The organism is Catellatospora vulcania (assembly GCF_009720385.1).
Lineage (GTDB): Bacteria > Actinomycetota > Actinomycetes > Mycobacteriales > Micromonosporaceae > Catellatospora > Catellatospora vulcania.
This window is the reverse complement of sequence record NZ_WARX01000025.1, coordinates 111,828-166,393: the sequence shown is the minus strand read 5'-3', so window position 1 is coordinate 166,393 and position 54,566 is coordinate 111,828. Positions and strand designations below refer to the sequence as shown.

60 protein-coding genes and 1 riboswitch (2 of these 61 cut by a window edge) are annotated in these 54,566 nt (G+C 72.1%); of the genes, 33 read left to right on the top strand and 27 right to left on the bottom strand.

The genetic code is table 11. The annotated features are described in order from the left end of the window. Positions 1-36, top strand: partial view of a hypothetical protein gene (locus F6W97_RS35295; RefSeq protein WP_155374905.1) — the end only. Its footprint begins 864 nt before the window's first position; the window shows 36 of its 900 coding nt (coding positions 865-900); the start codon falls outside the window, past its left edge; its stop codon occupies positions 34-36. A 75-nt stretch (positions 37-111) separates the two neighbouring features. Here the strand turns inward: F6W97_RS35295 and F6W97_RS35290 are convergent, their stop codons facing one another. The 3 genes from F6W97_RS35290 to F6W97_RS35280 form a co-directional block, all read right to left on the bottom strand. Further along, positions 112-1,038 carry a phytanoyl-CoA dioxygenase family protein gene (locus F6W97_RS35290; protein ID WP_155374904.1) on the bottom strand — a complete coding sequence of 309 codons (927 nt, stop codon included), beginning with the start codon at positions 1,036-1,038 and terminating at the stop codon, positions 112-114. 173 nt (positions 1,039-1,211) lie between these two features. Continuing rightward, positions 1,212-2,087 carry a hypothetical protein gene (locus F6W97_RS35285; protein WP_155374903.1) on the bottom strand — a complete coding sequence of 292 codons (876 nt, stop codon included), beginning with the start codon at positions 2,085-2,087 and terminating at the stop codon, positions 1,212-1,214. Between the two features lie 91 nt (positions 2,088-2,178). Further along, positions 2,179-2,997, bottom strand: a complete 819-nt coding sequence (locus F6W97_RS35280) for an enoyl-CoA hydratase-related protein (protein WP_155374902.1) — start codon at positions 2,995-2,997, stop codon at positions 2,179-2,181. Positions 2,998-3,014: 17 nt separating this feature from the next. Here F6W97_RS35280 and hemW point away from each other — a divergent pair, with 17 nt between their 5' ends. Then, positions 3,015-4,229: a radical SAM family heme chaperone HemW gene (gene hemW, locus F6W97_RS35275; protein ID WP_155374901.1), complete on the top strand. Its 1,215-nt coding sequence runs from the start codon at positions 3,015-3,017 to the stop codon at positions 4,227-4,229. A 6-nt stretch (positions 4,230-4,235) separates the two neighbouring features. On the opposite strand, the gene F6W97_RS35270 is transcribed toward hemW, so the two are convergent. Next, positions 4,236-4,736, bottom strand: a complete 501-nt coding sequence (locus F6W97_RS35270; RefSeq protein WP_155374900.1) for a DUF4870 domain-containing protein — start codon at positions 4,734-4,736, stop codon at positions 4,236-4,238. A 230-nt stretch (positions 4,737-4,966) separates the two neighbouring features. Between F6W97_RS35270 and hrcA the strand changes: the two genes are divergently transcribed. The 3 genes from hrcA to F6W97_RS35255 all read left to right on the top strand — a co-directional run bounded on the left by hrcA (position 4,967) and on the right by F6W97_RS35255 (position 7,991). Beyond that, positions 4,967-5,989 carry a heat-inducible transcriptional repressor HrcA gene (hrcA, locus tag F6W97_RS35265; protein WP_155374899.1) on the top strand — a complete coding sequence of 341 codons (1,023 nt, stop codon included), beginning with the start codon at positions 4,967-4,969 and terminating at the stop codon, positions 5,987-5,989. A 42-nt stretch (positions 5,990-6,031) separates the two neighbouring features. Further along, on the top strand, positions 6,032-7,162 hold the full coding sequence (gene dnaJ, locus F6W97_RS35260) for a molecular chaperone DnaJ (protein WP_155374898.1): 1,131 nt from the start codon (positions 6,032-6,034) through the stop codon (positions 7,160-7,162). Positions 7,163-7,256: 94 nt separating this feature from the next. Continuing rightward, entirely contained in the window at positions 7,257-7,991 is a 735-nt protein-coding gene (locus F6W97_RS35255) for a 16S rRNA (uracil(1498)-N(3))-methyltransferase (RefSeq protein WP_155374897.1), read from the top strand. A gap of 359 nt (positions 7,992-8,350) precedes the next feature. Here the strand turns inward: F6W97_RS35255 and F6W97_RS35250 are convergent, their stop codons facing one another. Then, on the bottom strand, positions 8,351-9,115 hold the full coding sequence (locus F6W97_RS35250) for an SDR family NAD(P)-dependent oxidoreductase (protein ID WP_155374896.1): 765 nt from the start codon (positions 9,113-9,115) through the stop codon (positions 8,351-8,353). A 24-nt stretch (positions 9,116-9,139) separates the two neighbouring features. Between F6W97_RS35250 and F6W97_RS35245 the strand changes: the two genes are divergently transcribed. From F6W97_RS35245 to F6W97_RS35210, 8 genes are all read left to right on the top strand, one after another. Next, positions 9,140-9,493, top strand: coding sequence for a histidine triad nucleotide-binding protein (locus F6W97_RS35245; RefSeq protein WP_155374895.1), 354 nt, complete (start codon positions 9,140-9,142; stop codon positions 9,491-9,493). 10 nt (positions 9,494-9,503) lie between these two features. After that, entirely contained in the window at positions 9,504-10,880 is a 1,377-nt protein-coding gene (locus F6W97_RS35240; RefSeq protein ID WP_155374894.1) for a serine hydrolase domain-containing protein, read from the top strand. A gap of 135 nt (positions 10,881-11,015) precedes the next feature. Continuing rightward, positions 11,016-12,059 carry a PhoH family protein gene (locus tag F6W97_RS35235; RefSeq protein WP_155374893.1) on the top strand — a complete coding sequence of 348 codons (1,044 nt, stop codon included), beginning with the start codon at positions 11,016-11,018 and terminating at the stop codon, positions 12,057-12,059. 16 nt (positions 12,060-12,075) lie between these two features. Then, the gene (ybeY, locus tag F6W97_RS35230) at positions 12,076-12,627 is read left to right on the top strand and encodes an rRNA maturation RNase YbeY (RefSeq protein ID WP_155374892.1); all 552 of its coding nucleotides are present in this window, start codon (positions 12,076-12,078) and stop codon (positions 12,625-12,627) included. Between the two features lie 55 nt (positions 12,628-12,682). After that, on the top strand, positions 12,683-13,999 hold the full coding sequence (locus tag F6W97_RS35225) for a hemolysin family protein (RefSeq protein ID WP_330165002.1): 1,317 nt from the start codon (positions 12,683-12,685) through the stop codon (positions 13,997-13,999). Further along, complete coding sequence (locus F6W97_RS35220; RefSeq protein ID WP_155374890.1) at positions 13,992-14,345, top strand: cytidine deaminase; 354 nt, start codon at positions 13,992-13,994, stop codon at positions 14,343-14,345. Before F6W97_RS35225 ends, F6W97_RS35220 begins: the two co-directional genes overlap by 8 nt. Beyond that, positions 14,342-14,695, top strand: coding sequence for a hypothetical protein (locus F6W97_RS35215; RefSeq protein WP_155374889.1), 354 nt, complete (start codon positions 14,342-14,344; stop codon positions 14,693-14,695). Before F6W97_RS35220 ends, F6W97_RS35215 begins: the two co-directional genes overlap by 4 nt. 57 nt (positions 14,696-14,752) lie before the next feature. Further along, a complete protein-coding gene (locus F6W97_RS35210; RefSeq protein WP_196279463.1) occupies positions 14,753-15,661 on the top strand; it encodes a hypothetical protein in 909 nt (302 codons plus the stop codon). Between the two features lie 79 nt (positions 15,662-15,740). On the opposite strand, the gene F6W97_RS35205 is transcribed toward F6W97_RS35210, so the two are convergent. The 3 genes from F6W97_RS35205 to F6W97_RS35195 are packed head-to-tail and all read right to left on the bottom strand — an operon-like array spanning position 15,741 to position 18,792. Then, on the bottom strand, positions 15,741-16,550 hold the full coding sequence (locus tag F6W97_RS35205) for a sugar phosphate isomerase/epimerase family protein (protein WP_155374887.1): 810 nt from the start codon (positions 16,548-16,550) through the stop codon (positions 15,741-15,743). Next, positions 16,547-17,650 carry a dihydrodipicolinate synthase family protein gene (locus F6W97_RS35200; RefSeq protein ID WP_155374886.1) on the bottom strand — a complete coding sequence of 368 codons (1,104 nt, stop codon included), beginning with the start codon at positions 17,648-17,650 and terminating at the stop codon, positions 16,547-16,549. The genes F6W97_RS35205 and F6W97_RS35200 overlap by 4 nt, the downstream gene beginning before the upstream one ends. Then, on the bottom strand, positions 17,647-18,792 hold the full coding sequence (locus F6W97_RS35195; protein WP_155374885.1) for a Gfo/Idh/MocA family protein: 1,146 nt from the start codon (positions 18,790-18,792) through the stop codon (positions 17,647-17,649). The genes F6W97_RS35200 and F6W97_RS35195 overlap by 4 nt, the downstream gene beginning before the upstream one ends. A 136-nt stretch (positions 18,793-18,928) precedes the next feature. Between F6W97_RS35195 and F6W97_RS35190 the strand changes: the two genes are divergently transcribed. Next, positions 18,929-19,954 carry a LacI family DNA-binding transcriptional regulator gene (locus F6W97_RS35190; protein ID WP_155374884.1) on the top strand — a complete coding sequence of 342 codons (1,026 nt, stop codon included), beginning with the start codon at positions 18,929-18,931 and terminating at the stop codon, positions 19,952-19,954. 153 nt (positions 19,955-20,107) lie between these two features. Beyond that, positions 20,108-21,334, top strand: coding sequence for a hypothetical protein (locus F6W97_RS35185; protein WP_155374883.1), 1,227 nt, complete (start codon positions 20,108-20,110; stop codon positions 21,332-21,334). Positions 21,335-21,558: 224 nt separating this feature from the next. Here F6W97_RS35185 and F6W97_RS35180 read toward each other — a convergent pair whose 3' ends face one another. From F6W97_RS35180 to F6W97_RS35165, 4 genes are all read right to left on the bottom strand, one after another. Next, positions 21,559-22,848, bottom strand: a complete 1,290-nt coding sequence (locus F6W97_RS35180) for a delta-60 repeat domain-containing protein (RefSeq protein WP_155374882.1) — start codon at positions 22,846-22,848, stop codon at positions 21,559-21,561. 69 nt (positions 22,849-22,917) lie between these two features. Beyond that, on the bottom strand, positions 22,918-23,304 hold the full coding sequence (locus tag F6W97_RS35175; protein ID WP_155374881.1) for a hypothetical protein: 387 nt from the start codon (positions 23,302-23,304) through the stop codon (positions 22,918-22,920). Continuing rightward, positions 23,301-23,489 (bottom strand): hypothetical protein, encoded by a 189-nt coding sequence (locus F6W97_RS35170; protein ID WP_155374880.1) that lies wholly within the window; start codon positions 23,487-23,489, stop codon positions 23,301-23,303. Before F6W97_RS35170 ends, F6W97_RS35175 begins: the two co-directional genes overlap by 4 nt. A 47-nt stretch (positions 23,490-23,536) precedes the next feature. Next, on the bottom strand, positions 23,537-24,370 hold the full coding sequence (locus tag F6W97_RS35165) for a phosphoribosylaminoimidazolesuccinocarboxamide synthase (RefSeq protein ID WP_155374879.1): 834 nt from the start codon (positions 24,368-24,370) through the stop codon (positions 23,537-23,539). Positions 24,371-24,481: 111 nt separating this feature from the next. On the opposite strand from F6W97_RS35165, the gene F6W97_RS35160 reads away from it, so the two are divergent. The 4 genes from F6W97_RS35160 to F6W97_RS35145 are packed head-to-tail and all read left to right on the top strand — an operon-like array spanning position 24,482 to position 28,136. Next, a complete protein-coding gene (locus F6W97_RS35160) occupies positions 24,482-25,606 on the top strand; it encodes a helix-turn-helix domain-containing protein (protein ID WP_196279462.1) in 1,125 nt (374 codons plus the stop codon). Between the two features lie 15 nt (positions 25,607-25,621). Further along, entirely contained in the window at positions 25,622-26,509 is an 888-nt protein-coding gene (gene era, locus F6W97_RS35155) for a GTPase Era (RefSeq protein WP_155374877.1), read from the top strand. A gap of 27 nt (positions 26,510-26,536) precedes the next feature. After that, positions 26,537-27,292 carry a DNA repair protein RecO gene (gene recO / locus F6W97_RS35150; protein WP_155374876.1) on the top strand — a complete coding sequence of 252 codons (756 nt, stop codon included), beginning with the start codon at positions 26,537-26,539 and terminating at the stop codon, positions 27,290-27,292. 34 nt (positions 27,293-27,326) lie between these two features. Beyond that, entirely contained in the window at positions 27,327-28,136 is an 810-nt protein-coding gene (locus F6W97_RS35145) for an isoprenyl transferase (protein ID WP_155374875.1), read from the top strand. A 104-nt stretch (positions 28,137-28,240) separates the two neighbouring features. Here F6W97_RS35145 and F6W97_RS35140 read toward each other — a convergent pair whose 3' ends face one another. The 4 genes from F6W97_RS35140 to F6W97_RS35125 all read right to left on the bottom strand — a co-directional run bounded on the left by F6W97_RS35140 (position 28,241) and on the right by F6W97_RS35125 (position 31,651). Further along, positions 28,241-28,717, bottom strand: coding sequence for a hypothetical protein (locus tag F6W97_RS35140; protein WP_155374874.1), 477 nt, complete (start codon positions 28,715-28,717; stop codon positions 28,241-28,243). A gap of 236 nt (positions 28,718-28,953) precedes the next feature. Continuing rightward, entirely contained in the window at positions 28,954-29,730 is a 777-nt protein-coding gene (locus F6W97_RS35135) for an energy-coupling factor transporter transmembrane component T family protein (protein ID WP_155374873.1), read from the bottom strand. Continuing rightward, positions 29,727-31,067, bottom strand: a complete 1,341-nt coding sequence (locus F6W97_RS35130) for an ABC transporter ATP-binding protein (protein ID WP_155374872.1) — start codon at positions 31,065-31,067, stop codon at positions 29,727-29,729. The genes F6W97_RS35135 and F6W97_RS35130 overlap by 4 nt, the downstream gene beginning before the upstream one ends. Continuing rightward, on the bottom strand, positions 31,067-31,651 hold the full coding sequence (locus F6W97_RS35125; RefSeq protein WP_155374871.1) for an ECF transporter S component: 585 nt from the start codon (positions 31,649-31,651) through the stop codon (positions 31,067-31,069). Before F6W97_RS35125 ends, F6W97_RS35130 begins: the two co-directional genes overlap by 1 nt. Positions 31,652-31,749: 98 nt before the next feature. Continuing rightward, positions 31,750-31,855, bottom strand: a riboswitch (TPP riboswitch). 109 nt (positions 31,856-31,964) lie between these two features. On the opposite strand from F6W97_RS35125, the gene F6W97_RS35120 reads away from it, so the two are divergent. From F6W97_RS35120 to F6W97_RS35110, 3 genes are all read left to right on the top strand, one after another. After that, positions 31,965-32,996 carry a permease gene (locus tag F6W97_RS35120; protein ID WP_230687238.1) on the top strand — a complete coding sequence of 344 codons (1,032 nt, stop codon included), beginning with the start codon at positions 31,965-31,967 and terminating at the stop codon, positions 32,994-32,996. Then, entirely contained in the window at positions 32,993-33,805 is an 813-nt protein-coding gene (locus tag F6W97_RS35115) for a TIGR03943 family putative permease subunit (RefSeq protein WP_155374870.1), read from the top strand. Before F6W97_RS35120 ends, F6W97_RS35115 begins: the two co-directional genes overlap by 4 nt. 94 nt (positions 33,806-33,899) lie before the next feature. Beyond that, a complete protein-coding gene (locus tag F6W97_RS35110; protein WP_155374869.1) occupies positions 33,900-35,798 on the top strand; it encodes an acyl-CoA dehydrogenase family protein in 1,899 nt (632 codons plus the stop codon). A 218-nt stretch (positions 35,799-36,016) separates the two neighbouring features. Here F6W97_RS35110 and F6W97_RS35105 read toward each other — a convergent pair whose 3' ends face one another. The 7 genes from F6W97_RS35105 to F6W97_RS35075 all read right to left on the bottom strand — a co-directional run bounded on the left by F6W97_RS35105 (position 36,017) and on the right by F6W97_RS35075 (position 40,831). Further along, positions 36,017-36,628, bottom strand: coding sequence for a hypothetical protein (locus F6W97_RS35105; protein ID WP_155374868.1), 612 nt, complete (start codon positions 36,626-36,628; stop codon positions 36,017-36,019). Between the two features lie 43 nt (positions 36,629-36,671). Next, positions 36,672-37,082, bottom strand: coding sequence for a Fur family transcriptional regulator (locus F6W97_RS35100; protein ID WP_120316472.1), 411 nt, complete (start codon positions 37,080-37,082; stop codon positions 36,672-36,674). A 253-nt stretch (positions 37,083-37,335) separates the two neighbouring features. Beyond that, positions 37,336-37,674 (bottom strand): ArsR/SmtB family transcription factor, encoded by a 339-nt coding sequence (locus tag F6W97_RS35095; RefSeq protein WP_155374867.1) that lies wholly within the window; start codon positions 37,672-37,674, stop codon positions 37,336-37,338. Beyond that, on the bottom strand, positions 37,671-38,540 hold the full coding sequence (locus F6W97_RS35090) for a metal ABC transporter permease (protein WP_155374960.1): 870 nt from the start codon (positions 38,538-38,540) through the stop codon (positions 37,671-37,673). The genes F6W97_RS35095 and F6W97_RS35090 overlap by 4 nt, the downstream gene beginning before the upstream one ends. A gap of 11 nt (positions 38,541-38,551) precedes the next feature. Next, positions 38,552-39,313, bottom strand: a complete 762-nt coding sequence (locus tag F6W97_RS35085; protein ID WP_155374866.1) for a metal ABC transporter ATP-binding protein — start codon at positions 39,311-39,313, stop codon at positions 38,552-38,554. Between the two features lie 29 nt (positions 39,314-39,342). Then, a complete protein-coding gene (locus tag F6W97_RS35080; protein WP_155374865.1) occupies positions 39,343-40,263 on the bottom strand; it encodes a metal ABC transporter substrate-binding protein in 921 nt (306 codons plus the stop codon). A 304-nt stretch (positions 40,264-40,567) separates the two neighbouring features. Further along, on the bottom strand, positions 40,568-40,831 hold the full coding sequence (locus F6W97_RS35075) for a hypothetical protein (protein WP_155374864.1): 264 nt from the start codon (positions 40,829-40,831) through the stop codon (positions 40,568-40,570). Positions 40,832-40,917: 86 nt separating this feature from the next. On the opposite strand from F6W97_RS35075, the gene F6W97_RS35070 reads away from it, so the two are divergent. From F6W97_RS35070 to F6W97_RS35045, 7 genes are all read left to right on the top strand, one after another. Next, entirely contained in the window at positions 40,918-41,241 is a 324-nt protein-coding gene (locus tag F6W97_RS35070) for an antibiotic biosynthesis monooxygenase family protein (protein WP_144119457.1), read from the top strand. Positions 41,242-41,342: 101 nt separating this feature from the next. Then, a complete protein-coding gene (locus F6W97_RS35065; RefSeq protein ID WP_155374863.1) occupies positions 41,343-41,846 on the top strand; it encodes a hypothetical protein in 504 nt (167 codons plus the stop codon). 185 nt (positions 41,847-42,031) lie between these two features. Next, on the top strand, positions 42,032-43,411 hold the full coding sequence (locus tag F6W97_RS35060) for a glycine--tRNA ligase (RefSeq protein WP_155374862.1): 1,380 nt from the start codon (positions 42,032-42,034) through the stop codon (positions 43,409-43,411). 112 nt (positions 43,412-43,523) lie between these two features. Then, positions 43,524-44,483 carry an endonuclease/exonuclease/phosphatase family protein gene (locus tag F6W97_RS35055; protein ID WP_230687237.1) on the top strand — a complete coding sequence of 320 codons (960 nt, stop codon included), beginning with the start codon at positions 43,524-43,526 and terminating at the stop codon, positions 44,481-44,483. A 221-nt stretch (positions 44,484-44,704) separates the two neighbouring features. Then, positions 44,705-45,523, top strand: coding sequence for a SigB/SigF/SigG family RNA polymerase sigma factor (locus tag F6W97_RS35050; RefSeq protein WP_155374861.1), 819 nt, complete (start codon positions 44,705-44,707; stop codon positions 45,521-45,523). A gap of 55 nt (positions 45,524-45,578) precedes the next feature. Next, positions 45,579-45,722, top strand: a complete 144-nt coding sequence (locus tag F6W97_RS40295) for a GPGG-motif small membrane protein (protein ID WP_196279461.1) — start codon at positions 45,579-45,581, stop codon at positions 45,720-45,722. Positions 45,723-45,855: 133 nt separating this feature from the next. Next, the gene (locus F6W97_RS35045) at positions 45,856-46,923 is read left to right on the top strand and encodes an NADH:flavin oxidoreductase/NADH oxidase (RefSeq protein ID WP_155374860.1); all 1,068 of its coding nucleotides are present in this window, start codon (positions 45,856-45,858) and stop codon (positions 46,921-46,923) included. Between the two features lie 3 nt (positions 46,924-46,926). Here F6W97_RS35045 and F6W97_RS35040 read toward each other — a convergent pair whose 3' ends face one another. Continuing rightward, positions 46,927-47,418 carry a DivIVA domain-containing protein gene (locus F6W97_RS35040; protein ID WP_155374859.1) on the bottom strand — a complete coding sequence of 164 codons (492 nt, stop codon included), beginning with the start codon at positions 47,416-47,418 and terminating at the stop codon, positions 46,927-46,929. Between the two features lie 114 nt (positions 47,419-47,532). Here F6W97_RS35040 and F6W97_RS35035 point away from each other — a divergent pair, with 114 nt between their 5' ends. After that, positions 47,533-48,255, top strand: coding sequence for an alpha/beta fold hydrolase (locus F6W97_RS35035; RefSeq protein WP_155374858.1), 723 nt, complete (start codon positions 47,533-47,535; stop codon positions 48,253-48,255). A 217-nt stretch (positions 48,256-48,472) separates the two neighbouring features. Beyond that, the gene (locus F6W97_RS35030; protein WP_155374857.1) at positions 48,473-50,806 is read left to right on the top strand and encodes a polyprenyl synthetase family protein; all 2,334 of its coding nucleotides are present in this window, start codon (positions 48,473-48,475) and stop codon (positions 50,804-50,806) included. A gap of 57 nt (positions 50,807-50,863) precedes the next feature. On the opposite strand, the gene F6W97_RS35025 is transcribed toward F6W97_RS35030, so the two are convergent. Further along, positions 50,864-51,577, bottom strand: coding sequence for a hypothetical protein (locus tag F6W97_RS35025; protein ID WP_155374856.1), 714 nt, complete (start codon positions 51,575-51,577; stop codon positions 50,864-50,866). 234 nt (positions 51,578-51,811) lie between these two features. Here F6W97_RS35025 and F6W97_RS35020 point away from each other — a divergent pair, with 234 nt between their 5' ends. Further along, a complete protein-coding gene (locus tag F6W97_RS35020; protein ID WP_155374855.1) occupies positions 51,812-52,501 on the top strand; it encodes a hypothetical protein in 690 nt (229 codons plus the stop codon). A gap of 102 nt (positions 52,502-52,603) precedes the next feature. Continuing rightward, positions 52,604-53,017, top strand: coding sequence for a DoxX family protein (locus tag F6W97_RS35015; RefSeq protein WP_196279460.1), 414 nt, complete (start codon positions 52,604-52,606; stop codon positions 53,015-53,017). Between the two features lie 105 nt (positions 53,018-53,122). On the opposite strand, the gene dusB is transcribed toward F6W97_RS35015, so the two are convergent. Continuing rightward, positions 53,123-54,235: a tRNA dihydrouridine synthase DusB gene (gene dusB, locus F6W97_RS35010; RefSeq protein ID WP_155374958.1), complete on the bottom strand. Its 1,113-nt coding sequence runs from the start codon at positions 54,233-54,235 to the stop codon at positions 53,123-53,125. Between the two features lie 160 nt (positions 54,236-54,395). Further along, a protein-coding gene (locus F6W97_RS35005; protein WP_230687236.1) for a DUF6158 family protein crosses the window boundary here: on the bottom strand, positions 54,396-54,566 show its 3' portion. 93 nt of this gene lie beyond the right edge of the window; 171 of the gene's 264 nt are visible here — the last part of the coding sequence; its start codon lies off the right edge, out of view; its stop codon occupies positions 54,396-54,398.

Below are 54,566 nucleotides of genomic sequence, written 5' to 3'. Positions count from 1 at the left end.
CAGTGCGTCACCGGCGGGCAGAAGATCCTGGACTGATCGCCCGTCACAGACAGTGGGGCCGGGCCGCGTGATGCGGCCCGGCCCCACTGCTTTGCTCTGTTCAGTTCCTGCTCAGCGCAGCCAGGGAACGTTGCGGTCCAGCAGGCCGCGCTCCTTGAGCTCGGCACGCAGCGGGATCGTGTCGTCGATCCAGCCGCCCTCGCCGACGCCCCACATGTTCTGCACCTTCAGGTTGCCGAACGACTCGCCGATGAGCTGGCGCTGCACCGGGGTCAGGCCGGCGTACCACGCGGACTCGCGGTCGATCGGCATGTCGTCGACCGGGCGGATCCAGCGGTAGGTGTAGCTCATGAAGAGCATCTTGCGCGTCACGTCCGAGCGGTTGCGCGAGCGCGAGTGCCACAGGCGCCGGTCGAAGATGAACGCGTCACCCGGCTTGGCCAGCCACGGCACCGCGCCCTCCGGACCCTTGGCGATCTCCGCCGGGTCGGTCGGCCGGTACATGTGGTTGTTCAGGTGCGAACCGGGGATGCACAGGGTCTGCCCCCGGCCCGGCTCCGAGATGTCGCTGAGCACGATGGCGACCTTGATCGACAGCATCGGGCGCGGGACGTCGCCGTAGAACGGCGCGTAGTACTCCGCGTCGGAGTTCTGCCGCCAGCCGTCCTGGTGCCACTCCCAGCGAGGGGTCTCGCCCTCCTCGTACGGCGGGTTGACGTCGAGGTGGTTGTGCTGGGAGTAGATGTTCCAGCCGGCCAGACCCCAGACCCAGCGGAAGGTCGGGGAGTAGTCGAGCATCCGGGCGAAGGCAGAGCTGTGGCTGACCGCGCCGAGCAGGTGGAGCGACCCGGTCTTGTCGATGTGACCGGTGTCCTTGTTCTCCACGTACAGGCGGTCGGCCTCGGCCTGGAGTTCGGCCACGATCTCGGGGCTGACGACACCGGGGAGGTGCTTGTACCCGTTCTCGTGGAATTCCTTGCGCTCGGCGTCGGTGAGCGGCGCGTAGTCCGTCGCCGGCTCCTGAGAGGTGATGGTCATGTCCTCCCCTTGCGTCCTTCCAGACTTGGGCACAGTCGAAGGCAGGATCGGGGCGCGCGACTTGGGGGGTGGCGTGCCGGGATGAGCAACCTTCGCGAACGAGTGCCGATACTAACTCGCGTTCCCGAGTGACGTCGTCGCGCGGGGCTCGTCAGACCGGCCTGCCACCAGGGTCACCCGCCCGCGACGGCCTCGGCCACCACCTGTTCGGCCACTTTCTCGGCGGGCGACCACGCCTTGTCACCAGCGGACCACTGCTGGTCGGTGAAGGTCACCCGGGTCACCCCGGTGAGCGGGGCCTGGGCCACCAGCCAGTGCGCGAACTGCCAGCCCGCCTTGCTGTTCGCAGCCGGTATGCGCAGCGCGGCGCCCTCGGTGGTGACGCCCTTGGCCTTCGTGCCGAAGTCGGCCTTCATCCGGTCGGCCAGCACCTTGGCCGTCGCGGCGTCGTTCGGGGCGTCGTCGCCGTACGTGTCGCAGGTCACAGCGCCGGCCTGCTGCCCGGTCAGCGCCTTGGCGAGCACGGTGGCTTCCTCGGCCCACTTCTCGTACGCCTCGGGGTAGGCCGAGCGCTGTACCCGCTGGGCGGCCTCGGTGACCCGCATCTTCTGCCACCCCTTGACCTTGGTCAGGCTGATGTAGAAGCGCCGGGCCGCGTGCCGGGGGTCCATGATCTGCTTCGCGGTGCCCCAGCCCTGGCTGGGGCGCTGCTGGAACAGGCCGAGCGAGTCGTGGTCGTTGCCGTCGCCGAGATGCTCCAGGTTGCGTAGCTTCGATTCCTGCAGGGCGGTGGCCAGCGCGACGATCACCGCGCGGTCGGGCACGTTGCGGCTGATGCCGACGGCGGCGATGGTCGCGGCGTTGGCCATCTGCTCCGGGTCGAGGCGCACCTCGCCGTCGGCGCGGGCCACGCATTCGGGCGCGCCGAGCCGGGGGAGCTCGATCGGCAGCTCGATCTCGCCGTCGAGCTGCTGGCGGGCGAGGAGACCGCCGACGCCGCACACCACGACGAGGATCACCAGGACGGGCAGCGTTTGCCTGCCTTTCACGGCGGCCTCCTCGACGTCGATGCGGGGGCGGGCGTCGTCCCGGACGTGGTGCCGCGACGACGCCCGCCCCCGCAGGCTCGTTCAACCCACCCTACGGCGTGGCCGCCGCCGCGGCACCGTCGTCGTCGGCGCGGGGAACCCATACCGCATCCCGTTTCTCCCGGAATGCGGCGACTCCCTCTCGGCCTTCCGCGGAGCCGAAGAAGCGCAGCGAGATCTCCGACAGGTGCGCCAGCTCGGCGTCCAGTTCCGGCTCCGGGCGGCGGCGCAGCAGCTGCTTGGTGGTCGCCAGCGAGGCGGGCGCGCCCCGGACCAGGCTGGCGCACCAGCGCGCGACGACCGCGTCCACGTCGTCGTCCGGCGCGGTCGCGGTGACCAGGCCGATCGCGGCGGCGCGCGGGCCGTCGAAGACGTCGCCGGTCAGGTAAAGCTCCGCGGCGGCGCGCGGGGCCAGCCGCGGCAGCACCGTGGCGGAGATCAGCGCGGGCACCACGCCCAGCCGCACCTCGGTGAAGGCGAACGTGGCCGCCGCCGTGCACACGGCGAGGTCGGCCGCGGCGATCAGGCCCAGGCCACCCGCCCGCGCCGGTCCCCGCACCACGGCCACCACGGGCTTGGCCGAGCGGGCCACCGCGCCCAGCACGTCACCCAGCAGCGCGGCCGGCATCTGCCCCGACTTGGCCGCCGCGGCGGTCTCGGCGAGGTCGGCTCCCGAGCAGAAGACCGGCCCGGTGTGGTCCAGCACGATCACCCGCACCCGGTCGTCGGCGTTCGCCTCGGCCAGCGCCGCCAGCAGCTCGGTCATCAGCCGGTGCGACAGCGCGTTGCGGTTGTGCGGGCTGTCGAGGGTGATCGTCGTTACGCCGCGGGCGTGGGTGACCCGGACGAGGTGGGAGTCAGGTGAGGACATGAGGGCAGACTAGAGCCGTGGCCCAGCTTCCCGACGGTGAACCCGTCCCCGACGACGGCACTCTTCCCGACTCCGCGCTGGCCGACGTCGGCGGGCGCGGCTTCGGCGTGTACCTGCACGTGCCGTTCTGCGCCAGCCGCTGCGGCTACTGCGACTTCAACACCTACACCGCCTCGGAGCTGGGCGGCGCGGACACCGACGGCTACGTCGAGGCGGTGCTGGCCGAGCTGGCGCTGGCCGCGAAGGTGCTGCCCGCCCCGCCGCGGGTGGACACCGTCTTCGTCGGCGGCGGCACGCCCACCTTGCTGAAGCCGGCCCAGCTCGGCCGGATGCTGGAAGCGGTCGACCGCACCTGGGGCCTGGCCGCCGGCGCGGAGGTCACCACCGAGGCCAACCCCGAGTCGGTGGACCCCGCCTCGCTGCGTGAGCTGCGCCGGGCCGGGTTCACCCGGATCTCGCTGGGCATGCAGTCGGCCGCGCCCGGGGTACTGCGCATCCTGGACCGCAAGCACACCGCCGGGCGTGCCCCGGCCGCCGCGATCGAGGCGCGTGAGGCCGGGTTCGAGCACGTCAACCTGGATTTGATCTACGGGACGCCGGGGGAGACCGAGGACGACTTCGCCGCCTCGCTGGCCGCGGTGGTCGGCGCGGGCGTGGACCACGTCAGCGCGTACGCCCTGATCGTCGAGGACGGCACCCGCCTGTCGGCCCGGATCCGGCGCGGGGAGCTGGCGTCCCCGGACGACGACGTGGCCGCCGACCGCTACCTGGCGGCGGAGGCGGCGCTGTCCGCCGCCGGGCTGGGCTGGTACGAGGTCTCCAACTGGGCGGCCGACGAGGCGGCCCGGTGCGCGCACAACCTGCTCTACTGGCGCGGCGGCGACTGGTGGGGCCTGGGCCCCGGCGCGCACAGCCATGTCGGCGGCGTGCGCTGGTGGAACGTCAAGCACCCGGCGAAGTACGCGGCCCGGCTGGCCGAGGGCCTGTCCCCGGGTCTGGGCCGGGAGGTGCTGACCGACGAGCAGCGCCACACCGAGGACGTGCTGCTGCGGCTTCGTCTGAGCGAGGGGTTGCCGCTGGAGGTGCTGGACCCGGCCGGACGCGCCGCGGCGGGCCAGGCGCTGGCCGACGGGCTGCTGGAGCCCTCCGCGTACGCGGACGGCCGCGCGGCGCTGACGCTGCGCGGCCGTCTCCTCGCGGACGCGGTGGTCCACTCCCTGCTGGCCTGGTGAACCGACTTACTTGATCAGGTTCATGGTCAGCGGGTACTTCGGCAGCTCGCCGTTGTTGGCCTTGACACCGGCCAGCACGCCCATGACGAGCGGGAACAGCGGCACGAAGAACAGCACGAGGGGGAGGACCAGCCAGGCCAGGCAGCTGCCTACGCAGATGCTGACGATGCTGATGACGCCCCACAGGATCTGGAAGTTCAGGGCGGCGGTCGCGTGCGCCTTGACCGTGGGGGACTCGTTGCCCTTGACCAGCAGCGCGACCAGCGGAGCGACGAACCAGGTGATGGCGCCACCGAAGTGCGCGATCAGGGCCCAGGTCTTGTCGTCCGGGTTGGCGTAGCCGACCGGGGCGGCACCGCCCACGGCGGGCGGCGGGGTGTAGCCGCCGGGGGCGGACGGCGGGGGCGACGCGGGGGCCGACGGCGGCGCTGCCGGGGCCGGCGGCTCGTAGGAGGGGGCCGAAGGAACCGGCGGCTCCGAGGAGCCGGGCGGGGTGGGTTCACTCATGCCCGCCAGGCTAGGTCTGTGGATCAATCGGCGCCAGTCAACACCCGTGACCGATAGGCGACACTGTGCTAGCCGAACGCCCGAGTTTGCCTGCCGTCCACTTTGCCGATGTCTGCGCCGGGTGCCTGATGCGGTCCGGTGTCTACCCGGTCACCACGCCTATGCCGTCCGGGTGACGGCCCACGTAGACTGGCACTCACTCACGACGAGTGCCAGCCGGGGAGGTGCGTATGGGTCTGGATGACCGGAAGCTCGAAGTGCTGCGTGCCATCGTCGAGGACTACGTCGCGACGCAGGAGCCGGTGGGCAGCAAGGCGCTGGTCGAACGGCACGCCCTGGGCGTGTCGCCGGCTACCGTGCGCAACGACATGGCCGTCCTCGAGGAGGAGGGCTACATCCGCCAGCCGCACACGTCGGCCGGCCGGGTGCCCACCGACCGCGGCTACCGGCTGTTCGTCGACCGGCTGTCGCGGGTCAAGCCGCTCTCCCCGGCCGAGCGCCGGGCGATCGAGCGCTTCCTCAACGGCGCGGTCGACCTCGACGACGTCGTGCACCGCACGGTGCGGCTGCTGGCGCAGCTGACCCGCCAGGTCGCCGTCGTGCAGTACCCGAGCCTGACCCGCTCCTCCGTACGCCATCTGGAACTGGTCCCGGTCTCCACCACCCGGCTGCTGCTCGTCATGATCACCGACACCGGGCGGGTGGAGCAGCGGGTCGTCGAGCTGCCCGGCCCCGTCGAGGTCGACGAGATCACCGAGCTGCGCCGGACCCTCAACGCGACCCTGGTCGGCGTGAAGCTGGTGGACACCCCGCCGCTGGTGCAGGGCCTGGTCGAGCGGGCCGAGCCGCAGGCGAAGGCAACCATGAGCACGCTGGTCAGCGTCCTGCTGGAGACCCTGGTCGAGCGGCACGAGGAGCGCCTCGCGCTGGCCGGCACGTCGAACCTGGCCCGGATGGGTCCGCTGGACCTGACCACCGGCGCGCTGCGGCCCATCCTGGAGGCGCTGGAGGAGGAGGTCATCCTGCTCAAGCTCTTCGACGAGGTGAAGTCGGGCGCGGCCCGGGTGCGGATCGGCGACGAGAACGAGGTCGTCGACCTGCGGGCGACCTCGGTGGTCAGCACGGGCTACGGCCCGGGCGCGACCGTGGTGGGCGGGATGGGCATCGTCGGCCCGACCCGCATGGACTATCCCGGCACCATCGCCACCGTTCGCGCCGTCGCGCGTTACGTCGGCGAGATGCTGGGACATTGATTCCGAATTTCCTGTTGTTGCTGAACGAGGCTTGAGGACAGCGTGGCCAAGGACTACTACGGCATTCTCGGCGTTCCCAAGGACGCCGACGCCGACGACATCAAGCGGGCTTACCGCAAGCTCGCCCGCCAGTACCACCCGGACGTCAATCCGGACCCGGCCGCGTCGGAGAAGTTCAAGGACATCAACAACGCGTACGAGGTCCTGTCCGACGACCAGAAGCGTCGGATGGTCGACCTGGGCGGGGATCCGCTCGCGCCGGGCGGAGGCGGCGCGGGTCCGGGCGGTCCCGGCGGCGGCCCGTTCGTGGGCTTCCAGGACATCATGGACGCCTTCTTCGGCGGCAGCGGCTCGCGCGGCCCGCGCCCGCGTACCCGGCCGGGCGCCGACGCGATCCTGCGGCTGGACCTCGACCTGTTCGAGACCGCGTTCGGCGTCGAGGCGCCGATCACCGTGGACACCGCGGTGCTGTGCACGACCTGCTCCGGCGCGGGCACGGCGGCGGGCACCCACCCGCAGACCTGTGACACCTGTGGCGGGCGCGGCGAGGTGCAGTCGGTGCAGCGCACCTTCCTGGGCCAGGTCGTCTCGTCACGTCCCTGCAACGCCTGCCAGGGCTTCGGCACCACGCTGCCGCACCCGTGCCCGACCTGCGCCGGCGACGGCCGCGTGCGCACCCGGCGCAGCCTGACCGTGAAGATCCCGGCCGGTGTCGAGGACGGCATGCGCATCCGGCTGGCCAACCAGGGCGAGGTCGGCCCCGGCGGCGGCCCGTCCGGCGACCTGTACGTGGAGATCCACGAGCGGGCCCACGACGTGTACGCGCGCAAGGGCGACGACCTGCACTGCAAGGTCACGGTCCCGATGACCGCCGCCGCCCTCGGCACCCGCCTGACCATCAAGACCCTCGACTCCGAGGAGCAGCTCGAGGTCAAGCCCGGCACCCAGCCGAACTCGACCCTGCGCATCCGCGGCAAGGGCGTCCCGCACCTGCGTGGCACCGGCCGCGGCGACCTCTTCGTGCACCTCGACGTCCGCACCCCCACCCGCCTGGACGGCGAGCAGGAGCGCATGCTCCGCGATTTCGCCCGCCTCCGCGGCGAGGAGGTAGCCGAACTCTCCAAGCAGGGCGGCTTCTTCTCCCGAGTCCGCGACGCCTTCAACGGCCACTGAGGGTTGTGCTTCGAGCGTTGATCATGAACTTATGGCACGGGTCGACGGTGTGTCGGTGCCATAAGTTCATGATCACCAGTGGAGGGTGTCTGCCGTGAGCGCGCCGCTGTTCCTCGTCGACGACCTGCCCGGAGTGGGCCTGTTCACCCTCGGCGGGGCGGAGGGCCACCATGCCGCGACCGTGCAGCGGCTGCGGGTGGGCGAGGCGCTGCTGCTCGCCGACGGGCGGGGCGGCGTGGCGTCCGCGGTGGTCAAGGCCGTCGGCAAGGGCACGCTCGACGTCACCGTCACCGATCGGCGGTACGCCGACGCGCCCGACCCGCGGCTGACCGTCGCCCAGGGCATCGCCAAGGGCGACCGGGGCGAGCTGGCCGTACAGGCGATGACCGAGGTCGGCGTCGACGAGATCCTGCCCTGGGCCGCGGCCCGCAGCGTCGCCCAGTGGCGCGGCGACCGGGGCGCGAAGTCCCGTGAGAAGTGGGCGGCCGTCGCCCGCGAAGCCGCCAAACAGGCCCGCCGCACCTGGCTGCCCGTGGTCGGAGGTGACCCCGACCTGTCCACGAAGCAGCTCGCCCAGCGCCTTTCCGCCGCCTCTGCCGCGTACGTGCTGCACGAGGAGGCGACCGAACGGCTCTCGCTCGTCGACCTGCCGTCGTCCGGGGAGATCGTGCTGGTCGTCGGCCCTGAGGGCGGCATCGACGACGCCGAGCTGAAGACGTTCACCGCGGCCGGTGCGGTCGCGGTGCGCCTTGGTGACAACGTGCTGCGCACGTCTACGGCCGGCGTAGCCGCCCTCAGCGTTCTCGCCACCCGCCTGCACCGCTGGTGACCTTCGCCCCCGCCGCCCGTCCGGCGCGCGCAAGATCGCTGTTTCGTGTCGATATGTCAGGTCAGACCACACAAGGTGGCACGAAACAGCGATCTAGGCGCTCCCCGGCGACCTAGGCGCTCCCCGGCGAAGCCAACGGCACCCGGCTCCGGCACCCGTTGGCGCACGGCCCGTCCGGCGCGGTGAGGGCGTCAGGTCCCGGCGCGCCGGTCCGCTGGCCCCCGGCCGCCGGGCCCCGGCCGCTGGGCCGGGTCACTGGGCCGGGTCGCGACTGTGAAGGAGTTGCGGGCTCGCGCGGGGGCTGAGGCCGCGACTTTTTAAGAGTTGCGGCAAGGAGGGGAGGTGGCGGGGGAGGGTGGTCAGCGGAGGTGGGAGGCGCCGTTGAGGTCCAGGACGGCGCCGGAGGCCCATTCGGCGGCGGGATCGGCGAGCCAGAGGACGGCGGCGGCGATCTCGTCGGGGCGGGCGACCCGGCCGAACGGGCTCTGGGCGGCGTGTTCGGCGCCGCGTGGGACCTTGTAGGAGGCGTTGGTCTCGTCCTCCAGGACGTAGCCGGGAGCGACGGTGGCGACGGCGATGCGGTACGGGGCCAGCGCGACGGCCAGCGACTGTCCCATGGCGTGCAGGCCGGCCTTGGCTGCGCCGTACGCGGGCTGACCGGGTTCGCCGCGGTAGGCCCCGCGGGAGCCCACGTTGACGATCCGGGCCGGCGGCGAGCCGGGCGGCCGGCGCAGCATGTGCCGGACGGCGCACCAGGTGACGTTCGCCGGGCCGGTCAGGTTCACCGCGAGCGTGCGCGCCCACAGCTCCTGCCACTCGGCGTAGGAGACCCCGGTGATCGGGTGCGGGTAGGCCTGTCCGGCGTTGTTGACCAGCACGTCGAGCCCGCCCAGCGCCTCGGCGGCGGCGTCGACCATCGCGGCGACGGCGTCGGGGTCGGCCAGGTCCGCCTGTACCACCGCATGCCCTTCGCCCGGCAGCGAGGCCCGCAGCGAGGCGGCGAGGTCGGCGGAGTCGCGGTGGTGGATCGCGACCCGGTCACCGCGGGCGGCGAACGCGGCCGCCACGGCCCGGCCGACGCCGCGCGACGCTCCGGTCACCAATACCGCTCGTGGCTCAGGCATACGGTTGAGCCTACGATCTGTCTCGTGACCATTGCCGACTGCCTGTTCTGCCGCATCGTGGCGGGGGAGATCCCCGCGACGGTGGTCGCCGAGACCGAGCGCACCCTCGCGTTCCGGGACATCGCGCCGAAGGCCCCCACTCACGTGCTGGTGATCCCCAAGGAGCACTACGCCGACGTCGCGACGCTGGCCGCGGGCGATACGGCGCTGGCCGGCGAGGTGCTGGCCACCGTCGCCGACGTGGCCACCGCCGAGGGTGTGGTCGGCGAGGGCTTCCGGGTGATCTTCAATACCGGCGCGTCGGTGGGGCAGACCGTGTTCCACGCGCACGCGCACGTGCTCGGCGGCGTCGACATGGACGGCGACCTCACCGGGTAGTCTCGCCGCCGTGGCAGACCTGAACCGCACTCTCGAACGCCTGGTCCGCGCCGTACAGGCCGAGTCCCGGGTGCCCGCCCTCAGCGTGGCGCTGCGCCGCGACGACCGTCCGTTGTGGACCTTCCAGGTGGGCGGGTCCGGCAACCCCGGCGCGCCCCTGGACGCGGACACGCCGTTCCGGATCGGGTCGATCACGAAGACCTTCACCGCGGTGCTGGTGCTGCAGTGCCGCGACGCGGGCCTGCTGGACCTGGATGATCCGCTGGACGCGCACCTGACGGTGCCCGCGCACGGCGGGCTGACCATCCGGCGGCTGCTGTCGCACACCGCGGGCCTGCAGCGGGAGCCGGTCGGCGACGTCTGGGACACGCTGACCCCGCCGGACCTGCCGGGCCTGCTCGACGACCTCGCCCGCACCGAGGCGATCCACCCGCCGTCGCGCCGCTTCCACTACTCGAACCTGGGCTTCGCGCTGCTGGGCCACCTGGCCACGCGGCGGCTCGGCGGCGACTGGTGGGACCTGGTCGACGAGCGGATCTGCCGCCCGCTGGGCCTGTCCGCCACCACCTACGGCGCGCCCGCCCACGCCGCGACCGGCTACCTGGTCGACGAGTACTCCGACCACGCCCGGCCGGAGCCGCCGACCGACTTCGGCGCGGTCGGCCCGGCCGCGCAGCTGTGGAGCACGGCTGCCGACCAGGCCCGCTGGGCGGCCTTCCTGACTGACCCGGCCTCGGTGGACCCCGACGGCGCGGTGCTGGCCCCGGCCACCCTCGCCGAGGCGCGCTGGCCGCTGACACCGCGCAACGAGACGATCTGGGGTTCGGGCGTCGGCCTGGGCCTGATGCTGTGGCCCCGCGAGGGCCGCGTGCTGCACGTGGGCCACAACGGCGCGATGCCCGGCTTCCTGGCCGCGGCGTGCGGCCGCCACGGCGGCCCCGGCAACCCCGGGGGTATGGCCGCAGCCGTGCTCGCCTCCTCGGGCACCGCCTCGGCGATCATCGACCTGCCGCACCAGCTCATCGAGGAGTCGCTGGCCGCCGACCCGGTCGACGTCGCGCCGTGGGCCCCGGGCGAGCCCGCCCCCGAACACCTGCGCAGCGTGCTGGGCCGCTGGTGGGGCGAGGGCTACGAGTACGTGTTCCGCTGGGCCGACGGGGTGCTGACCGGCCGGGGCGCGGACGACCCGGTCGACGCGCCGCCGGCGGTCTTCGCGGCCCTGCCCGGCGAGCCGGATGTGCTGCGTACCGTCTCGGGCCGGGAGGTGGGCGAGCGGCTGCGGCTGACCCGTGACGCCTCGGGCGAGGTGGTCCGGATGCACTGGGCGACCTACCGGTTCACCCGCCGCCAGGAGACCTTCGACGGGGTCTGGGTGAGCAATCCCTGAGCCGGCGTACCCACCACGCCGTCATAACCACTGGCGGCGATGGTGGGATTCGCGACTACGATGGGTGCAGCGGGCGGCGACCTGAGCCGGTCCGGTGAGAGCAGAGAGCGGGTGCGGTAGGCCGTCGGCCGACTTATGAGCGTTGGTTCCTCTTCGAACGCGGTGCAGACAAAACTCACCGTGCCTGACCCGAGTGTCATGGTCCAGTTGCTGGGCACCGGCGACCGCGTGCTCAAGCTCATCGAGAAGGCCCTGTCCAGCGACATCCTGGTCCGGGGCAACGAGATCACCATCACCGGCCCGGCGGCCGAGAACGCGCTTGCCGAGCGCGTCTTCGGTGAGCTGCTGGAGCTTATCGAGAAGGGCGAGACGCTGACCGAGGACGCCGTCCGACGCACCGTCGGCATGCTGACCGATGAGGGCACCACCGAACGCCCCGCCGAGGTGCTGACCCTCAACATCCTCTCCCGTCGCGGGCGCACCATCCGTCCCAAGACCCTCGGCCAGAAGAAGTACGTGGACGCGATCGACGCGAACACGATCGTCTTCGGCATCGGGCCCGCCGGCACCGGCAAGACCTACCTGGCGATGGCCAAGGCGGTCCAGGCGCTGCAGGCCAAGGAGGTCACCCGGATCGTGCTGACCCGGCCGGCCGTCGAGGCGGGCGAGCGGCTGGGCTTCCTGCCCGGCACGCTCAACGAGAAGATCGACCCGTACCTGCGCCCGCTCTACGACGCGCTGCACGACATGATGGACCCCGAGTCGATCCCGCGGCTGATGACGCAGGGCACGATCGAGGTGGCTCCGCTGGCGTACATGCGCGGCCGGACCCTCAACGACGCCTTCATCATCCTGGACGAGGCCCAGAACACCACGCCCGAGCAGATGAAGATGTTCCTGACCCGGCTCGGCTTCAACAGCAAGGTCGTCGTCACCGGTGACGTGACGCAGGTCGACCTGCCCGGTGACCAGCGCAGCGGCCTGCGGGTCGTGCAGGAGATCCTGGACGGGCTGGAAGACATTCACTTCTCCCGGCTCACCAGCGCCGACGTGGTGCGGCACCGGCTGGTCGGCGAGATCGTTGACGCATACGAAAAGTGGGACGAGAACCAGCAGCGTGAGACGCTGCCGGCGAACGTTCACCCTGTGCCGCGGCGCGGCACGGGGCGACGCCGCTGACGACTAGGGATAAAGAGTGTCTATCGAGATCGCCAACGAGTCCGGGTTCGACGTCGACGCCGACAACATCGTCGCCGTCGCCCGGCACGCCCTGGTCCAGATGGGGGTCAACCCGCTCGCCGAGCTGTCGGTGCTGCTGGTCGACTCCGACTACATGGCGGAGCTGAACCACCGCTGGATGGACAAGGACGGCCCCACCGACGTGCTGGCCTTCCCGATGGACGAGGACACGATCGACCACGGCCCGTCGGAGTCCTCCGGCGGGCAGCCGTCGCTGCTCGGCGACATCGTGCTGTGCCCGGAGGTGGCGGCGTCGCAGGCGGCGCGGTACGGCTCCGCGGATCCGCGCATGCGCACCGGTGATAGCGTGCCGGAGGCGCCCGCCCCCGGGCTGCACGGTGACTACGGCACCACGGACGAGCTGAGCATGCTCACCATCCACGGCGTGCTGCATCTGCTCGGCTATGACCACGCCGAGCCGGAGGAGGAGCGGGAGATGTTCGCCCTGCAGGGCAAACTCCTGGACAGCTGGCAGGCTCGGGCAGCGGGCGGGGCGAGCGGATCGTGAAACCTGCCCATACCGTCCCGGCTCCGCTGACGGCACGTCCCGGCGGGGCAGTGCGGTGACCGAGCTGGGCAGTCTGCCCGACGCGCCGCTGCTGTGGTCGGCGGCCGGTCTGGTGGTGCTGGCGGGGCTGTTCGCGATGACCGAATCAGCCCTCGCCGTGATCTCTCCCGCCCGCGCGGCGGAACTGAACCGTGAAGGGCTACGCGGCGCGGCAGCGCTGCAGGCGGTGGCGGCCGACGCGGTGCGCCACATCAACCTGCTGCTGCTGTTGCGGCTGCTCTGCGAGCTGACCGCCACCACGCTGGTGGCGCTGGTCGCCGTGGACACGTTCGGGCCCGGCTGGACGGCCGCGCTGGTCACCGCCGGCGCGATGAGCGTGATCAGCTTCGTGGTGGTGGGCGTGGCCCCGCGCACGATAGGGCGCCAGCACGCGTACGAGGTGGGCCGGTACACCGCCCCCGTGCTGCGCTGGCTGGGCCGGGTGCTCGGCCCGCTGGCCAGCCTGCTGATCATCATCGGCAACGCGGTCACCCCGGGCAAGGGCTTCCGCGAGGGGCCGTTCGCCAGCACCCAGGTGGAGCTGCGCGAGTTGGTCGACCTCGCCGAGCAGCGCGGCGTCGTGGAGCACGGCGAGCGCGAGATGATCCACTCCGTGTTCGCGCTGGGCGACACCATCGCCCGCGAGGTCATGGTGCCGCGTACCGAGATGGTGTGGGTCGAGTCGAGCAAGACCGCCGAGCAGGCGCTCGCGCTGGCCCTGCGCTCGGGCTTCTCCCGGGTGCCGGTCATCGGCGAGTCCGTCGACGACGTGCTCGGCGTGGTGTACCTCAAGGACATGGCCCGCCAGGTGCAGGAGGGCGGCGCGGAGACGCCGGTCGAGCACCTGATGCGGGTGGCGGCGTTCGTGCCGGAGTTCAAGCCCGTCGACGACCTGCTGTCGGAGATGCAGGCCGCCCGCACCCACCTCGCCATCGTCATCGACGAGTACGGCGGCACCGCCGGCCTGATCACCATCGAGGACATCCTCGAGGAGATCGTCGGCGAGATCACCGACGAGTACGACGTCGAGCGGCCCCCGGTCGAGCGGCTGGCGGACGGCGCGGTGCGGGTGACCGGGCGGCTGCCGATCGAGGACCTCGGCGAGCTGTTCGACGTCGAGCTGCCCGCCGACGAGGTCGAGACCGTCGCCGGGCTGCTCGCCCAGGCGCTGGGCCGGGTGCCGATCCCCGGCGCGCGGGTGTCCGTGGGCGGGCTGACCCTGGTCGCCGAGGGCACCACCGGCCGCCGCAACCACATCGACACGGTGCTGGTCAAGCGCGAGGAACCCGCCGACGAGACCACCCCTTCCGAAAGGCACATGGCAGATGTCTGACGTCTCCGCCGACACCGTCTCCGCCGAGGACCGCAAGCTGCTCACCATGGCCCGCTCGGCCCGCGCCCGGATCGGCGCCATCGAGGGGGCCGCGGTGCGCGACGGCGACGGGCGCACGTACACCGGGGTCAGCATCAGCCTGCCGTCGTTCTCGGTGTCGGCGCTGCGGCTCGCGGTGGCCTCGGCGGTCGCGGCGGGCGCGAGCACGCTGGAGGCGGCGCTGGTGGTGACCGAGGCGTCGATGGTCGACGGGCAGGACCTGGCCGCCGTACGCGACGTGACCACCGGCATCCCGGTGTACCTGGCGACCCCCGACGGCAGCATCGCCGCGGCCGGCACGGCGTGAACGCGCCGCGCCGCCGACACCCGGTGGTCCGGGGGGCGCTGACTGCCGTCCTGGTCGCGGTGGTGGCCGGGAGTTTCTTCGCGCTCAAGCACGCGGTGTACGAGCCCATGTTCGGCCGGGGCCCGGTGACGGACCTGCTCAGCCCGCTGTTCCCGATGGTGGCCCTGGGCCTGCTGGCGCCGTTCGCCTCCTACCGGTGGCGGGACGGGCTGTGGTGGCTGTTCCCATTGGCCGGGCTGTACCTGACCGCGAAGGTCGCCTGGCGGGTCAGCGGGCTGCCGCACCGCGACTGGCCGCCGCGCCCGGACGAGATCGCCCGCGGCGTGCAGGCCGTGCCCGGCGTGGCCTGAGTCCGGCACCTGTTCGGCTGATCTGCGCTCGGCCATGATCGTCTAGCGTTGCCGCTCGTGACAGGTCTGCGGGGGCGGCTGAGGCGAGCCGGTGGATACATGCTGGCGCTGTGGGCGGCGCTGACGATCGGGTCGATGGGCGTGCAGGTCGGCGCGTGGGCGGGCTGGCTCGGCGCGCCCGCGCTGCCGCCGGACCACGTCGCGGTCGAGCTGGCCGGTCAGGCTGCGCCCGGGATCGGCGTCGGCGGCATCAAGCGCGCCGACGAGGTCTTCGGCTACGAGTACGACCTCGACGACGACCCGGGGTTTCCGGTCGAGCTGGTCGGCACGGACGAGCGCTACCAGCCCGGCGCGGTGGCGGTGTCGTTCCCGCTGCCGGCCGAGGACGGCACGGCTCTCGCCGCGGCACGGCGGAACCTGGCCGCCGCCGGCTGGCAGGTCGCGGAGCGGGAGGCGACGGTCGTCGCCCACCGCGACGGGTGGCATCTGTCGGTCGAGGAGGACTACGACAGCTGGTACAACGACATCGCCGGGCCGTCGCTGGTGGTGCGGGTCATCCGGGCCGAGCCCGCGCGGGTCTGGTGGTGTTCGCTCGGCGGTTTCCTGCTCGGGCTGCTGCCGGGCTGGTGGCTGGCGGGCGCGCTGCGCCGGACCGTCCCGTACGCGGCGGCGCTGCTCTGCGGCAGCTTGCTCCTGCTGCTGCCGCAGCCGCTGATCTCGGTTCCGGTGCTGTTCGCGCCGTGGTGGCGGGACGCCGCAGTGCCGCCCGAGGCCGCCTGGGGCGTCAACAACGAGCTGGTCGCGAGCTGCTGCGCGGGCGTGGCCGGGGTGCTGTTCGCCGCCCTGCTGCTCGCCGCCGCGGCACGCCACCACCGCCTGGTGCGCAAGGCTGTGCCGCAGCGGGTACGGATGGCCGCGGCCCTGGCCGCGTCGGAACTCCGCGACCGGCCGCCCGCCCGGCGATAGGAACGCCACCCCAGGACGCCAGCGATAGGAAGGGCACCTTCTACAACGCATAGCGATGTGAAGGTGCCCTTCCTTCGCCTTAGACCGGGCCGAGGTGGGTGAGGTGGCGGTCGACGACGGTTTTGACGGTCTCCGCCGGATCCGTGTCCCAGATCGCCTGGTTGAAGATCTCGACCTCGACATGGCCGGTGTAGCCGGCGCGGAGCACCGCGTCGGTGATCGGGGCGAAGTCGATGTGGCCGTCGCCGACGTGGCCGCGGCCCAGGAGCATGTCCGCGGGCAGCGGGACGACCCAGTCGCAGACCTGGTACGCCGAGATGCGGCCCGCGGCCCGGGTGATCTGGGTGAACAGCTGCGGGTCCCACCACACGTGGTAGGTGTCGACCACGACGCCGACCTCGTGCGGGGCGAACGGCTCGGCCAGGTGCAGGGCCTGGCCGAGGGTGGAGACGACCGCGCGGTCGGCGCAGAACATCGGGTGCAGCGGTTCGATCGCCAGGCGTACGCCGTGGCCGCTCGCATACGGCACGAGCTGCTCCAGGGCGCGGGCCACGTTGGCGCGGGCCGCGGGCAGGTCCTTGGAGCCCTCGGCCAGCCCGCCGACGACCAGCACGAGTTCGGACGTGCCGAGCTCGGCAGCCTCCTCGATGGCGCGGCGGTTGTCCTCCAGCGCCTGCGCCGAGCCGGTGGTGACGAAGCCGCCCCGGCACAGGCTGGTGACGGTCAGCTCGTGCTGGTCGAGCAGCCGCTTGGCGGCCTTGGCCCCGCCCGCCGCCTCGACCACGTCGCGCCACGGTCCGATGCCGGTGATGCCGTTGTCGGCACACAGCCGGGCGGCCTGCGCGAGCGTCGCCTTCTTGATGGTGGCGGTGTTCAGCGACAGCCTCATGCAGCGCCGTCCAGGTATCGCGCCAACCGGTCCGCGGCCAGGTCGGGATCGTCGAGCACACCCGCCTCCCCGGCGAGGCGGTGCAGCTCCAGCAGGTGGTCGCGGGAGCGCGAGTGCTCCTGCCCGCCCACCATGACGAAGCGCTCCTGGTGGCCGTTGAGCCAGGCCAGGAAGACGATGCCGGTCTTGTAGTGGTAGGTCGGGGCGCCGAAGATGTGCTTGGCCAGCGGGACTGTCGGGTCGAGGATCGCGCGGAACCCGGCGGTGTCGCCCGCGTCCAGCAGCTCCAGCGCCTTCGCGGCGGGGACCGCGATCGCGTCGAAGATGCCGAGCAGCGCGTCCGAGTAGCCGACCTCGTCGCCCGCGATCAGCTGCGGGTAGTTGAAGTCGTCGCCGGTGTAGAGGCGTACGCCGGCGGGCAGCCGCCGCCGGATCGCGACCTCGCGGGCCTCGTCCAGCAGCGACACCTTGATGCCGTCGATCTTGCCGGCGTTGGCGTGGATCAGCTCCAGCGCGCTCTCGGTCGCCGCGTCCAGGTCGGCCGCGCCCCAGTAGCCGGCGAGCGCCGGGTCGAACATGTCGCCCAGCCAGTGCAGGATCACCGGCTGCTCGGCCTGCGCCAGCAGCTTGCCGTAGACGGCGTGGTAGTCGGCCGGCCCCGCGGCGGCCGCGGCCAGCGCGCGGGAGGCCATCAGGATGACCTTCGCGCCGGCCTCCTGCACCACGTCGAGCTGCTCGGCGTACGCCGCCTCGATGGCCGCCAGGCTGTGCGCGCCGGGGGCGAGCTGGTCGGTGCCCGCGCCGCAGGCCAGCCGCCCGCCGACGGACTTCGCCTCGGCGCCGCTGCGCCGGATCAGCTCGGTGGTGGCGGCCCAGTCCAGGCCCATGCCGCGCTGGGCGGTGTCCATCGCGTCGGCGATGCCCAGGCCCAGCGACCACAGGTGGTGGCGGAACCTCATGGTGGCGTCCCAGTCGACGACCGCGGGGCGGCCCGCCCCGTTGTCGGCCGCCGGGTCGGCGACGACGTGCGCCGCCGCGTAGAAGACCCGGCTGCGCGCGGCCGTTCCGCCGGCGTGCGCCTCGTCGGCGGGCGCGCTCACAGGTCGCCCACCAGGATCTTGCGGCCCTCGCGGGCGGACTGCAGGCCCAGCTCGGCCAGCTGCACGCCGCGGGCGCCCGCGTAGAGGTCGTGGCCGTACGGCGCGTCGGCGACCACGTACGCCAGGAACTCCTCCCACTGCCGCTTGAAGCCGTTGTCGTAGGTGTCGTTCTCCGGCAGCTCGCTCCACTGGTCGCGGAAGTCGTGGCTGACCGGCAGGTCCGGGTTCCACACCGGCTTCGGGGTGGTGGCGCGGTGCTGGATGCGGCAGTTGCGCAGGCCGGCCACGGCGCTGCCCTCGGTGCCGTCGACGTGGAAGGTGACCAGCTCGGTGCGGTCGACGCGGGTGGTCCAGGAGCTGTTGACCGAGGCGACGATGCCGCCCTCCAGTTCCAGCACGGCGTAGGCGGCGTCGTCGGCGGTGGCCGGGTAGGCCTTGCCCTGCTCGTCCCAGCGCTGCGGGATGTGCGTGGACATCTGCGCGTAGACCGAGCGCACCGGGGCGATCACGTGGTCGAGCACGTAACGCCAGTGCGGGAACATGTCCAGGATGATGCCGCCGCCGTCCTCGGACCGGTAGTTCCAGCTCGGACGCTGCGCGGCCTGCCAGTCTCCCTCGAACACCCAGTAGCCGAACTCGACGCGCACCGACAGGATGCGGCCGAAGAAGCCAGACTCGACCAGGCGGCGCAGCTTCAGCAGGCCCGGCAGGTAGAGCTTGTCAGCGACCACGCCGTGCTTGATGCCCGCGGCCTGCGCCTCGTCGGCCAGCGCGACGGCGTCGGCCAGCGACTCGGCGGTCGGCTTCTCCGTGTAGATGTGCTTGCCGGCGGCGATGGCCTGGCGCAGCGCGGCGACGCGGGCAGTGGTCACCTGCGCGTCGAAGTAGATCTCGTTGCTCTCGTCGGCCAGGGCCGCGGCCAGGTCGGTGGTGTAGCGGGTGAGCCCGTGCAGTTCGGCGAGCTGCTCCAGCTTCGCGGCGTTGCGGCCGACGAGCACCGGCTCCGGCCACACCACGGTGCCGTCGGCGAGGGTGAGGCCGCCCTGCTCGCGGATGGCGAGAATGGACCGCACCAGGTGCTGGCGGTAACCCATCCGGCCGGTGACACCGTTCATGACGATGCCGACAGTTCTGCGGTCCATGCTCGTACCTCTCGGTCTGGCAGGTCGTGACGCGGGCACGACCTGTCGGGATCGGGGAGGCCGCCGCTCGCGAGGAGCCGCGGCGAAGGGTGGGGGTGGAAAGCGCTTTCCGCCTGCGAGGCGGTACCCTACGCCCATGCCTCGAACCTCGTCAACCAGAGCGCCCGGCGGCGCCGTCACGCTGCAGCAGGTCGCCACGGCGGCCGGTGTCTCGCTGGCCACCGCGTCCCGGGTGCTGCACGGCAGCGGCGGGCGCAGGGTGGCCGAGGCACTGGCCGAGCGCGTCACCGCCGCCGCCGCCGAACTGCGCTACGTAGCCCACGCCCCGGCGCAGTCGCTGGCCCGCTCGCGCAGCACGGTCGTCGGGGTGCTGGTGCACGACATCGCCGACCCGTACTTCGCCGCGATCGCGGCCGGCGCGATGGGCGTGGCCCGCGAGCACGACCTGATGGTGCTGGTGGCGAACACGTTCCGTGACCCGGATCTCGAACGCGACTACCTGGCCCGGCTGCGCGCGCAGCGGGCCCGCGCGGTGCTGCTGGCGGGCTCGGCGTTCGTCGGGGAGCCGTTCGCCGAGGAGGTGGCGGCGTTCGCCGAGTCGGGCGGGCGGGTCGCCGCGATCGGCGCGCACGGCACCGGCATCGACACCGTCGTGCCCGACCAGTACGGCGGCGGCCGCCTCGTCGCCGAGCACCTGGTGGGCCTGGGGCACCGCGAGATCGGGGTGATCACCGGCCCGGCGGGGCTGGCCACGGTCGCCCAGCGGCTGGCCGGCTTCACCTCGGTGGTGTCCGGGCCCCGACTGCTCCACGCCGACTTCACCCGCGAAGGCGGCCGTACCGCGGCGCACGAGCTGCTGGGCCGCCATCCCGAGCTGACCGCGATCTTCGCGCTGAACGACCTGATGGCCGCCGGGGCGCTGGCCGCCCTGCGCGAGCTGGGCCGCCGCGTGCCGGAGCAGATCTCGGTGGCGGGTTTCGACGACCTGCCCGTCGCCACCGACCTCACCCCGGCGCTGACCACCGTGCGCCTGCAGCTGGCCGACATCGGGGCGCGGGCCATGCGGCTGCTGCTCGACGGCGAGCCGGGCGGCCGTCTCGTGCCCGCCCCGGCTGAGCTGGTGGTACGCGAGAGCACCGGGCGGGCGAGCACACTGCACTGATTTCCCATTTTTCCCAAAAAACCTGATTAGTCCGGTTTGAGCCGATTGACTGCGGGTAGTCCCTGGGCTGCGTCGAGCTCAGTGGAGGTATGCATGCGACGTCTCAACTTCCGACTCATCCGGCCGGGAAACCGACCACTCGCCGCCTGCGGGATGGCAGTGCTGACCTTCGGGATGGCACTGGTGTTCGCGGGGACCGACCTCGGCGGTCAGCCCGCGAAGGCGTGGGCGAACGCGCCCGTCGACATCCTGCCGGCGAGCGTCGGCTTCACCGCCGCGGCGTTCGAGAACCACGTCTGTGATCCGGCCTTCGGCGGCGGACCGCTGTCCGGTCAGGACGTCTGGATCTTCAAGCTGCCCGGCGACCACGCCAAGACGGGTGACTTCGTCAGCGTCACCGCCACGTTCACCACCCCCGAGGGCACCGAGGCCACCGCTGTCGTCCCGGCCGAGGGCGGCGGCGTGGTGCTGCGGGCGAACACCAGCAAGGCGTGGGTGGCGCTGCCCGAGGGCTGGACCCTCACCGGGGCCAAGGCCGAGATCACCGGCACCGCGCCGCTGTTCGTGCTGGCCCGCACCTGCCCGGCCGAGGGTACGGTGCTGCCGCCCGTCGTCCCGGAACCGTCCGCATCGGCCAGCGCCGACCCGGATCCGTCGGCGAGCGCCGACCCGCACCCGTCGCACTCCGCCGGTCCGCGTCCCTCGCACTCCGCCAGCCCGGACCCGTCCGCCACCGCGAGCCCGGACCCCTCGGACACGGCGAGCCCGGACCCGTCGGCTCCCGTGGTGCTGCCCGCACCGTCGGGATCGCCCGAGCCCACGGTCGTGCCCTCGGCCGCGCCGCAGCCTTCGGCACCGCCGTCCGCGAAAGTGAAGCCGGCGCACGCCGCCACGGCGGTGGAGCCGTCCGCGGCGCCCTCGGCCGACCCGTCGGCGGAACCCGTCGAGCCGCCGGTCGTGGATCCGTCGGCCGCGCCGTCCCCGTCCGCGGAACCGATCGTGGACCCGTTCGCTCCGCCCGTGCCGCCGGTCGAGCCGAGCGCGGACCCGTCCGCGCCGCCGTCTGACCCGATCGTGGACCCGTCGGCACCGCCTGTGGAGCCGATCGTGGACCCGTCGGCACCGCCTGTGGAGCCGATCGTGGACCCGTCGGCACCGCCTGTGGAGCCGATCGTGGACCCGTCGGCACCGCCTGTGGAGCCGATCGTGGATCCGTCCGCGCCGCCGGTCGAGCCGATCGTGGATCCGTCGGCAGCGCCTGACCCGTCCGCGCCCCCGGTGGCTCCGGGGCAGCACCGGCCGCGTCCGGCCGAGCCCGGCCCGGCTGTGGCGACCGCGCTCATCGGACTCTGGAACGACATCGTGACCATGTTCCGCTGATCTGAGGCACCGAACCCGAGGTCCCGTCCCCGCCGACCCACGCGGCGGAGACGGGGCCTCGTCACGTACGGGCGCGACCTGGGGCCCGACGCCGTCCGAGCTGAATCCGGCCCCCAGGCCGCCGGTCAGCGCCCGTCGCGGGAGGCTTCACGGGGATCTTGTGCAGTTGATCGCTCCGGCGACATCAACTGCACAAGATCCGTTGTTGCGGGCCGGGGCGGCGGTCACGCAGGCCCGGTCGTCGGCGGATACGGGAACAGGCCGATGCGGGCGTGGTACTCGCGGGCCAGTTCGTCGGTGTCGGAGCCGACCAGCAGGCCCTGCGGGCAGGTCACGAAGGCGCGTACGCCCTGGCCGCGGGTGCGGGTGGGGTTCCAGTCCAGGGCCCGTCCGGTCACCGGGTCGAGCGCGGCGATGCCGGGCCGGTCCACCGCGCCGGGGCCTTTGGACTTCTGGCCGTACGTGTTGTCCTGCCAGAGCTGGTGGCCGCCGACGTAGACGGCCGGACCGGTGGCGGCCACGGCGTAGAGGGAGTGGCCGCCGGTGTGGTTGATCCAGGTGGGGCGGTGCTCGCCGGGTCCGGCGGTCTCGAACCGGGCCGCGGTGGTGCAGGGCAGGTCCGGTCCGGAGTCGTGGCCGGTGGTGACCACGACGAAGTAGGAGCCGTCGGGGGAGTGGTCGATGCCGCGGACGTAGCTGTCGAAGCGGGCGTCGCAGCGGTCGACGCCGTAGAAGGACGTGGACCAGTCGTCGACCACGGCCTGCGGGCCGGTCACGTCGAGGCTGACCAGCTGCTGGCGGTCCAGGCCCTGCACCCGGGCGAAGTTTCCGATCACGACGAGCCGGGTGCCGTCGGGTGACAGGCTCATCGCCTCGGCGCGCGGGTAGTTCTCGACCGAGTCCGAGAACCCGGCGTCGAAACCCTCGTCGAGGCGGCCGGACAGCGCGTCGACCCGGGCCAGCCCGGCGCGGGGCACGCCGCTGACGGAGCGGTAGTAACCGCCGACGTAGAGGGTGCTCCCGGACACTGCGAGGGTGCGCACGTCGCCGTCGACCGGTGCCCAGAAGCTGCGGTGCAGCCTGCCGCTGGTCAGGTCGAGGCGGGCCAGCGAGCGGCGGTTCCGGCCGTTGACCTTGGTGAAGTTCCCGCCCACCAGCAGGCTGCCGTCGGGTCCCTCGGCCAGGGCGTACACCGGCCCGTCCAGCTCCGGCGCGAAGTCGGTGATCTGGCCGTCGGACAGGCGGAACGCCATCAGGTGGCGGCGGCTCATCGCGGCCTGGCGGCGCGCGTCGGTGGTGGCGCTGAAGTCCCCGCCGACCACGACGGTGTCGCCGATCAGGGCCATCGCCCAGACCTGCCCGTCGGTGACGTGCGGGGTCCAGTCCACCGGGTTGGTGGACACGACCCGGGGCATCGGGGGCCCGGCACCCGCGTCGGCTCCGGACGCCGCGGGCGCGGGACCGGCGAGCAGGACGGACGAGATGACAAGCGACACGCCGAGCAGAGAACGCATGTCTCTATGATCGGTGTGATATGGCGCTTATGTGAAGAAATGCGACAAATTCTGAAAACCCGTTCGGGTTCACACCTCGCGTAGCAGGTCAGCGCCGAGGATCTTGCCCGCCAGGGCGGGTTCGGTGGTCATCAGCGGCACCCGCAGCACCGCCGCGAGCAGGCAGGCATGGGACAGGCCGAGGGTGCCGAGGTGATGGGCCAGCCCGCCGACCGCCTGCGCGTCCCCGGCCCGCAGCGGCACCACGTCGACCTGCGGCAGCGTGCGCAGCACGTCCAGCATCGGCTCGTCGGCCCGGTCGGCCATCCAGTACGCCTCGCTCAGGCACAGCGCGGGCACCAGCGCGGTGAACCCACCCGCCTCCAGGCCTGCCAGCGCGGCGCTGACGGTCAGGCTGTCCGCTGCCACGTAACGCCGGATGGCGCCCGTGTCGAGGATGCGGCCTGCGGGCCTCACCGGGCCTTCCGCTGCAACTGCGCCAGCACGGCCTCGTAGTTGGCCTCCTGTTCGGCCATCCACTCCGGATCGTTGCGCCGCTGCTCTTCCTGCGCCAGCTCGGCGCGGAACTCGTCGAGCAGTTCCTGCGGGATGTCGGGCAGGCCGAGCCGCCGCCGGGTCTCCAGGTAGGTCTCGCGCGCCATACGCCCAGGTTAGCCCGGTCTTCGCGGGCCGGGCAACGACCGTCGAGTCAGGACCAGGCCAGCCCGGTGAGCCGCTCGTACGCCTCGATGTAGCGCGCCCGGGTGGCCGCGATGATGTCCTCGGGCACCTCGGGCGCGGGAGGCGTCTTGTCCCAGCCGGTGCCGACCGCCCAGTCGCGCACGAACTGCTTGTCGAAGCTGGGCTGCACCCGGCCGGGGGCGTACCCGTCGGCGGGCCAGAAGCGCGAGGAGTCCGGGGTGAGCACCTCGTCGCCGAGCACCAGAGTGCCGTCGGCGGCCCAGCCCAGCTCGATCTTCGTGTCGGCCAGGATGATCCCGCGCTCGGCGGCGATGTCCCGGCCCCGGGCGTACACGGCGAGGGTGATGTCGCGCAGTTGCGCGGCGGTGTCCGCGCCGACCTTGTCGACCACCTCGGCGTACGTCATCGGCAGGTCCTTCTCGCCGACCGGGGCCTTGGTGGACGGAGTGAACACCGGCTCGTCCAGCCGCGACGCCTCGGTCAGCCCTTCGGGCAGCACGACCCCGGACACGGACCCGCTCTTCTGGTACTCGGTGAGCCCGCCGCCGGTCAGGTAGCCGCGCGCCACGCACTCCACCGGGACCATGCTCAGCGAGCGGCAGCGCACTGCCCGCCCGGCGAACTCGGCCGGCACGTCGTCGCCGGAGATGACGTGGTTCGGCACGATGTCGGAGAGCTGCTCGAACCACCACAGCGAGAGCCGGGTCAGCACCCGGCCCTTGTCCGGCACCGGCGTCGGCAGGATCACGTCGTAGACCGAGAGCCGGTCCGACGCCACCAGAATGATGTCCTCGCCGTCGCGGTAGACGTCCCTGACCTTGCCCGAATGCAGCAGCTCCACGGAGCTCACCGTACCGGAGCCGCAGTGCGCGGCCGCGACCGCGGGGCGGGTCCGTGTCAACCGTCCCGACGGCCGTTGCGATTATCGCGACTGCTCATTACGGTGATGGCCATGGATGAAGGCGTGATCGACCGCGTCCGTTCGGTGATCACACGCGTGTCGTCCAGCCAGGCCGCCTTCAGTGAACTGGTCGGCATCAGCGCCGACAAACTGTCCAAGTCGCTCAACGCCGTGCGCCGCTTCACCTCGCTGGAGCTGGCCCTGATCGCCGACGCCGGTGACGTCAGCGTGGACTGGCTGCTCACCGGCCGCACCCGGGAGCCCGCCCTGCCTGCCGTCGAGCCGAGCTCGGGTGACGAGATCCGCGCCCTGGTCGACCGCTACGCCGCGGCGTACGAGCGGCTGCGCCTGCTGGGCCGCCGCCCCCCGCTGCCACGCCTGCCCGAGCCCCCGGCGGGGCCGCCCGGGGCGACGGGCCGCGCGCTGGCGGAGTGGGCGGTCACCGCGCTGGGCGTGCCCAGCGTGCGCGCGCTGCCCACCGCGGAGCTGGCGACCGCCGTCGAGCAGGCGTTCGCGGTGGACGTGGCGTTGCTCGCACTGCCCGGTGGCGCGGACGCCCTGGCCTGGCAGTCCGCGCACGGCCGGCTGGTGCTCGGCAACGTCACCAGCCGGTTCACCCGGCAGCGCTTCGCGCTCGCGCACGCGCTGGGCCACGTGCTGGCCGGTGACGCCGAACAGCCGCTGCTCGACCAGCACCTCGCGCCCGGACGCCAGCGCGCCGCGCTGGAACAGCGAGCCGACGCCTTCGCCGCCGCGTTCCTGATGCCCACGGCCGAGGTGCGGGCGGTGGCCGGGCCGCCGGTCACCGACGCCGTGTTCGCCGAGCTGGTCGGCGCGTTCGGGGTCTCGGCCGGTGCGATGGCCGCCCGGCTGCGCGGGCTCGGGCTGCTCGACGCGGCCCGCCAGGCCGAGCTGAGCCCGTGGACGGCGGCCCGCTGCCACCCCGGCCCCGCCGGGCGGCAGGCGCTGCTGGCCCGGATGGGCGCGGCGCAGGCCCCGCGGCTGCCGGCCCGGCTGGTGGGCGAGCTGTTCGGGGCGTACGCCGACGGCGCCACGACCCTGGTCCCGCTGGCCGACCTGCTGCAGACCCCGGTCGACGACCTGTTCGCCACGCTCGTCGCCGAGCCCTCCGCCGGTCGCCGTGGGTACGCCGATGAGCCCGCCTTCCTGCCCTGACGGTAGGTTGAGCAGGTGGCGGACAACTCATACCGTGCTGGATTCGCCTGCTTCGTCGGGCGGCCGAACGCGGGCAAGTCGACTCTGACGAACGCGATCATCGGGCAGAAGATCGCGATCACGTCGAACAAACCGCAGACCACGCGGCACATCATCCGTGCCGTGCTGCACCGCCCCGACTCGCAGCTGGTGCTGGTGGACACCCCCGGGTTGCACCGTCCGCGCACCCTGCTCGGCGAGCGGCTCAACGACCTGGTCCGCGCGACCTGGAGCGAGGTCGACGTGATCGGCCTGTGCATCCCCGCCAACGAGCCCGTCGGCAAGGGCGACACCTTCATCGCGGGCGAGATCGCCGCGCTGAAGGCGACCGTGGTCGCCGTGGTCACCAAGACCGACCTGGTGGACAAGGAGACCCTGGCCAAGCAGCTGCTCGCAGTCAACGCGCTCGGCGAGTTCGCCGACGTGGTGCCGGTCAGCGCGGTGGCCAACTCCCAGCTCGACACGCTGGTCGACGTGATGGTCGGGCACCTGCCGAAGTCGCCGCAGCTCTACCCGGACGACATGCTCACCGACGAGCCCGAGCACGTGCTGATCGGCGAGATGATCCGCGAGGCCGCACTGGAGGGGGTACGCGACGAGCTGCCGCACTCGATCGCGGTGCTGATCCAGGAGATCATCCCCGAGGACGGCCTGACCAAGGTGTACGCCGACATCTACATCGAGCGGCAGAGCCAGAAGGCCATCATGATCGGCGCGCGCGGCGCCCGGCTCAAGGAGGTCGGCACCAAGGCCCGCCTGGAGATCCAGGAGCTGCTCGGCACCAAGGTCTACCTCGACCTGCACGTGCGGGTCGCCAAGGACTGGCAGCGCGACCCCCGCCAGCTCCGGCGGCTGGGCTTCTAGTCGCCCCGGGCCGGTAGGGTCGCAGCCATGCCGGGTATGCGTCGACCTCTCTACCGCGACGACGCGCTCGTGCTGCGGGTGCAGAAGCTCGGCGAGGCCGACCGGATCGTCACGCTGCTGACCCGCCAGCACGGCCGGGTGCGCGCGGTCGCCAAGGGGGTACGCCGCACCACCTCGCGCTTCGGCGCGCGGCTGGAGCCGTTCGGCCACATCGACGTGCAGTGCAGCGAGGGCAGCTCGCTGGACACCGTCACCCAGGTCGAGGGCCGCGACCTGTTCGGCCGCCGCTTCCTGGGCGACTACCCGCGCTACACGGCGGCCAGCGCGATCGTGGAGCTGGCCGAACGACTGACCCCGGTCGAGCGCGAACCCGCGCTGCGGCTCTACCAGCTCACCCTGGGCGCGCTGCGGGCGCTGTCCGAGGGGCAGCGGCCCGGCCCGCTGGTGCTCGACGCCTACCTGCTGCGGGCCATGGCGCAGGCCGGCTGGGCCCCGGCGCTGCGCGACTGCGCCGTGTGCGGGGAGGAGGGGCCGCACCGGGCGTTCTCCGTACCCGCCGGGGGTGTCACCTGCCTGAACTGCCGCCCGCCCGGCGCCGCCCATCCCGACCCGGCGACCCTCGACCTGATGTTCGCCCTCCTGGAAGGCGACTGGGCCGCGGCGGAGCGGGCCGAGCCGCCGGTGCAGCGCGAGTGTGCAGGTTTCGTGGCGGCGCATTTGCAGTGGCACCTGGAACGGCAGCTACGCTCTCTGCCGTTGGTTGATCGCCGGGAACCGGGCTGAGCCCGCTCCCGCACCCGAACAGGGGAAACGCAACGTGATCCGAACCCGGCGCGAGCCGAAGCCGCCGTCGCTCCACCCGTCCGGCGCGACCCCGCCCAAGCTGCCCGGCGACGCGCTGCCCAAACACGTCGCCATCGTCATGGACGGCAACGGGCGCTGGGCCAAGGACCGCGGCCTGCCCCGCACCGAGGGCCACAAGCGCGGCGAGTTCTCCCTGTTCGACACCATCGAGGGGGCGCTGGAGATCGGCGTGCCCTACCTGTCGGTGTACGCCTTCTCGACGGAGAACTGGAAGCGCTCGCCCGACGAGGTCCGCTTCCTGATGGGCTTCAACCGCGACGTCATCCGCCGCCGCCGCGACATGCTCAACGACCTGGGCGTACGCATCGTGTGGTCGGGCCGGCGCGGACGGCTGTGGAAGAGCGTCATCGACGAGCTGGAGGCGGCCGAGCAGATGAGCCGCGCCAACTCCAAGCTCACCCTGCAGTTCTGCGTCAACTACGGCGGCCAGGCCGAGATCGCCGACGCGGCGGCCGCGATCGCCCGGGACGTGGCCTCGGGCCGGCTCAAGGCCGACAAGGTCAACGAGAAGACGTTCGCGAAGTACCTCTACCACCCCGAGGTGCCGGACGTGGACCTGTTCCTGCGCCCGTCGGGGGAGCAGCGCACCAGCAACTTCCTGCTCTGGCAGTCCGCGTACGCCGAGCACGTCTACCTGGACACGCTGTGGCCCGACTTCGACCGCCGCCACCTCTGGTACGCCTGCGAGCTGTACGCCCAGCGCGACCGCCGCTTCGGCGGCGCCCTGCCCAACCCGGTCGCCCCACCCGCCCCGACGGCCTGACCGGCGCGGCGCGCTGCGGGCTCTTGACCGTTCGACTTGCCTGGCGCCTGTGCGTATCAAGAACCCGGATACCCACAGGCGCCGGGCAAGTCCGCGGATCCTGGTCAGCCGTCGCCGTAGTTGAGGGTCCACTCCTCGGCGAGCACGCCGCCGCGGGACGCGATCGAGGTGCGCAGCCGCCGTTCCTCCGCGTCGGACAGCAGGTGGGCGGCCTGGTCGGCGGTGAGTTCGGTGGCCTTCGCGGTCCACTGCCGGCCGCGGTCCATGTCGCGGTACGCGACCCGCACGGCCACGAGTCCGCGGCGGGTCTCCAGCAGCAGGTCGGTGTCGGCGTCCGCGCTGAGCAGACCTACCTCGCCGCCGAGCACCCGGCAGGAGGTGACCGTGCCGTAGGGGAACAGGAAAGCGCCGCGATGCTCCTGCTCGGTGATCCAGGGCAGCAGCGGTCCGGTCCGGCAGCCCAGCTCGGCCACGCGCCTGTTCTCCCAGTCGTGGTGCGCGGTCACGGCCAGACCTGCGAGAACCAGCCCGAACGCCACCGCGACCAGCTTGCCCGCGCGCTTCGTCGTCGACTGCGCCATGCCGGATCTCCCGTCGCGGAGGCCAATGAATCGGTGAACGATATATAACGGCAACCGGACGGCGAGGGCAAGTCTTCGCAGTCGAGCTCCACCCGGCGCGGCCGTTCCTGGGCGTTGCTGCGAAGACCCTCCCAAGACCCACGGATTTGCCTGGCGCCTGTGGGTATCGAGGACGGGGACACCCGCAGGCGCCAGGCAAGTCGGGTGATCTTGGGGCCGGGAGGCTGTTGGGCCGGTCAGCGGTGGGCGATGAGCTGGATCAGCGCGGCGAGCAGGGCGCCGGTGAGGACGAGCAGCGAGTCGGCGGGGCGCCAGGGCATCGGGCGGGCCACGGTGCGGGGCAGGCCGGAGTCGAAGCCGCGGGCGTCCATCGCCACGGCCAGCCGGGTGCCGCGCCGGATCGCGCCGACCAGCAGCCCGAACGCCGTGCCGGCGAACAGCCTGAGCCAGCGCACCGGGTTGTGCCCGGCGTCGATGCCGCGGGCGCGGCGGGCCATCGCGATCATCCGCCACTCGTCGCCGAGCAGCCCGACCAGCCGGAACGCGGCCAGCGCGCCGATCGCGAAGCGGGGTGAGACGCGGGCGTGCTGGATCAGCGAGTCGGCCAGGTCGGTCGGGTCGGTCGTGCTGAACACCAGGATGCTGGGCAGCGCGATGGCCAGCAGCCGCAGCGCCAGCGACAGCGCGTTGCCCAGCACCGTCGAAGTGATCACGATCGGCCCGAACTCCACCAGCACGGTCCCTGACCGGTCCGCCGCGAACAGCGCCAGCGACAGCACCACCGTGGCCGCGCCGAGCAGCGCAGGCCAGCCCCGCCGCAGCAGCCCCCACGGCGTGATCCCGAACAGCGGCGCGGCCAGGAACGTCACCACCAGGGCGAAACCGAGCGCGGCCACGTCCCGGGTGAACAGGGCCGAGGTGGTGAACAGCGCCAGAAAGACGATCTTCGCGACCGGGGTGCGCCGCGCCAGCAGTGCGTCGCTGCGCTGTATCGCGGTCGCCGTGCTGGTCATGAGCTTCGTCCCAGGTCGAGGACGCGGTCGGCGAGGGCGGTGACCACGTCCGGGTCGTGGGTGACGGTGACGACGCCGTGGCCGTCGTCGCGCAGCGCGGCCAGCAGGTCGACCAGCTCGATCCAGGTGCGCCGGTCCTGGCCGAAGGTGGGCTCGTCCAGGATCAGCAGCCGGGGACGGGCGGCCAGCGCGGTGGCCACGGACAGCCGCCGCGCCTCACCGCCGGACAGGGTGAACGGGTTCGCCCCGGCCAGGTGGTCCAGCCGTAGCCGGGTCAGCAGCTCGTCGACCCGGGACGTGGGCGTGCCGCCCAGCGCCAGTTCGTCGCGCACGGTGGCGGCGACGAACTGCTGCTCCGGGTTCTGGAACACCGAGCCGATCCGGGCTGCCAGCGCGTGGGCGCGCCAGCGGTGCGGTGACCCGTCGGGGCTGCGCACCTCGCCTGCGGCGGGTTTGAGCAGGCCGCCCAGGGCCAGGGCGAGAGTGGACTTGCCGCTGCCGTTGGGTCCCGTCACCGCGAGCGCCTCACCGGCGCGGATCGTGACGTCGGGGTAGGACAGGTGGCGTACCCGCAGGTCACGGGTCGAGAGCAGGACGTCGCCGGGCGGGTTCGCGGCATGGCGGGCGGGTGCGGGATGGCCGGGCACCCAGACCCCGGCCGCGGCCAGCTCCGCGCCGAGCGGGCCGGTCAGCAGGTGCGGCGGGACGTCGTCGCGCACCCCGCCGCCCGGCTCCAGCACCACCACCCGGGTGACCAGATCCAGGACCTCGGCGATGCGGTGTTCGATGAGCACCACGGTGGTGTCGGCGTCGACGGCGTCGCGCAGTGCCCGGCGGACCAGGGCGGCCCCGGCCGGGTCCAGGTTGGCCGTGGGCTCGTCGAGCAGCAGCAGCTCAGGACGCGGAGCCAGCGCTCCGGCGAGCACCAGGCGCTGCTGCTCGCCGCCGGACAGGGCGTCGGTGGCCCGGTCCCGCTCGTAGCCGAAACCGACCTGGCGCAGCACCTCGTCCACCCGGGGCCAGACCTGGTCCAGGGACCAGCCGAGGTTCTCCAGGCCGAACGCGACCTCGTCCCCGGCCCGCGACATCACCAGCTGCGACTGCGGGTCCTGGAACACGATGCCGACGTGGCCGGCGTCGACCTTGCGTACGCCCTCGGCCTCGCCGGAGTCCTCGGGCAGCAGCCCGGCCAGCGCGTGCAGGAGGGTGGACTTGCCCGCGCCCGAGGGGCCGAGCAGCAGCACCCGCTCGCCGCGCTCGATACGCAGGTCGAGCCCGCGCACCGCCCACGCACGACGACCGGCGTGCCGCCACCCGTACCCCTCGAGCGTGATCATCAGACCAGGTCGCGGCTGCGGCCGGACGGGAACCGGTCGAGCACGCCGGTGCCGGCCAGGGCCTTGGTCAGGAAGTGGCCGCCGACGCCCGCGAACAGCAGCGTGCTGGCCACGACGATGGCGACATAGGCGATCTTCCAGCTGAACTGCCAGTCGCCGTAGTAGTAGAACAGGTCGAGCCCCGCCGCCGTGAGGCCCGCGAACGTGGCCGCGAGCAGCGACTGGCCGAGATTCCAGCGGCGGTAGCCGCCGAGCAGGAAGCCCAGCTCGCCGGCCGCGCCCTGGGCCAGGCCGTACCAGAGCACCGAGATGCCCCACGAGGTGCCGAGCAGCGCCGACACGATCGCGGCCACCAGCTCGGTGTAGATCGCCGCGCCCGGCTTGCGGATGATCAGCGGGGCGAGCACGGCGGGCAGCAGCCAGACGCCGTAGATGGCGGCCGCGGCCGGCGGGAAGGTCGAGCCGAAGATCGCCCCGGCCGGGCCGTTCCACAGCAGGCCCCAGGCCCAGAAGACGACGCCGAAGGCGACGGCGAGGATCGAGGCGACGACGATGTCGACGGTCCGCCAGCGATAGCTAGTCATGAATAACTCCTGGTCCGTTGAGGGGACGAACGAGGAGAAGTGCACACGTCGCGCCCGCGATAACCCCATTTGGGGGTATCACGAAAGCAGACGTGGCGGTGAGGTGTTGACCGAACTCCCTGCGCTGGCATTACCCAGATCAGGTTCGAGGGTCTGCGGCCGAATGCCGCACTCTCAGCGCTGTGCGCTCCCCTGTCGTTACTTGTTCATATGAGGCCGCTGGACAGCGGCGCTTGTGCCGGAAAGGCTAACACCGAACCGGCGCCCGGTAACCTGTGCCGGTCGGCACACCCCGATACCGCGAAGGATCCGTGTGACCTCCGTCGATCAGCGCCCGCCCGCGGCGCCCCCGTCGCCGCCCGCCGGGGGCGGCCCGGCCCCCAAGCCGCTGCTGGGCGGCCGGATCGGCTCCGTCGAGGTGCTCGCGGCGCTGCTCATAGCGCTGCTCATCTTCCGCGAGCCGATCGCCGCCGCGATCTCCACACCGCTGCTGCAGACCTGGACCACCGTGTTCGTGTCGGTGATGGTGCAGGCCACGCCGTTCCTGGTGTTCGGGGTGGCGCTGTCGGCGGTGATCGCGGTGTTCGTGCCGCGCTCGTTCTGGTCGAAGGCGCTGCCCAAGCACCCGGCGCTCGCCGTGCCGGTGGCCAGCTGCGCGGGCGTCGTGCTGCCCGGCTGCGAGTGCGGCTCGGTGCCGATCGCGGGCTCGCTGATCCGCCGCGGCGTCACCCCCGCCGCCGCGCTGGCGTTCCTGCTGGCCGCGCCCGCGATCAACCCGATCGTGCTGACCGCCACCGCGGTCGCCTTCCCGAACAACCCGGAGATGGTGGTCGCCCGCGGCCTGGCCAGCATCGTCGTCGCCATGGTGATGGGCTGGCTCTGGCTGCGCCTGGGCAAGCAGGAGTGGATCAGGCTGCCGCACCGGCCCGAGCTGGACGACCTGTCCCGCTGGCGGGCGTTCTGGGCGGCCTGCCGCCACGACATCGTGCACGCGGGCGGCTTCCTGGTGCTCGGCGCGATGGCCGCGGCCACCATCAACGTCCTGGTGCCCGAGTCGGTGCTGCAGGCCGTCGCCGACCAGCCCGTGCTGTCCGTACTGGCCCTGGCCGCGCTGGCCGTGCTGCTGTCCATCTGCTCCGAGGCGGACGCGTTCGTCGCCGCGTCGCTGAGCCAGTTCTCGCTCACCGCGCGGCTGGCGTTCCTGGTCGTCGGCCCGATGGTCGACCTGAAGCTGATCTCCATGCAGGCCGGGGTGTTCGGCCGCCGCTTCGCGATGCGCTTCGCCCCGGCCACGTTCGTGATGGCGGTCGTGGTCGCCGCCGGAGTCGGGATGGTGCTGCTGTGAACCGTCAGGCCCAGGGCGTGGTGATGCTGCTGCTCGGCGGCGCGATCCTCAAGGCCAGCCTCACCGACATGTACCTGCGCTACGTCAAGGCCGGCCTGCAGCCATTCCTGATCGGCGCGGGCGTGCTGCTGGTCGTCGCCGCCGTGATGACCCTCTGGTACGACATCCGCCACGGCACGACCGTCGACACCGAGTGCGCGGACCACGACGAATCCGGCGGCGACGGCGATCACGCCCACACGGACGGCGGTCCCGGCGGCGGGCACGGCGACCACGGCCATGATGTCGGTGGCCACGGCCGTGGCGGGCACCGCGAGCCGCGGATCGGCTGGCTGCTGATCGCGCCGGTGCTCGGCCTGCTGCTGGTGGCCCCGCCCGCGCTGGGTTCCTACGCTGCGGGACAGGCCGGCAGCGCGCTCTCCTCGCAGCAGGTGTCGGACTTTCCGGCGCTGCCGGACGGGGACCCCGCGGAGATCAGCGTGCTCGACTACGCCACCCGGGCGATCTTCGACAACGGACTGTCCATCGGCGAACGGCAGGTCCGGGTCACCGGATTCCTGTCCGACAACCCCGCAGGCGGGCAGCTGCTCACCCGCATGATCCTGTCCTGCTGCGCGGCCGACGCCCGCCCGATCAAGGTCGGCATGAACGGCAGCGTGCCCGCGGGACTGCCTGCCGACAGCTGGGTCGAGATCACCGGAACGTACTCCGACCAGCGGGGCACCGATGCGGTCAACGGGGAGAGCATCCCGTTCATCGAGGTGCTGGAGTGGCGGCCGATCCAGCCTCCCGCCGAGCAGTACGAGTAAGGACTGTCGGCCGGTTTGCCAACTGCTACCGCTCGGTAGTACTGCGGGGTAGCGTGATTCAAGGGCGCAAACCACCGAAACAGGGGAGTCGGCGATGACGACCGTGCAGCGTGAGGTGACCGCAGACCAGGCCCGGCAGGTGGCCGAGGCCGCCCGGGAGAGCGAGTGGCGCAAGCCCAGCTTCGGTAAGCAGCTGTTCCTCGGCCGGTTGCGGATGGACCTGATCCACCCGTGGCCGCAGCCCGCCCCGAACCCCGACGCCGCGCAGTTCCTGACCAGGCTCGGCGAGTACGTCAGCACCGAGGTCGACGGGGCCGCCATCGAGCGCGACGCCCGCATCCCCGACGAGGTCTTCCAGGGCCTGGCCGAACTCGGCGCGTTCGGCATGAAGATCGATCCCGGGTACGGCGGCCTCGGCCTGTCCCACCTGGACTACTGCCGCGCGCTGACGCTGGCCGGTTCGGTCAGCCCGGCGATCGGCGCGCTGCTGTCGGCGCACCAGTCCATCGGCGTGCCGCAGCCGCTCAAACTGTTCGGCACCAAGGAGCAGAAGCAGCGCTTCCTGCCCCGCCTCGCCGCGGGGGAGGTGTCGGCGTTCCTGCTCACCGAACCCGACGTCGGCTCCGACCCGGCCCGGATGGGGGCCACCGCCACCCCGGTCGAGGGCGGATACCGCCTCAACGGCGTCAAGCTGTGGGCCACCAACGGCACCGTCGCGACGCTGCTCGTGGTCATGGCGATGGTGCCCAAGGGCGAGGGCCGCCGCGGCGGCATCACCGCGTTCGTCGTCGAGGGTGACAGCGAGGGCGTCACCGTCGAGCACCGCAACGCCTTCCTCGGCCTGCGCGGCCTGGAGAACAGCGTCACCCGGTTCCACGACGTGTTCGTGCCCGCCGACAACGTCATCGGCGGCGAGGGCCAGGGCCTGAAGATCGCGCTGAGCACCCTGAACACCGGTCGCCTCTCCCTGCCCGCGATGTGCGTCGGCGCGTCGAAGTGGTGCCTCGCCGTCGCCCGGGGCTGGTCCCAGCAGCGCGTCCAGTGGGGACGGCCGGTCGGCCAGCACGAGGCCGTCGCCACGAAGATCGCGTTCATCGCGGCCACGGCGTACGGCATGGAGTCAATGCTCGACCTGTGCTGCATGCTCGCCGACGACGACCGCAACGACTTCCGCATCGAGGCCGCGCTCGTCAAGCTGTACGGCTCCGAGCTGGCCTGGCAGGTCGCCGACGAGCTGGTGCAGATCCGCGGCGGGCGCGGCTACGAGAGCGCCGACTCGCTGGCCGCCCGCGGCGAGAAGGCGATCGGCGTCGAGCAGATCCTGCGCGACCTGCGCATCAACCGTATCTTCGAAGGCTCCACCGAGATCATGCACCTGTTCATCGCCCGCGAGGCGGTGGACCAGCACCTGTCCGTCGCCGGGGCGCTCATCGACCCGAAGTCGTCCGTCGGCGCCAAGGGCAAGGCACTGCTGCGCGCCACCGGCTTCTACGCCCGCTGGCTGCCCACCCTCGCCGTCGGGCGGGGCACCTTCGGCGGATACCGCAAGTTCGGCCCGCTGGCCAAGCACGTGCGCTGGGCCGAGCGCGCCTCGCGCCGCCTGGCCCGCAACACCTTCCAGGGTATGGCCCGCTGGCAGGGCAAACTGGAACACCGGCAGGCCTTCCTGGGTCGCATCGTCGACATCGGCGCGGAGCTGTTCGCCATCGCCGCGGTCTGCTCCCGCGCCACCGCCTCCGGCCGACCCGAGGAACTCGAACTCGCCGACCTCTTCTGCCGGCAGTCCCGTGGCCGCATCGTCATCCTCGAACACGCCCTCTGGAACAACACCGACGCCGCCGACGTCGCCCTGGCCCGCCGCGTCCTCGCCGGTGCCCACACCACCCTGGAAGCCGGCATCATCGGCCCACCCGACCAGGGCGAATGGGTCTCCACCTGGACCCCCGGCCCGTCCACCGCCACCGACGCCCGCCGCCGCATCCCACCCCGCTGAAGGAAGGGCACCTTCACATCGCTATACGTAGAGGAAGGTGCCCTTCTTAACGCTCCCCGTCCGGGGCAGCGCGCCATGATCGCTGTTTGCGGTCAGAAACTGCGGTCAGACCGCACTTTCTGACCGCAAACAGCGATCATAACCGCGAGCCAAGCCGAGCCGAGCCGAGCCGAGCCGAGCCGAGCCGAGCCGAGCTGGGCCGGCGGGCCGCCAGCGGTTCAGCGGCGAGGGCTGCCGCGTAGGCCGAGGCGGCGCAGCTCCAGGGCGGCAAGCTGTTCCACGGCATCCGGATCCCCGGTACGCCAGCCCGCGACCACGCCGCTGTCCAGCGAGGCGAGCCGTCGCAGCGGCGCGGTGGCCAGCGCCCGCAGCGCGAGCAGCTCACCGCCGCCCGGGTAGCGGCGCACCTTCGCGGCGACACTGGCCGCCCGGATCCAGGACAGCCGCAGCGGCAGCCACAGCGCCAGCGCCATCAGCACCGGGATGCCCGCGGTCAGCCAGGCAAGCACCGTGGCCAGGTTCGCGATGGCCTCCTGCTGGTCCCGTCCCGCCTCGGCGATGGAGTTCGCCGCGTTGGCGGCGCTGCCGAACGGGGCGCCCACCTCATCACCGACCAGCGGGATGCGCCCCGCGCGGGCCTGTGCCTCCACCATGTCGGCGGCCAGGTTCGTGCCGGCGCTCTCCAGCTTCTGGCCGGGCACCGCCAGCTTCTCGACCAGGTCGTACAGCGTGAGCGCCGCCCAGATCCACACTGCGCTCCAGACCAGGGCGGTGACATCGGCGACGATCTGCCGGGTGAACCGCCATGGCTTCTCCGCATAGAGCTTCATGACAGCATTGTGGTCGACTCCGGCGATCGGTAAACGCCCCGCGTCAAGCCCGTGTCGTGGCGCAGCCCTGGCAGGTGCCGAAGATCTCCAGCGTATGGCTGACGTCGACGAACCCGTGCTGCGCCGCGACCCGGTCCGCCCAGGACTCCACAGCCGGTCCGGCCACCTCGACGGTACGGCCGCAGGTGCGGCATACCAGGTGGTGGTGGTGTCCGTTGGAGCAGCGTCGGAACAGTTGCTCGCCACCGGGCGGCCGCATCACGTCGATGTCCCCGGCGTCGGCCAGCGCCTGCAGCGTCCGGTACACGGTGGTCAGGCCGACCCGCTCGCCCCGGTCGCGCAGCATGGCGTGCAGCTCCTGCGCGCTGTGGAAGCCCTCCACCTCGGACAGCAGGGTCGCCACCGCGGACCGCTGGCGCGTGTTGCGCGCCGCAGTGCCCTGTGGGCTCGTCATGCCTTCTCCTCGCTGCGCTCGTCGGCGGCATGGCTGAGCGGCCAGCTGGTTCGCTCGCGTAGCTCCCTCACGCCTTCTCCTCGCTGCGCTCGTCGGCGGCATGGCTGAGCGGCCAGCTGGTTCGCTCGCGTAGCTCCCTCACGCCTTCTCCTCGCTGCGCTCGTCGGCGGCATGGCTGAGCGGCCAGCTGGTTCGCTCGCGTAGCTCCCTCACGCCTTCTCCTCGCTCGACCTGTGCTTGTCGCCTGGCCGCGTCACGGGCGCTGCTCCGCGGCGTGGGTGACGGCGTCGGCCACGATGTGTGCGACGTGTTCGTCCACCAGCGAGTATGCGATCTCGCGGCCGTGCCGTTCGGCGCGGACCACGCCGGCTGCCCGTAGCACCCGCAGGTGCTGGGAGACCAGCGGCTGGGCCACTCGCAGCCGCTCCACCAGCTCGTGCACGTGGCGTTCGCCGTTCGCCGCCAGCTCGGTCACGATCGCGATCCGGACGGGCGCGGCGAGCGCCCGCAGCAGCTCTCCGGCTCGGGCGTAGGACTGCGTCTGGCTCACATCGACCACCGTAGCCCCGCGCGTCGGTGCATACCCAATCATGAGTCGAGGACGCACTCGGGCGGATCGCATGCCGCCGCGGGGCCGTTGTCGGCGCGCCGTCGCCGGCGCAGTGCCGCGCCCACGGCGGCGACCAGGATGAACAGTGCGATGGCGGCGAGCACGATGGTCGCGCCGGGCGCGGTGTCGTACCCGGCGGACATGAGGATGCCCGCCCCGGCACTGATCACGCCGCCGAGCATGGCCAGGGTCATGGTGCCGCCGAAGCCACGCGAGACCAGTTGCGCCGCCGCGACGGGCACCACCATCAGCGCGCTGACCAGCAGCAGGCCGACCGAGCGCATGGCGACGGTGACGGTCACCGCGGTCATCACGGCGAGCAGCAGGTTGAGCGTGCGCACCGGCAGGCCGGAGACCTTGGCGTACTCCTCGTCCTGGCAGATCGCGAACAGCCAGGGCCGCAGCCCGACAGTGACCACGAGCACGCACGCGCCGAGGATCGCGATCGTGATCAAGTCCGTGGCGGACGTGGTCAGCAGCGAGCCGAACAGGTACGAGGTGAGGTTGGCGCTGCCCTTGCCGGGGGCGAGCCCGACCAGGAACACGCCGCCCGCGATGCCGCCGTAGAACAGGATGGCCAGCGCGATGTCGCCGGAGGTGCGGCCGCGTTCGCGGATCAGCTCGACGGCGACCGCGCCCAGGGCCGACACGATGATCGCGGTGAGCACCGGCGAGGTGCCGGTGAGCAGGCCGACGCCGACGCCGGTCAGGGCGATGTGGCCGATGCCGTCGCCGATCAGCGACATGCGCCGCTGCACCAGGTAGATGCCCAGCGAGGGCGCGATCAGGCCGGTGATCAGCGCGCCCAGCAGCGCCCGCTGCATGAACGGCAGGGACATGATCTCGATGAGGTTCACGTTCATTCGCGTCCCCAGATGCTCGGCGGGTCCTGCGGGGCGTGCGGGTGCACGTGGTCGTGGCCGGGTTCGGCGTGGTGGCCGGCGGGGTGGGGGACCGCGCCGTCGTGCGCGATGACCCCGTCGTGCACGACCACCGCGCGGGTGATGACCGGCTGCAGTGGGCCCAGCTCGTGCGCGACCAGCAGCACCGTGCCGCCGTGCCGGACGAAGTCGCGCAGCGCCTGCGCGAACGCCTCCTGCGACTTGGCGTCGACGCCGGCCGTGGGCTCGTCGAGCACCAGCAGGTCCGGTTCCCCGGCCAACGCCCGCGCGATCAGCGTGCGCTGCTGCTGGCCGCCGGACAGGGAGGCGACCGGGTCGTGCATCCGGTCGGTCAGGTCGACCGCGGCGAGCGCCCGCGCGACGGCCTGCCGGTCACCGGTCCGCGGCAGGCCGGGGAAGCCGCGCCGGGCCAGCCGTCCGGATGAGACGACCTCGCCGACGGTGGCGGGCACGCCGCCGCCCGCGCCGAGCCGCTGCGGCACGTACCCGATGCGCTGCCGGTCGCGGAAGCGCCGCAGCGGGACGCCGAACAGCTCGACCCGGCCCTCGGCCAGCGGGACCAGGCCCAGCCCGGCCCGGATCATCGTGGACTTGCCGCTGCCGTTGGCGCCCAGCACGGCGACCACTTCACCGCTGCGTACGGTGAGGTTGACGTCGCGCAGCACCGGCCGGTCGTAGGCGACCGCACCATGCTTGATCTGGAGAACCGGGGGGTTCACGCCTTCTCCTGTCAGCTCGCCGCGCAGGCTCATGCACAGCCCAACGCGGTTCGCAGGGTCGCGAGATTGGTCCGCATGACCGAGAAGTAGTCACCCGTACCGCCCTCGGCGAGGCCTTCCAGCGGGTCGAGTACGGCCGTCTTCGCGCCGACCTGCTCGGCCAGCGTCTGCGCGACCTTCGGCGAGACGAGCGTCTCGAAGAAGATCGTGGTCGCGCCGTACTTGCGGGCCTCCGCGGCGACGGCCGCGATCTGCTGTGGGGTGGGCTCGGTGTCCGGGGTCAGCCCGGACAGCGCGATCTGCTGCAGCTTGTACCGGTCGGCGAGATACCCGAACGCGGCGTGGCTGGTCACGATCTCGTGCCGCCGGCAGTCGGCGAGCCCGGCGGTGAACTCGGCGTCCAGCTTGTTCAGTTCGGCGACCAGGGCGTTGCCGCGCTCTGCGTAGCCCGCCGCGTGCGCCGGGTCGAGTTCGGCGAGCTTGTGCGAGACGCTGCCGGCGATCGCGGCCAGGCGGGTCGGGTCCAGCCAGACGTGCGGGTCGGGGGCGCTGCCGCCCTCCTCGTTCGCGCCCTCATGGTTGGGCCCGCTGACCAGCGGGGTGACCGCGGCCACGTCGAACGCGCGGTCCGCGGCGTTCTGTGCGACGGCCTCGTCGAGCTGCGGCTGGAAGCCCTTGAGGTAGACCACCAGCCCCGCGTTGGCGACCTGCGCGACCTGGGTGGGGGACAGCTCCATGTCGTGCGGCTCCGCGCCCGGCTGGGCCAGGTTGACCACGTCGACGTCGGGGCCGCCGACCTTCTCGGAGACGAACTGCAGGGGGTAGAAGCCGGTGACGACGCTGAAACGGCCGGAGTCGGCGGGGGAGTCGGAGCAGGCGGTGACGGTGCCCAAGGCCAGCAGCGCGGCGGCGCCGGCGGCGGCGGCGCGCTGGAGAGATCGGCTCAGCATGGCGTCAACTCTCTCTGAAAATGAGAACGATTGTCAAAAACGCATAGGTGCATATCCCTGCCGCCCGCCCTCCGCTCCCGCCTCCATGCTCCGCCGCCCACGAGCGAAGGAAGGGCACCTTCTTAACGCTCCGCGTAGAGGAAGGGCACCTTGTTAACGGCTCGGGTTGCTGGGCCGCAGGCCACCGGCCAAGATCGCCCGACTTGCCCGGCAGTCGGCCGGACGCGGGCTCAAGATACGCACGGGGGCCGGGCAGGTCGGGCGGTCTTGACGGGCGGCGAGGCGGCCGTGCCGTGGGTCCTGGTCAGAACAGGCGGGTCAGGGCGGCGGCGGTGAGCAGTGTGAGTACCACCACGCGCAGGCCGCGGGTCGCCGGAGGCTGCACCGGCCAGGTGGTGATCAGCAGCGCGGCGAGACCGGCGGCCAGTGCGAGCAGCAGGACGCCGCCGTACGGGTTCGGCAGCAGCACGGCCGCCACCAGCAGTGCCAGCGTGCCCAGCAGCGCGGCGGCCTTGGGGATCCGGGCCAGCCGGCGCAGCAGGGGGTTGTTCGCGACGTCCTGGGGCACGACTGCTGGTCCTCTCCGGCATGGGTTAAGAAGGGCACCCTTTACCCCGTAAAACGATAAGAAGGTGCCCTCCTTACTGTAGTGAGGTGCTGATGCTCAATCGATTCGTGATCGCCGCCAATGAAGAGGCGTTCGTCGAACGCGCCCACGCGGCGCTCGCGGCGCTCGCGGCCCGGCCCGGCTACCTGCGGGGGGAGCTGACCCGGTCACTGGACGAGCCGGAGCACTGGTGCCTGCTCACCGAGTGGGAGAGCGTGGGGGCGTACCGGCGGGCGCTGGGCGGTTTCGACGTGAAGATGACGGCGACGCCCCTGCTGGCCGAATCGCTGATGGAGCCGTGCGCGTTCGAGACGCTGGCGCAGGCCGAGCCGGGCGGCGAGGTGCAGACCCGGGCCAGCGACCGGGCGTGACCTCGGGCTGACCCGAGACCGAGCGCCGGGACCCTGGCGTGCCCCGGTCCGGTTTCGGGCACGGCGGCGGTGGGTGGGAAGAACGCAATATGATCGCGGCCATGACCCAGACGCCCGCGCCCTCGCCCGTGCCGCCCGGTCCGGGCGCCGCGCCGCCGTTCCCGGCCGCGCCCGCCGAAGGCAGCGGGACCCGGCTGGGCTGGGCGCTCGGCATCGCGGGCGGGCTGGTGGCGCTGTGCTGCGGCGGCGGCCTGGTGGCCGGCGTCGGCCTGGCCGTCACCGGGGTCCAGGCGATCAACGAGCGGGCCCACGTCACGGTGGGGTCGTACCTCGACGCGCTGAAGGCCGAGAAGTACGAGCAGGCCTACAACCTGCTCTGCGAGGACGAGCAGCGGCGGCTGGACCTGGACCGGTTCACCAGCCGGGAGGAGTCCCGGCCGGAGCGGATCCAGTCGTACGAGCTGGGCGAGGTCGAGCTGCAGGGCACGTCGGGGATCACCCTGCCGGTCACCGAGCGCTACACCGACGGCGACACCGAGCAGGTCGTCTACCTGCTCGCGCAGGACCCGAAGACCACCGACCTGGAAGTCTGCGGGCGCAAGTAGCGGCTGGGCGATGCCGCCGCCGCCACGGCGCACCGGCCGACTCACCACGTTCCGTGTGCAGTAGCGTTTAACCGCATGCGGGTGACCGAAGGTGGCCCGTACCGTATCCACGTCGAGCGGATCTTCCGCCGACCCTCCGCCGACAGCCAGCCGGCGGCAACCTCCAACGGAATGGAGACCTGATCATGCCCGCGGACCGCATCGATTCCGTCGTCAGCCTGGCCAAGCGCCGGGGCTTCGTCTACCCGTCGAGTGAGATCTACGGTGGCACCCGTTCGGCCTGGGACTACGGTCCGCTGGGCGTGGAGCTGAAGGACAACGTACGGCGGCAGTGGTGGAAGACGATGGTCCAGCAGCGCGACGACATCGTCGGCCTGGACTCCGCGGTGATCCTGGCCCGCCAGGTGTGGGAGGCCTCCGGTCACATCGAGGCGTTCGTCGACCCGCTGACCGAGTGCACCAGCTGCCACAAGCGCTACCGGGCCGACCACCTGGAGGAGGCGTTCCTGGAGAAGAAGCCCGGCGCCACCTTCGTGCTGTCCGAGCTGAACTGCCCCAACTGCGGCAACAAGGGCACCTTCACCGAGCCGAAGATGTTCAACGGCCTGATGAAGACCTTCCTCGGCCCGGTCGAGAGCGCCGAGGGCGTGCACTACCTGCGGCCGGAGACGGCGCAGGGCATCTTCGTGAACTACGCCAACGTGGCCACCACCGCGCGCAAGAAGCCGCCGTTCGGCATCGCGCAGGTCGGCAAGAGCTTCCGCAACGAGATCACCCCGGGCAACTTCATCTTCCGGACCCGCGAGTTCGAGCAGATGGAGATGGAGTTCTTCGTCGAGCCGGGCACCGACGAGACCTGGCACGAGTACTGGCTGAGCGAGCGCTGGAACTGGTACCTCGACCTGGGCATCTCGGCCGAGAACCTGCGCTTCTTCGAGCACCCGCAGGAGAAGCTGTCGCACTACTCCAAGCGCACGGTGGACATCGAGTACCGCTTCCGGTTCGGCGGCACCGAGTTCTCCGAGCTGGAGGGCATCGCCAACCGCACCGACTTCGACCTGAGCACGCACAGCAAGCACTCCGGCGTCGACCTGTCGTACTTCGACCAGGAGAAGCAGGAGCGCTGGGTGCCGTACGTCATCGAGCCGGCGGCGGGTCTGACCCGGGCCGTGCTGGCGTTCATGCTGGAGGCGTACGACGAGGACGAGGCGCCCAACACCAAGGGCGGCGTGGACAAGCGCACCGTGATGCGCTTCGACAAGCGCCTCGCCCCGGTGAAGGTGGCCGTGCTCCCGCTGTCGCGCAACGAGCAGCTCTCGCCGAAGGCCCGTGACCTGGCCGCGCAGCTGCGCAAGCGCTGGGTGGTGGACTTCGACGACGCCCAGGCGATCGGCCGCCGCTACCGCCGCCAGGACGAGATCGGCACGCCGTACTGCGTCACCGTCGACTTCGACACCTTGGAAGACAACGCGGTGACCGTACGTGATCGTGACTCGATGGTCCAGGAGCGCGTCTCACTGGACCAGGTGGAGCGCTACCTGATCGAGCGCCTGCCCGGCTGCTGAAGCTGGTTGACGTGTGCGAAGTCCCCCGAACCGGTGGTTCGGGGGACTTCGCACACGGGTAGTGCGACGTTTGCCGAGTTTGATTCGGGTCTTCCCCGGTAACATACGGACAGTGACCACCATCGAGCTGAAGAAGACGCCCGGAGGCCCGGCCGAGCCGCCGCCCCGGCGCCCGGCCTGGCGGGCAGGGCTGGTCATCGCGACCGCTCTGCTGCTGGCGGCTGTGCTCGCGGGTCACCGGCTCGTGCCCAACGTGCACGGCATCGGCAGCGTGCTCGACACCATCGCGCCGCTGTTCGGGCTGGCCCTGCCGGTGCTGGCCGTCGCCGCGCTGCTGGCCCGGTCGGGCAGGGCGCTGCTGGTGGTGCTGCTGCCCGCGGTGATCTGGGCGGCCATGTTCGGCCGCGCCCTGCTGCCGCCTCCGGGCGGGCCGGTCGAGCTGCGGGTGGTCACCCAGAACCTGTACGCCGACAATCCCGACCCGCAGACCACGGTCCGGGCCCTGGCCGAGGGCGGCCCCGATTTGATCGCGCTGCAGGAGGCGTCCGGCGGCACCATCGAGACGGTCGCCGAGCAGCTGACGAAGACGTATCCGCACTATGCGGTCCGGTCGACGGTGGGTCTGCTCAGCAAGTATCCGATCACGGGCATCACCGGCGTCGACACCGGTCTGGAGTGGACCCGGGCGCTGCGGGCGGTGGTGAAGACCCCGCAGGGCGACGTGGCGGTGTACGTCGTGCACCTCGGCTCAGCCCGGATCAACGACACGGCCGTCCGGGACCACACCATCGACATGCTGGCCCAGGCGATCCGGGCGGACGAGGCGGAGCGGGTGCTGGTGCTCGGCGACCTCAACACCGCCGCCACCGACCGCGCCATCGCGCCGCTGGCCGCGCTGCTGAGCGATGCGCAGGCCGAGGCCGGCTGGGGCTACGGCTTCACGTGGCCGTCCTCGCTGCCGGTGATGCGGCCCGATCACGTGCTGTACCGCGGACTGACCGCGACGAAGGCCGGGGTACTGCGCACGCCGGGCACCGACCACAGGGCCGTGACCTCGGGTTTCTCTTTCTGACTCCACCGGCCGCATGCCCGTAACGTGTACGTTCCTCTCCTTGGGCTGGTACTTTCGGCCAGCCTCTTGTAGGGTCTTGGGTGCTCGGCTTGCCGAGTCGGCTTTCGAGCCGTCCAACAGCGCTCAAGAAACGGGTGCTGTGTCCGTCACAGGCGAACCGTGTCCGAGGACGTCCCCCGTCGTTCCGGAACACACGCGGTTCACTGCGCCGGAGGCCTGCAATGACTGCAACACTCGTTCGCGAGACCAACGTGTCCGCGTCCCCCTCGTCCCTGACCGACACCCTCGACGCGACTGCCGGCGATGTGCTGCTGCGCCGTCTCGGAGAGCTGAGCGAGCAAGACCCCGCACATGAGGACGTGCGGCAGGAGGCCATCTGTGCCTGGCTGCCGCTGGCTGAACGCCTGGCCCGCCGCTTCCGCCACCGCGGCGTGGACGGCGACGACCTCGTGCAGGTGGCGACCATCGGCCTGATCCAGGCCGTGGACCGTTTCGACCCCGCCCGCGGCAGTGCTTTCGTGCACTTCGCGGTGCCGACCATCGTCGGCGAACTCAAGCGCTACTTCCGCGACCGGGGCTGGAGCATGCGGGTAAGCCGCCGCATGCAGGAGCTGTACCTGGACATCAATCGGGTGTCCCCGCAGCTCTGCCAGGATCTGGGCCGGTGGCCGACTGCCGAAGACCTCGCCACGCATCTCCATGTCACCGTCGAAGACGTGGTGGCCGGGATGCACTGCGCGCAGGCGTACCGCATCAACTCCCTCAATGTCGCCGTGAGCGGCGAGGACGGCGATGTGGAACTCGGCGAGCTGATCGGTGAGACCGACACCGTGCTGGAGTCCATTCCGGACGTGCACGCGGTCCGGCAGTACGTCAAGGAGCTGCCGGAACGCGAGCAGAAGATCCTCATGCTGCGCTTCGTTCAGGGCCACAACCAGGCCCAGATCGCGGAGCAGATCGGGGTCTCCCAGATGCACGTGTCGCGTCTGCTCAGCCGGTGCCTCGCGCAGCTGCGCGAGCGCATGCTGGCTGAGGACTGAATCGGCAACGGACAGTAGCGGTTTCATCACTTAGTTCGTGGGGCAGGAAGGAACCATGGAGCTTTTACTGTGGATCCTCGCCGTGGTCCTGGTCGTTTCCGGGATCGTCTCGCTGGCACGACGCCAGATCCTGTGGGGCATCGTGCTGATCATCATCGGTCTGCTGGTCGGACCGGGGGGCGTGAGCATCTTCTCGTAGAACGCCACGCAGAAGTGCCGAAGGGCCGGACAGACCTGGGTCTGCCCGGCCCTTCACCATGTGCGCAGCCGTTCCCGGCCGGGTGCGATCCGCATCACAGGACGCCGCCTGCCGCCGGTCGTACTGTTGCGCCGTGACGGTACTCGGACAGCCCCTCGAACTGCGCGGCGTGACGCTGCCCAACCGCATCGCGATGTCGCCCATGTGCCAGTACTCGGCCGGGCCGGACGGCCTGCCCGGCGACTGGCACCTGGCCCACCTGGGCGCCCGCGCGGTCGGCGGGGCCGGGCTGGTCATCGCCGAGGCCAGCGCGGTGCTGCCGGAGGGCCGGATCTCGCCCCGCGACGCCGGCATCTGGTCACCGGCGCATGTGGACGCCTGGCGGCCGGTCACCGCGTTCGTGGCCGCGCAGGGGGCGGTGCCGGCGATCCAGCTGGCCCACGCCGGGTTCAAGGCGTCCACGTACTGGCCGTTCGCGCAGGAGCGGGGCGGGGTCCCCGACGCCGACGGCGGCTGGCAGCCGGTCGCGCCGGGCACGGAGCCGTTCGTGCCCGCTTACCGCACGCCCCGGGCCCTCGACGAGGCCGGCATCGCCGCGGTGATCGCCGCGTTCGCGCAGGCCGCGGCCTACGCGATCGACGCCGGGTTCCAGGCCGTCGAGATCCACGCGGCGCACGGCTACCTGCTGCACGAGTTCTACTCGCCGCTGACCAACCACCGCACCGACGGCTGGGGCGGCGACCGCGCCGCGCGCATGCGCCTGGCCGTGGCCGTCGCGGCGGCGGTGCGCGACGCCGTCGGCCCCGACGTGCCCGTGCTGGCCCGGGTCTCCGCGACGGACTGGGTCGACGGTGGCTGGGACGTCAGCGACACCGTCGCCCTGGCCGGCGAGCTGGTCGCGGCCGGCGTCGACCTGATCGACTGCTCGTCGGGCGGGGCCGCCCCGCACGCCGACATCCCGGTCGGCCCCGGCTACCAGGCTCCGCTCGCGGAGCAGGTGCGCCGCGAGGCGGGGGTGCCGACGGGCGCGGTCGGCCTGATCACCGAGCCGGAGCAGGCCGAGCGCATCGTCGAGGACGGCCAGGCCGACCTGGTGCTGATCGGCCGGGAACTGCTGCGCGACCCGTACTGGCCGCGCCGGGCACTGGCGAAGCTCGGTGGGCAGGCGCACTGGCCGGACCAGTACGCCCGCGCCTTCTGAGGCTCAGCGCCCCTCGGCCCGCAGCCGGATCGCGACCGCTTTCAGGTAGGCGTCGACCCGGTCGACGTCGTAGCCCTTGCGAACCAGGGGGAAAGAGGCTCGCTCGACCTCGTCGGAGCTGACGCCGCCGCCCCCGGCCAGCACCGGCGCGATCCGGGCGACGAGCGCGTCCACCTGCGCCGGGTCATACCCCTTGCCGAACAGGACGGCACGCGGGAAGGCCGGGTCGCGCAGGGCGACGGGACCGACGGTCGGGACGCCGCTGTCCGGGTCGGCCAGGGGGCGGAACCCGCCCTCGGCCTCGTGCAGCGCCGCGAGGCGGCCCAGGTACGCGTTGACCTGCTCGCGGTCGTAGCCGCGCAGGACGACGGTGAAGTCGAACACGGTCCTGCCGGCGAGGTGCGCCTCGCCTCGGTACACCGCTTCGATCAGGGCGTCGACCTCGCTGCGATCGAAGCCGCGCAGGACGACGGTGAAGTCGGGTGGAGGCAGCATGGCGCACATCCTGGCAGAGCAGGGCAAGGACGTAGGGGTCGGCGCAGCCGCGCCGGCGCGCCTCGCCGGATGCCAAGGCTGCGCGGTGTCGGTGCGTCCGCCTAGCGTGGCGGGATGACGACATTCGTACTCGTGCCCGGAATGTGGCTCGGCGCGTGGGCCTGGCATGACGTGGCCACACGACTGGCCGGAGCAGGGCACGATCCGCGCCCGGTGACGCTGGCGGGCGTCGCCGAGCGGGCCGCCGAGGCGACGCCGCAGACCGATCTGGACACGCACGTGGCCGACGTGGTCGCGCTGGTCGAGGGCGCGGATCCGCGGGACGTGGTGCTGGTCGGGCACAGCTACGGCGGGATGGTGGTGTCCGTGGCGGCGGGACTGCTGGCCGGGCGGCTGCGCCGGGTGGTGTACGTCGACAGCGGGCCGCTGCCCGAGGGCACGTCGCAGTTCGACACGAACTCACCCGAGCAGCGCGAACGCATCCTCGCTGAGATCGGCGACGGTTTCCTGGCTCCCGTGCCGCCCTTCCTGCCGGACCCGGACGACCCCTCGCTGGCGGGCCTCGACGCCGACGCGCTCGCCCTGCTGCGCGAACGTGCCACCCCGCACCCGTTCGCCTCGGCCCGCGGGCCCGTCCACTACCACCCGGGCTTCTCCTCGGTGCCGTCCGCGCTGATCACCTGCATGTTCCCCGCCGCACAGGTGCACGAGATGATCGCCGCGCGCCATCCGTACTTCGCCCTGCTCACCGACGCCGACGTCCTCGAACTGCCCACCGGCCACTGGCCCATGCTCAGCCGCCCCGCGGACCTCGCCACCCTGCTCACCTCGCTGTGAGAGACGGCGAACCGCGCCGCCCGGCGGCCTGAACCGTTACTCGGCAGACTGCCGTCTGCGCAGGCGGCGACGTCTGTCGTGTTAGGAAGAGCGCCTTCTGCAACGCAGAGCGTGGGGAAGGCGCCCATCCTTCGATCTGTCCGGGCGGGGGTTGGCGCGGGGGTGGGATCATGGGTGCAGCGGGGTCGTCGGGGTCCGCGGGGAGGTGGTCAGCCTCATGAGTGTCGCTACGGAGCTGTTGGAGCCGTTCCCGTTCCGGCAGGAGGATCTCGAGCACACCAGGCTCGAGGAGGGCGTGCGGCACACGCTGGCGCACTACGCCGGCTGGCGCGACGCGAATCCGGCGGCGATCGGGTCGCATGTGGAGCAGTACACCGCGCAGCTGAAGGCGATCGCCGGGCGGAACACGCCGGCGGCGGCGCTGCTGCGGGGCGTCTACGCGCCGCGGCGGCGGCGGGAGCTGCGCGAGCAGGCGCTGCTGGAGCTGAACTACTTCGGGGTGTACAACCTCAGCGAGGTGCCCGACCCGGCCGACGTGGCCCGCGGTGAGGTGCTCGCGCGGGCGCACGCCCGCACGGTGCGCGAGGTGGTCGAGGGCATCGAGCGCGGCCGCGGCGTGGCGGGTGTGGTGGAGTCGCTGGAGCGGCGCTTCCCGGCGCTGCGCGACGTCGCCGAGACGCGCTGGCTGGCCGAGCGGCTGGACCGGCTGCACCGCACGCTGCCGGAGACGGTGGTGCAGGCGGGCGCGATGGGCAAGGTGGTCCGCACGCTGGTGGGAGTGCTCGCCATCGGGGGGTACGACACCCGCGACGCGGGCCGGGCCGCGGTGCGCGAACACCTCACCCGGATCCTGCCCGGCGCGTACGCGTACGGGGCCGCGTACGCCGTGATCGACGACAGCTTCCAGGACCTGCCCGGCGAGCACATGCTGCCGCGCGAGCGGGACCGGCTGCACCGGCTGATCCTGCGCGGGCTGTCCACCGGCGGCGCGATCGACGCCAGGGACGTGCCCGACCATCCGCTCGCCGAGGAGATGCACGAGCTGTACGGCATCGCGCTGCAGGTCTACCCGTTCGGCACGCACCGGCACCTCTACCACGCGGCCGAGTCGATGTACCTGGCCCAGCACCGCGACGCGACCCGCCGCCCGGACGAGCCGCTGGAGGGCGCGTACCCGGACATCTTCCTCAAGGCCGGGCTGAGCCGGGTGGTGGCCAACATCCTCGGCCGGCGCAGCCTCGACGAGGGCTTCTACGCCCGCTGCCTCAACACGATCTTCCTGAGCCAGTTCAAGGACGACCTCGTCGACCGTGACGAGGACCGCCGGGCCGGGCGGACGACCCCGTTCACCCATCCCGGCGACGGCCGGACCAACCCGCTGCTCGACCTGTTCGCCTACGACGCGTACGTCGTCGACCAGGTGTACGGCGGCGACCCGGTCGCCCGCGAGGCGCTGACCGGCGTCGGCGCGATCAAGCTGGGGGTGCACCTGTGCGCCGACCCGCAGAGCACGCTGCGGCTGCTCGACGAGTACCCGGTCACCCCGGAGATCGCCACGTTCCTGCGTACCGCGGCCGGGGTGCCCCGGCGGGTGCTGCCTCAGCTGACCACCGGCGACCTGCGCCTCAAGCGGGAGGCGGCCGCGGTGATGGGCCGCCGCGACCCGAACAGCGTCGACGCGCGCACTTTCGTGCTCGACCGGCTGCCGCGCATCAACGAGATCGTGCACAACTGCCACGCCGAGGTCAACGCGGCGGAGCTGGCGCCGATCCTGGCGTACACGATGGACGGCCCGGCCAAACGGCTGCGGCCCGCGCTGACCCTGATGCTGGCCGAGGGGCTGGGCGTACGCGGGGACATGCCCGAGTCGCTGCTCGGCGCGATCGAGCTGTTCCACACCGCCAGCCTCATCTTCGACGACCTGCCCGCCCAGGACGACGCCACGCTGCGCCGGGGCCGTCCCGCCGCGCACACCGTGTTCGACGAGGGCAGCGTGCAGCTCGCCGCGATCTCGATGCTGTCCTCCGGGTTCGGCATGCTGGCCCGGCTCGACCGGCACTACCCGGCGCACCGGGTCACCGACGTCATCGCCTACATCGGCACGGTGCTCGGCCCGCAGCGGCTGTGCCGCGGCCAGTACCTGGACCTGCGCTACGCCCGGGACGCGTCGCCGGTCACCGGCGAGGACATCCTGGAGATGTACCGGCTGAAGACGTCGACGATGGTCGAGGCCGCGCTGGTGCCGCTGCTGATGCTGCTGGACCGGCCGCGCGTCGAGATCGAGCTGGTGACCCGCTATGCCGACCACGCGGGCATCGTGTTCCAGGCCCGCGACGACATCCTCGACGCGACCGCGTCCAGCGAGCAGCTCGGCAAGGACTCGGGCAACGACGTGGGCAAGGCCAACCTGGTCCGGGTGTACGGGCTCGCGCAGGCGCGGCGGCTCATGGAGCAGCACCGCGACGCCGCGGTGGACAGCTGCGCCGCGCTGCCCTTCGACACCCGCCTGCTGCAGGGCATCGTCGAGCACTTCGCCGCCCGCGCCCGCTGACGGCGCCGGTGTGGCCGGGCCGCAGGCGACCGCAGGCCCGGCCACACCGAAGTCCGATCAGGACGGGGCTTCCCATGCCTTCAGCTGGATGCTCACCTTCGCGTTGCTCGACAGCGCGATCACGTGGAGGACCACCATGCGCTGGCGCTGCCCGATGGCGGCGGCCTGCTCCTGCGACGTCGCCACGCACATGATCAGCTCACGCTGCGCGGCCGTTTCGGCGCGCGGCGGGACCGGGCTCTTGCGAATGAGGTCGGCGCAGTCCTCAGGCTGCGGGTCCTTGATGTTCTCCGGGACCACGGCGCCCTCGACCCCGTCGAGCAGGATGATCACCGGCACGGTGCTGTTGTAGGGCAGCTCCAGGCGGGCGTCGTCCTTGTCGCTGCCCTGCTGGACCACCCGCGGCTCGTTGAGGTCGAGGTAGGCGCTGGCACCGCGGGTCACCTGCGGGATGAGTTCCTGGTCCTTGTAGACCTGGGTATAGACCGCCTGCGGGCTGAGCACGCCGAGCACGGTCCCCGTCGGCGACGGCTCGGCGGCCGCGGCGGTGGTCGCCGGAGCCGCGGGCGCGTCCCCACCGGCGGTGGCCTGGGCGCTGGCACCGTCACCGGGCGCGGCCACGGTGTCCGGGCTCTCGTCGCCCGAGCGGACCAGCGCCACCCCCGCCACCCCCGCCGCCACCAGGGCGACGACGAGGCTCACCGCGGCGACGAGCAGTGCGAGGCGCGCGGTGCCCTTGCCTGGAGCCGCAGGAACCGGTCCCGTCGACACGGGCCGCAAGGTGCCGGTCGTGGCGGAGGGGCTGGTCGGGGTGGGCCCGGTGGGTGGCTCCGGGGCGGCAGGGGGCGTGGGAAGGGTGTCGGCCATGAAAGGGCATTCTTCCCTTGCGGAACACCCGGGCAGATCCCCAATGTTGTCGGATATCAGTTCCGCTGGGCTGATTCTCATCTATCCGACCACGTGCGAAAATCGTCGTTCTTCCCCTTGACTTCCCTCAGGAGCAGCGTGTCCACCCCTATCGAGCCTCCGGAGCCGCGCAAGGTCCGGTGGGGCGCCATCGGCGCGTTCGTCGTCGGCGTCGTCACCGTCATCGGCACGCTGACCCAGACCTGGACGCTCATCTTCCCCGCGAGCAGCGCCACACCCGAGACAGCGGCGACGACGGCAGCCGGAGGTGCTGCGCCCGCCGCCACCGCGCCGACGACCGGACCGGGCGTCGCCTCAGCTCCGGCCGCGACACCCGGCGCGCTGCCGCCGTCCGGCACCTACCTGCGCTCGCTCACTCCGGTTCGGGGCGCGGGCCTGGTGGTCGCCCTGCCCAAGGCACTGGCCGACCTGCCCGAGTACGCCCAGGCCATCGCGGTCCGCTGCCCGTCGAACAACACCGGCCAAACGATGGCGGAGGTCAGCTGGGAGCGGCTGCGCTCGGCGGACACGTTCACTGCGAGGCTGCTCGCGTACGACGAACAGGCCAACCCCACCCAGATCGTCGAGCTGACGGTCTTTCCCGATCCGAAGGACTGGCTGCCGGGCGGCGACGCCCAGGGGCCGAGCAGATCCGTGCAGGCGGAGATCGGCGCGAAGCCTGCCGCGATAAAGGCCGACGTCACCGGTGCCTACTACGTCCGCCTGCGGATCCGGTGCAACAAGCCGGGCACGGTGGCGGTGCTAGTCGACCCGGTGCTGTCGCCCTGACCTGCGCGGCAAGGATTCTTTGCCCGCACCGATGAGTTCTGCGCGCGCCGTTCGTCTACACGGATGAACGCGATGACAGAAACCTCGGGAAGGGAACCCGCTATGACCACGTACGCTGCCCCCGCCGTCCGCCCCCGCCGCGCCGTCCACATCGCCACGTGGACCGGGCAGGTGCTGCTCGGCCTGTTCTTCATCACCGTCGGGGCGACCAAGTATCTGCCCGCCTTCGAGGCTCCGGCGAGCTTCGGGGAGGTGGGCCTGGGGATGTGGTTCATCTACTTCGTCGGGGCCTGCGAGCTGGCCGGCGGTATCGGCCTGCTGATCCCCCGGCTGTCCGGGGCGGCGGCGATCGGCCTGGTCGGGCTGATGATCGGGGCGACGATCATGAACCTGTTCGTGCTGCCCGGCGCGGCCTCGAACGCGATCATGTCGGCGTCGTTCGGGGTGGTGGCCGCGCTGATCGCGTGGGTTCGCGCGCCGTACACCCGGGCTCTGGTCGACAGCCTCCGGGGTTGAGGCTGAGGGCGCGGTGGAAAGCAAGATCGCTGTTTCGTGCCAAGATCTGCGGTTCAACCACGGATCTTGGCACGAAACAGCGATCTTGCTTGGTGAGGCAGCGGGTCAGCCGCCGGAGTCGTCGTGTTCGGCGTCCTCGGGGACGGCCCGGGAGTCGCGGTCGTCGAGCCAGCCGTGGGGGAGCACGACCCTGGCGGGGGAGTTGGTGCGGCCGCGGGGCTGGCCCAGATTGGCCACCGGGAACGGTGCGGCGTGGTCCAGCTTGCCGAGCAGGTCGTCCAGTTCCATCAGCGACGAGGCCATGGCCATCGAGCGGCGCAGCTCGGAGCCCACCGGGAAGCCTTTGAGGTACCAGGCGACGTGCTTGCGGAAGTCGGTGACGGCCTCGCGCTCGGCGTCCCACCACCGCACCAGCAGCTCGGCGTGGCGGCGCATGACCTGCGCGACCTCGCCCAGGTCCGGCATGACCCGCTCGGGGCGGCCGGCGAACGCGGCGGCCAGGTCGGCGAACAGCCAGGGGCGGCCCAGGCAGCCCCGGCCCACCACGACGCCGTCGCAGCCGGTCTCGGCGACCATGCGCAGCGCGTCGTCGGCCTCCCAGATGTCGCCGTTGCCCAGCACCGGCACGTCGAGGGCCTGCTTGAGGGTGGCGATGGACTCCCAGTCGGCCTCGCCGGAGTAGCGCTGGGCGGCGGTGCGCGCGTGCAGGGCCACCCACTTCACCCCGGCCTCCTGCGCGATCAGGCCGGCCTCGACGTACGTCAGGTGGTCGTCGTCGATGCCTTTGCGCATCTTGATGGTGACCGGGATGCCGGCGGGCGCGGCCGCGTCGACGGCGGCCTTGATGATCGCGCCGAACAGGCGGCGCTTCCACGGGATCGCCGAGCCGCCGCCCTTGCTGGTGATCTTCTTGACGCTGCAGCCGAAGTTCAGGTCGATGTGATCTGCGAGGTTCTCGTCCACGACCCGGCGCACGGCCTTGGCGGTGATGTCCGGGTCGACGCCGTACAGCTGCATGCTGCGGGGGTGCTCGTCCGGCCCGAACTCGATCATCTTGTCGGTCTTCGGGTTGCGTACCGCCAGCGCGACCGTGGTGATCATCTCGCAGACGTAGACGCCTGCCCCCTGCTCCCGGCAGAGCTGCCGAAACGCGACATTGGTGATGCCCGCCATCGGCGCCAGCACCACCGGCGGATCCACGGGATACCGCCCCAACATCAACGTCGCAGTCACGCCCCCCAGAATCTCACGCCCCACCCCACGACCCCGAACCCCCGTAACCCACCCCACACCATGATCGCGATGATCTTGCGGGAACTGTTGCCGTTATAACCCGTTTGGGCGTGTCGTCGGCACGGTACGCGCAAGATCGTCGGGGTCAGGTGGGGCGGAGGCGGGCGGGGTCGATCTCGCGGGTCGGGTGGCGGCGGAGGTAGTCGGATTCGAGTTCGGCGAGGCGTTCGGTGTGGTGGGCCAGGGACTGGTCGGAGCCGTGGCGGAGGGTGTCGTGGCGGGTGCGGTGCAGGGCCGCCAGCTCGCGGAGGAGGTC

Bases quoted from the DNA above. Each gene is read 5' to 3' on its own strand.
- F6W97_RS35185 (WP_155374883.1), top strand. From the start codon at position 20,108: ATGGCAGTGCTGACCTTCGGGATGGCACTGGTGTTCGCGGGGACCGAC.
- F6W97_RS40295 (WP_196279461.1), top strand. From the start codon at position 45,579: ATGGAGCTTTTACTGTGGATCCTCGCCGTGGTCCTGGTCGTTTCCGGG.
- F6W97_RS35060 (WP_155374862.1), top strand. From the start codon at position 42,032: ATGCCCGCGGACCGCATCGATTCCGTCGTCAGCCTGGCCAAGCGCCGG.
- F6W97_RS35100 (WP_120316472.1), bottom strand. From the start codon at position 37,082: ATGACGAGCCCACAGGGCACTGCGGCGCGCAACACGCGCCAGCGGTCC.
- F6W97_RS35130 (WP_155374872.1), bottom strand. From the start codon at position 31,067: ATGATCACGCTCGAGGGGTACGGGTGGCGGCACGCCGGTCGTCGTGCG.
- F6W97_RS35080 (WP_155374865.1), bottom strand. From the start codon at position 40,263: ATGCTGAGCCGATCTCTCCAGCGCGCCGCCGCCGCCGGCGCCGCCGCG.
- F6W97_RS35195 (WP_155374885.1), bottom strand. From the start codon at position 18,792: ATGGACCGCAGAACTGTCGGCATCGTCATGAACGGTGTCACCGGCCGG.
- F6W97_RS35125 (WP_155374871.1), bottom strand. From the start codon at position 31,651: ATGACTAGCTATCGCTGGCGGACCGTCGACATCGTCGTCGCCTCGATC.
- F6W97_RS35035 (WP_155374858.1), top strand. From the start codon at position 47,533: ATGACGACATTCGTACTCGTGCCCGGAATGTGGCTCGGCGCGTGGGCC.
- F6W97_RS35065 (WP_155374863.1), top strand. From the start codon at position 41,343: ATGACCCAGACGCCCGCGCCCTCGCCCGTGCCGCCCGGTCCGGGCGCC.
- F6W97_RS35160 (WP_196279462.1), top strand. From the start codon at position 24,482: ATGGATGAAGGCGTGATCGACCGCGTCCGTTCGGTGATCACACGCGTG.
- recO (WP_155374876.1), top strand. From the start codon at position 26,537: ATGCCGGGTATGCGTCGACCTCTCTACCGCGACGACGCGCTCGTGCTG.
- F6W97_RS35050 (WP_155374861.1), top strand. From the start codon at position 44,705: ATGACTGCAACACTCGTTCGCGAGACCAACGTGTCCGCGTCCCCCTCG.
- F6W97_RS35180 (WP_155374882.1), bottom strand. From the start codon at position 22,848: ATGCGTTCTCTGCTCGGCGTGTCGCTTGTCATCTCGTCCGTCCTGCTC.
- hrcA (WP_155374899.1), top strand. From the start codon at position 4,967: ATGGGTCTGGATGACCGGAAGCTCGAAGTGCTGCGTGCCATCGTCGAG.
- F6W97_RS35105 (WP_155374868.1), bottom strand. From the start codon at position 36,628: ATGAAGCTCTATGCGGAGAAGCCATGGCGGTTCACCCGGCAGATCGTC.
- F6W97_RS35235 (WP_155374893.1), top strand. From the start codon at position 11,016: ATGAGCGTTGGTTCCTCTTCGAACGCGGTGCAGACAAAACTCACCGTG.
- F6W97_RS35250 (WP_155374896.1), bottom strand. From the start codon at position 9,115: ATGCCTGAGCCACGAGCGGTATTGGTGACCGGAGCGTCGCGCGGCGTC.
- F6W97_RS35270 (WP_155374900.1), bottom strand. From the start codon at position 4,736: ATGAGTGAACCCACCCCGCCCGGCTCCTCGGAGCCGCCGGTTCCTTCG.
- F6W97_RS35110 (WP_155374869.1), top strand. From the start codon at position 33,900: ATGACGACCGTGCAGCGTGAGGTGACCGCAGACCAGGCCCGGCAGGTG.
- F6W97_RS35290 (WP_155374904.1), bottom strand. From the start codon at position 1,038: ATGACCATCACCTCTCAGGAGCCGGCGACGGACTACGCGCCGCTCACC.
- F6W97_RS35205 (WP_155374887.1), bottom strand. From the start codon at position 16,550: ATGAGGCTGTCGCTGAACACCGCCACCATCAAGAAGGCGACGCTCGCG.
- F6W97_RS35190 (WP_155374884.1), top strand. From the start codon at position 18,929: ATGCCTCGAACCTCGTCAACCAGAGCGCCCGGCGGCGCCGTCACGCTG.
- F6W97_RS35015 (WP_196279460.1), top strand. From the start codon at position 52,604: ATGACCACGTACGCTGCCCCCGCCGTCCGCCCCCGCCGCGCCGTCCAC.
- F6W97_RS35135 (WP_155374873.1), bottom strand. From the start codon at position 29,730: ATGACCAGCACGGCGACCGCGATACAGCGCAGCGACGCACTGCTGGCG.
- F6W97_RS35280 (WP_155374902.1), bottom strand. From the start codon at position 2,997: ATGTCCTCACCTGACTCCCACCTCGTCCGGGTCACCCACGCCCGCGGC.
- dusB (WP_155374958.1), bottom strand. From the start codon at position 54,235: ATGTTGGGGCGGTATCCCGTGGATCCGCCGGTGGTGCTGGCGCCGATG.
- F6W97_RS35040 (WP_155374859.1), bottom strand. From the start codon at position 47,418: ATGCTGCCTCCACCCGACTTCACCGTCGTCCTGCGCGGCTTCGATCGC.
- F6W97_RS35030 (WP_155374857.1), top strand. From the start codon at position 48,473: ATGAGTGTCGCTACGGAGCTGTTGGAGCCGTTCCCGTTCCGGCAGGAG.
- F6W97_RS35140 (WP_155374874.1), bottom strand. From the start codon at position 28,717: ATGGCGCAGTCGACGACGAAGCGCGCGGGCAAGCTGGTCGCGGTGGCG.
- F6W97_RS35170 (WP_155374880.1), bottom strand. From the start codon at position 23,489: ATGGCGCGCGAGACCTACCTGGAGACCCGGCGGCGGCTCGGCCTGCCC.
- F6W97_RS35095 (WP_155374867.1), bottom strand. From the start codon at position 37,674: ATGATTGGGTATGCACCGACGCGCGGGGCTACGGTGGTCGATGTGAGC.
- F6W97_RS35220 (WP_155374890.1), top strand. From the start codon at position 13,992: ATGTCTGACGTCTCCGCCGACACCGTCTCCGCCGAGGACCGCAAGCTG.